General features: G+C 58.7%; 60 protein-coding genes, 1 tRNA gene and 2 pseudogenes (1 of these 63 cut by a window edge). 14 read left to right on the top strand and 49 right to left on the bottom strand.

Features of this window, described 5'->3' with window-relative positions; translation table 11 throughout:
• The first annotated feature begins 494 nt into the window (after positions 1 to 494).
• From PSFL_RS01655 to PSFL_RS01645, 3 genes are all read left to right on the top strand, one after another.
• Positions 495 to 1,232 carry a HupE/UreJ family protein gene (locus PSFL_RS01655; RefSeq protein ID WP_397469616.1) on the top strand — a complete coding sequence of 246 codons (738 nt, stop codon included), beginning with the start codon at positions 495 to 497 and terminating at the stop codon, positions 1,230 to 1,232.
• A gap of 12 nt (positions 1,233 to 1,244) precedes the next feature.
• Positions 1,245 to 1,922 carry a transmembrane anchor protein gene (locus PSFL_RS01650; RefSeq protein WP_397469615.1) on the top strand — a complete coding sequence of 226 codons (678 nt, stop codon included), beginning with the start codon at positions 1,245 to 1,247 and terminating at the stop codon, positions 1,920 to 1,922.
• 93 nt (positions 1,923 to 2,015) lie between these two features.
• Positions 2,016 to 2,144, top strand: coding sequence for a hypothetical protein (locus PSFL_RS01645; RefSeq protein WP_397469614.1), 129 nt, complete (start codon positions 2,016 to 2,018; stop codon positions 2,142 to 2,144).
• Between the two features lie 439 nt (positions 2,145 to 2,583).
• Here PSFL_RS01645 and PSFL_RS01640 read toward each other — a convergent pair.
• The 35 genes and pseudogenes from PSFL_RS01640 to PSFL_RS01470 all read right to left on the bottom strand — a co-directional run.
• Positions 2,584 to 2,712: pseudogene (locus PSFL_RS01640) on the bottom strand (peptidase S24); the annotation flags it as partial.
• Positions 2,713 to 2,716: 4 nt separating this feature from the next.
• Positions 2,717 to 3,048: pseudogene (locus PSFL_RS01635) on the bottom strand (DNA adenine methylase); the annotation flags it as partial.
• Positions 2,991 to 3,503, bottom strand: a complete 513-nt coding sequence (locus PSFL_RS01630; RefSeq protein ID WP_397469613.1) for a lysis protein — start codon at positions 3,501 to 3,503, stop codon at positions 2,991 to 2,993. The gene PSFL_RS01630 and the pseudogene PSFL_RS01635, both read right to left, overlap by 58 nt.
• Complete coding sequence (locus PSFL_RS01625; RefSeq protein WP_397469612.1) at positions 3,500 to 4,033, bottom strand: glycoside hydrolase family 19 protein; 534 nt, start codon at positions 4,031 to 4,033, stop codon at positions 3,500 to 3,502. The genes PSFL_RS01630 and PSFL_RS01625 overlap by 4 nt, the downstream gene beginning before the upstream one ends.
• A 62-nt stretch (positions 4,034 to 4,095) precedes the next feature.
• Positions 4,096 to 4,539 (bottom strand): tail fiber assembly protein, encoded by a 444-nt coding sequence (locus tag PSFL_RS01620; RefSeq protein ID WP_397469611.1) that lies wholly within the window; start codon positions 4,537 to 4,539, stop codon positions 4,096 to 4,098.
• Positions 4,539 to 5,561, bottom strand: a complete 1,023-nt coding sequence (locus PSFL_RS01615) for a hypothetical protein (protein WP_397469610.1) — start codon at positions 5,559 to 5,561, stop codon at positions 4,539 to 4,541. Before PSFL_RS01615 ends, PSFL_RS01620 begins: the two co-directional genes overlap by 1 nt.
• Positions 5,561 to 6,169 (bottom strand): YmfQ family protein, encoded by a 609-nt coding sequence (locus tag PSFL_RS01610; RefSeq protein ID WP_397469609.1) that lies wholly within the window; start codon positions 6,167 to 6,169, stop codon positions 5,561 to 5,563. The genes PSFL_RS01615 and PSFL_RS01610 overlap by 1 nt, the downstream gene beginning before the upstream one ends.
• Positions 6,157 to 7,197, bottom strand: coding sequence for a baseplate J/gp47 family protein (locus tag PSFL_RS01605; RefSeq protein WP_397469608.1), 1,041 nt, complete (start codon positions 7,195 to 7,197; stop codon positions 6,157 to 6,159). The genes PSFL_RS01610 and PSFL_RS01605 overlap by 13 nt, the downstream gene beginning before the upstream one ends.
• Positions 7,187 to 7,585: a phage GP46 family protein gene (locus PSFL_RS01600; RefSeq protein WP_397469607.1), complete on the bottom strand. Its 399-nt coding sequence runs from the start codon at positions 7,583 to 7,585 to the stop codon at positions 7,187 to 7,189. Before PSFL_RS01600 ends, PSFL_RS01605 begins: the two co-directional genes overlap by 11 nt.
• A complete protein-coding gene (locus tag PSFL_RS01595) occupies positions 7,582 to 8,094 on the bottom strand; it encodes a phage baseplate assembly protein V (protein WP_397469606.1) in 513 nt (170 codons plus the stop codon). The genes PSFL_RS01600 and PSFL_RS01595 overlap by 4 nt, the downstream gene beginning before the upstream one ends.
• The gene (locus PSFL_RS01590) at positions 8,091 to 9,206 is read right to left on the bottom strand and encodes a phage baseplate assembly protein (RefSeq protein ID WP_397469605.1); all 1,116 of its coding nucleotides are present in this window, start codon (positions 9,204 to 9,206) and stop codon (positions 8,091 to 8,093) included. Before PSFL_RS01590 ends, PSFL_RS01595 begins: the two co-directional genes overlap by 4 nt.
• 3 nt (positions 9,207 to 9,209) lie before the next feature.
• Entirely contained in the window at positions 9,210 to 10,520 is a 1,311-nt protein-coding gene (locus PSFL_RS01585) for a DNA circularization protein (protein ID WP_397469604.1), read from the bottom strand.
• Positions 10,517 to 12,640, bottom strand: a complete 2,124-nt coding sequence (locus PSFL_RS01580) for a phage tail tape measure protein (RefSeq protein WP_397469603.1) — start codon at positions 12,638 to 12,640, stop codon at positions 10,517 to 10,519. The genes PSFL_RS01585 and PSFL_RS01580 overlap by 4 nt, the downstream gene beginning before the upstream one ends.
• Before the next feature lie 130 nt (positions 12,641 to 12,770).
• Positions 12,771 to 13,067, bottom strand: coding sequence for a phage tail assembly protein (locus PSFL_RS01575; RefSeq protein ID WP_397469602.1), 297 nt, complete (start codon positions 13,065 to 13,067; stop codon positions 12,771 to 12,773).
• On the bottom strand, positions 13,064 to 13,411 hold the full coding sequence (locus PSFL_RS01570) for a phage tail tube protein (RefSeq protein WP_169990321.1): 348 nt from the start codon (positions 13,409 to 13,411) through the stop codon (positions 13,064 to 13,066). Before PSFL_RS01570 ends, PSFL_RS01575 begins: the two co-directional genes overlap by 4 nt.
• 59 nt (positions 13,412 to 13,470) lie before the next feature.
• A complete protein-coding gene (locus tag PSFL_RS01565) occupies positions 13,471 to 14,967 on the bottom strand; it encodes a phage tail sheath subtilisin-like domain-containing protein (protein WP_397469601.1) in 1,497 nt (498 codons plus the stop codon).
• Complete coding sequence (locus tag PSFL_RS01560) at positions 14,967 to 15,149, bottom strand: DUF2635 domain-containing protein (protein ID WP_397469600.1); 183 nt, start codon at positions 15,147 to 15,149, stop codon at positions 14,967 to 14,969. Before PSFL_RS01560 ends, PSFL_RS01565 begins: the two co-directional genes overlap by 1 nt.
• Complete coding sequence (locus PSFL_RS01555) at positions 15,146 to 15,736, bottom strand: hypothetical protein (RefSeq protein ID WP_397469599.1); 591 nt, start codon at positions 15,734 to 15,736, stop codon at positions 15,146 to 15,148. The genes PSFL_RS01560 and PSFL_RS01555 overlap by 4 nt, the downstream gene beginning before the upstream one ends.
• Positions 15,737 to 15,796: 60 nt before the next feature.
• Positions 15,797 to 16,321, bottom strand: coding sequence for a hypothetical protein (locus PSFL_RS01550; RefSeq protein ID WP_397469598.1), 525 nt, complete (start codon positions 16,319 to 16,321; stop codon positions 15,797 to 15,799).
• Entirely contained in the window at positions 16,314 to 16,676 is a 363-nt protein-coding gene (locus PSFL_RS01545; RefSeq protein WP_397469597.1) for a phage head closure protein, read from the bottom strand. The genes PSFL_RS01550 and PSFL_RS01545 overlap by 8 nt, the downstream gene beginning before the upstream one ends.
• Position 16,677: 1 nt before the next feature.
• Entirely contained in the window at positions 16,678 to 17,265 is a 588-nt protein-coding gene (locus PSFL_RS01540) for a hypothetical protein (protein WP_397469596.1), read from the bottom strand.
• A gap of 2 nt (positions 17,266 to 17,267) precedes the next feature.
• On the bottom strand, positions 17,268 to 17,630 hold the full coding sequence (locus tag PSFL_RS01535; RefSeq protein ID WP_397469595.1) for a hypothetical protein: 363 nt from the start codon (positions 17,628 to 17,630) through the stop codon (positions 17,268 to 17,270).
• Positions 17,631 to 17,689: 59 nt separating this feature from the next.
• Complete coding sequence (locus PSFL_RS01530) at positions 17,690 to 19,006, bottom strand: phage major capsid protein (protein WP_169889938.1); 1,317 nt, start codon at positions 19,004 to 19,006, stop codon at positions 17,690 to 17,692.
• Between the two features lie 78 nt (positions 19,007 to 19,084).
• Entirely contained in the window at positions 19,085 to 20,068 is a 984-nt protein-coding gene (locus PSFL_RS01525; RefSeq protein ID WP_169990313.1) for a S49 family peptidase, read from the bottom strand.
• On the bottom strand, positions 20,065 to 21,336 hold the full coding sequence (locus PSFL_RS01520) for a phage portal protein (protein WP_216091464.1): 1,272 nt from the start codon (positions 21,334 to 21,336) through the stop codon (positions 20,065 to 20,067). Before PSFL_RS01520 ends, PSFL_RS01525 begins: the two co-directional genes overlap by 4 nt.
• A 2-nt stretch (positions 21,337 to 21,338) precedes the next feature.
• Positions 21,339 to 21,527, bottom strand: a complete 189-nt coding sequence (locus tag PSFL_RS01515; protein WP_216091465.1) for a hypothetical protein — start codon at positions 21,525 to 21,527, stop codon at positions 21,339 to 21,341.
• Positions 21,524 to 23,347 (bottom strand): terminase large subunit, encoded by a 1,824-nt coding sequence (locus tag PSFL_RS01510; RefSeq protein ID WP_397469594.1) that lies wholly within the window; start codon positions 23,345 to 23,347, stop codon positions 21,524 to 21,526. Before PSFL_RS01510 ends, PSFL_RS01515 begins: the two co-directional genes overlap by 4 nt.
• The gene (locus PSFL_RS01505; protein WP_397469593.1) at positions 23,310 to 23,843 is read right to left on the bottom strand and encodes a P27 family phage terminase small subunit; all 534 of its coding nucleotides are present in this window, start codon (positions 23,841 to 23,843) and stop codon (positions 23,310 to 23,312) included. The genes PSFL_RS01510 and PSFL_RS01505 overlap by 38 nt, the downstream gene beginning before the upstream one ends.
• A gap of 170 nt (positions 23,844 to 24,013) precedes the next feature.
• Complete coding sequence (locus PSFL_RS01500; RefSeq protein WP_397469592.1) at positions 24,014 to 24,322, bottom strand: HNH endonuclease; 309 nt, start codon at positions 24,320 to 24,322, stop codon at positions 24,014 to 24,016.
• Positions 24,319 to 24,666, bottom strand: coding sequence for a phage holin family protein (locus tag PSFL_RS01495; RefSeq protein WP_216091467.1), 348 nt, complete (start codon positions 24,664 to 24,666; stop codon positions 24,319 to 24,321). The genes PSFL_RS01500 and PSFL_RS01495 overlap by 4 nt, the downstream gene beginning before the upstream one ends.
• Positions 24,667 to 25,194: 528 nt before the next feature.
• Complete coding sequence (locus PSFL_RS01490; protein ID WP_397469591.1) at positions 25,195 to 25,560, bottom strand: hypothetical protein; 366 nt, start codon at positions 25,558 to 25,560, stop codon at positions 25,195 to 25,197.
• Positions 25,553 to 27,769 carry a VapE domain-containing protein gene (locus PSFL_RS01485; RefSeq protein ID WP_397469590.1) on the bottom strand — a complete coding sequence of 739 codons (2,217 nt, stop codon included), beginning with the start codon at positions 27,767 to 27,769 and terminating at the stop codon, positions 25,553 to 25,555. The genes PSFL_RS01490 and PSFL_RS01485 overlap by 8 nt, the downstream gene beginning before the upstream one ends.
• The gene (locus PSFL_RS01480) at positions 27,759 to 27,986 is read right to left on the bottom strand and encodes a TraR/DksA family transcriptional regulator (RefSeq protein WP_169889923.1); all 228 of its coding nucleotides are present in this window, start codon (positions 27,984 to 27,986) and stop codon (positions 27,759 to 27,761) included. The genes PSFL_RS01485 and PSFL_RS01480 overlap by 11 nt, the downstream gene beginning before the upstream one ends.
• A complete protein-coding gene (locus PSFL_RS01475; RefSeq protein WP_397469589.1) occupies positions 27,979 to 28,497 on the bottom strand; it encodes a phage regulatory CII family protein in 519 nt (172 codons plus the stop codon). The genes PSFL_RS01480 and PSFL_RS01475 overlap by 8 nt, the downstream gene beginning before the upstream one ends.
• Positions 28,498 to 28,826: 329 nt before the next feature.
• Entirely contained in the window at positions 28,827 to 29,060 is a 234-nt protein-coding gene (locus tag PSFL_RS01470) for a hypothetical protein (RefSeq protein ID WP_397469588.1), read from the bottom strand.
• 100 nt (positions 29,061 to 29,160) lie between these two features.
• Between PSFL_RS01470 and PSFL_RS01465 the strand changes: the two genes are divergently transcribed.
• Positions 29,161 to 29,808 (top strand): LexA family protein, encoded by a 648-nt coding sequence (locus tag PSFL_RS01465; protein WP_397469587.1) that lies wholly within the window; start codon positions 29,161 to 29,163, stop codon positions 29,806 to 29,808.
• Here PSFL_RS01465 and PSFL_RS01460 read toward each other — a convergent pair.
• Positions 29,805 to 31,151 (bottom strand): hypothetical protein, encoded by a 1,347-nt coding sequence (locus tag PSFL_RS01460; protein ID WP_397469586.1) that lies wholly within the window; start codon positions 31,149 to 31,151, stop codon positions 29,805 to 29,807. The two genes, PSFL_RS01465 and PSFL_RS01460, sit on opposite strands and share 4 nt — an antisense overlap.
• A gap of 342 nt (positions 31,152 to 31,493) precedes the next feature.
• Between PSFL_RS01460 and PSFL_RS01455 the strand changes: the two genes are divergently transcribed.
• The 9 genes from PSFL_RS01455 to PSFL_RS01415 all read left to right on the top strand — a co-directional run bounded on the left by PSFL_RS01455 (position 31,494) and on the right by PSFL_RS01415 (position 37,925).
• Positions 31,494 to 32,075 carry a hypothetical protein gene (locus tag PSFL_RS01455; protein ID WP_397469585.1) on the top strand — a complete coding sequence of 194 codons (582 nt, stop codon included), beginning with the start codon at positions 31,494 to 31,496 and terminating at the stop codon, positions 32,073 to 32,075.
• 9 nt (positions 32,076 to 32,084) lie between these two features.
• Positions 32,085 to 32,369, top strand: coding sequence for a phage antirepressor KilAC domain-containing protein (locus PSFL_RS01450; RefSeq protein ID WP_397469584.1), 285 nt, complete (start codon positions 32,085 to 32,087; stop codon positions 32,367 to 32,369).
• A 155-nt stretch (positions 32,370 to 32,524) separates the two neighbouring features.
• Complete coding sequence (locus PSFL_RS01445; RefSeq protein ID WP_169889904.1) at positions 32,525 to 32,842, top strand: pyocin activator PrtN family protein; 318 nt, start codon at positions 32,525 to 32,527, stop codon at positions 32,840 to 32,842.
• Positions 32,843 to 32,899: 57 nt separating this feature from the next.
• Positions 32,900 to 33,316, top strand: a complete 417-nt coding sequence (locus tag PSFL_RS01440; protein WP_397469583.1) for a hypothetical protein — start codon at positions 32,900 to 32,902, stop codon at positions 33,314 to 33,316.
• Positions 33,313 to 33,855: a phosphohydrolase gene (locus tag PSFL_RS01435; protein ID WP_397469582.1), complete on the top strand. Its 543-nt coding sequence runs from the start codon at positions 33,313 to 33,315 to the stop codon at positions 33,853 to 33,855. Before PSFL_RS01440 ends, PSFL_RS01435 begins: the two co-directional genes overlap by 4 nt.
• Positions 33,852 to 34,796: a hypothetical protein gene (locus tag PSFL_RS01430; RefSeq protein WP_397469581.1), complete on the top strand. Its 945-nt coding sequence runs from the start codon at positions 33,852 to 33,854 to the stop codon at positions 34,794 to 34,796. The genes PSFL_RS01435 and PSFL_RS01430 overlap by 4 nt, the downstream gene beginning before the upstream one ends.
• Positions 34,793 to 36,538: a DNA cytosine methyltransferase gene (locus tag PSFL_RS01425; protein ID WP_397469580.1), complete on the top strand. Its 1,746-nt coding sequence runs from the start codon at positions 34,793 to 34,795 to the stop codon at positions 36,536 to 36,538. Before PSFL_RS01430 ends, PSFL_RS01425 begins: the two co-directional genes overlap by 4 nt.
• Before the next feature lie 82 nt (positions 36,539 to 36,620).
• Positions 36,621 to 36,857 (top strand): DUF4224 domain-containing protein, encoded by a 237-nt coding sequence (locus PSFL_RS01420; RefSeq protein ID WP_397469579.1) that lies wholly within the window; start codon positions 36,621 to 36,623, stop codon positions 36,855 to 36,857.
• Positions 36,858 to 36,860: 3 nt separating this feature from the next.
• The gene (locus tag PSFL_RS01415) at positions 36,861 to 37,925 is read left to right on the top strand and encodes a tyrosine-type recombinase/integrase (RefSeq protein ID WP_397469578.1); all 1,065 of its coding nucleotides are present in this window, start codon (positions 36,861 to 36,863) and stop codon (positions 37,923 to 37,925) included.
• 91 nt (positions 37,926 to 38,016) lie between these two features.
• Here the strand turns inward: PSFL_RS01415 and PSFL_RS01410 are convergent, their stop codons facing one another.
• The 3 genes from PSFL_RS01410 to ggt form a co-directional block, all read right to left on the bottom strand.
• Positions 38,017 to 38,955, bottom strand: a complete 939-nt coding sequence (locus PSFL_RS01410) for a hypothetical protein (protein ID WP_397469577.1) — start codon at positions 38,953 to 38,955, stop codon at positions 38,017 to 38,019.
• Positions 38,956 to 39,736: 781 nt separating this feature from the next.
• Positions 39,737 to 39,810, bottom strand: a tRNA-Cys gene (locus tag PSFL_RS01405).
• A gap of 229 nt (positions 39,811 to 40,039) precedes the next feature.
• Positions 40,040 to 41,764: a gamma-glutamyltransferase gene (gene ggt / locus PSFL_RS01400; protein ID WP_057959811.1), complete on the bottom strand. Its 1,725-nt coding sequence runs from the start codon at positions 41,762 to 41,764 to the stop codon at positions 40,040 to 40,042.
• Positions 41,765 to 41,907: 143 nt separating this feature from the next.
• Between ggt and PSFL_RS01395 the strand changes: the two genes are divergently transcribed.
• Positions 41,908 to 43,194, top strand: coding sequence for an MFS transporter (locus PSFL_RS01395; RefSeq protein WP_057439638.1), 1,287 nt, complete (start codon positions 41,908 to 41,910; stop codon positions 43,192 to 43,194).
• Between the two features lie 205 nt (positions 43,195 to 43,399).
• Here PSFL_RS01395 and PSFL_RS01390 read toward each other — a convergent pair whose 3' ends face one another.
• From PSFL_RS01390 to PSFL_RS01345, 10 genes are all read right to left on the bottom strand, one after another.
• Positions 43,400 to 43,933: a nitrous oxide reductase accessory protein NosL gene (locus PSFL_RS01390; protein ID WP_397469576.1), complete on the bottom strand. Its 534-nt coding sequence runs from the start codon at positions 43,931 to 43,933 to the stop codon at positions 43,400 to 43,402.
• Positions 43,930 to 44,760 carry an ABC transporter permease gene (locus PSFL_RS01385; RefSeq protein WP_057439640.1) on the bottom strand — a complete coding sequence of 277 codons (831 nt, stop codon included), beginning with the start codon at positions 44,758 to 44,760 and terminating at the stop codon, positions 43,930 to 43,932. Before PSFL_RS01385 ends, PSFL_RS01390 begins: the two co-directional genes overlap by 4 nt.
• Positions 44,757 to 45,668, bottom strand: coding sequence for an ABC transporter ATP-binding protein (locus tag PSFL_RS01380; RefSeq protein ID WP_397469661.1), 912 nt, complete (start codon positions 45,666 to 45,668; stop codon positions 44,757 to 44,759). The genes PSFL_RS01385 and PSFL_RS01380 overlap by 4 nt, the downstream gene beginning before the upstream one ends.
• Positions 45,668 to 46,915: a nitrous oxide reductase family maturation protein NosD gene (locus tag PSFL_RS01375; protein WP_186625865.1), complete on the bottom strand. Its 1,248-nt coding sequence runs from the start codon at positions 46,913 to 46,915 to the stop codon at positions 45,668 to 45,670. Before PSFL_RS01375 ends, PSFL_RS01380 begins: the two co-directional genes overlap by 1 nt.
• Positions 46,916 to 47,105: 190 nt before the next feature.
• Positions 47,106 to 49,028, bottom strand: coding sequence for a TAT-dependent nitrous-oxide reductase (gene nosZ, locus PSFL_RS01370; RefSeq protein ID WP_397469575.1), 1,923 nt, complete (start codon positions 49,026 to 49,028; stop codon positions 47,106 to 47,108).
• Positions 49,029 to 49,066: 38 nt separating this feature from the next.
• Positions 49,067 to 51,247 (bottom strand): transcriptional regulator NosR, encoded by a 2,181-nt coding sequence (gene nosR, locus PSFL_RS01365; RefSeq protein WP_397469574.1) that lies wholly within the window; start codon positions 51,245 to 51,247, stop codon positions 49,067 to 49,069.
• Positions 51,248 to 51,357: 110 nt separating this feature from the next.
• Positions 51,358 to 52,638: a C4-dicarboxylate TRAP transporter large permease protein DctM gene (dctM, locus tag PSFL_RS01360; protein WP_057439643.1), complete on the bottom strand. Its 1,281-nt coding sequence runs from the start codon at positions 52,636 to 52,638 to the stop codon at positions 51,358 to 51,360.
• Positions 52,638 to 53,270 carry a TRAP transporter small permease gene (locus PSFL_RS01355; protein ID WP_169961389.1) on the bottom strand — a complete coding sequence of 211 codons (633 nt, stop codon included), beginning with the start codon at positions 53,268 to 53,270 and terminating at the stop codon, positions 52,638 to 52,640. Before PSFL_RS01355 ends, dctM begins: the two co-directional genes overlap by 1 nt.
• Positions 53,271 to 53,436: 166 nt before the next feature.
• Entirely contained in the window at positions 53,437 to 54,420 is a 984-nt protein-coding gene (locus PSFL_RS01350) for a TRAP transporter substrate-binding protein (protein WP_057439645.1), read from the bottom strand.
• A 152-nt stretch (positions 54,421 to 54,572) separates the two neighbouring features.
• On the bottom strand, positions 54,573 to 55,206 hold the 3' portion of the coding sequence (locus tag PSFL_RS01345; protein WP_115128036.1) for a CoA ester lyase. The gene runs 176 nt beyond the window's last position; only the last 634 of its 810 coding nucleotides appear in the window; the start codon falls outside the window, past its right edge; its stop codon occupies positions 54,573 to 54,575.

Here is a 55,206-nt window from a genome sequence, read left to right as displayed (position 1 = left end):
AATGAATTACGCTAGCATCCTATCCCCCCTAGGGGGATACGGTCAAACGCGTAAAAGCCCTATAAACCGAGTTAAAACCCTAACGCCATGTTCAGCAGAACACTGACAACGACGGTGGTAATCGCGCTTGCTCTCGCCATGTTGGTGGCTTGGGCCGGGCATACCTATACGTTGTCAGTGATGTCGAAACCGCCGGCCTGGGAAATTGCGCAAGACGCCCATCACTCCCACGGCGAAGAGGCTTCATCCAGCTACTCGAGTCTTTCAGATCACTACCATTCGCCATTGACCCCTGATCACCAGCACGAAACACCGCAACTCACAGCGGCGTTGATGCTGGCGACATCCCCAATGCTATCCATCCGGGTCGATGCGCTTCGAGACTCTATTCCCCTGCCGCCGATATTCTTGATCGAGCGTCCACCCCGTCCTTCGTTCGCATCTTGACCTTGGCCGCACTGCGGCCTTCGATCTCTGCAACGTAGGATTGATCTATGCATTCGTACTCGATGAGCGGCATCGGCGCGTTTACTGCGCCTTTGCACCGCCCCGTATTGCTGTTGTTTTTACTTGTCGCTGCACTTTCCCTCGGAATGCCCGAGGCGATGGCTCACGCTGTTGCGGAAGGCGACAAGGGCTTCATTCAGGAAAGCTCCGGCGTCATGTTGCTGCCCTTCATTTACATGGGCGCCAAGCACATGATGACCGGGTACGACCACATGCTGTTTCTGTTCGGGGTGATCTTCTTCCTCTATCGCCTGAAAGACGTGGGGCTGTATGTCACGCTGTTCGCTGTAGGCCATTCGGTCACGCTGCTGCTTGGCGTACTTACAGAGTTCAGCATCAGCTCGTACATCATCGACGCCATCATCGGCTTCTCGGTGGTGTACAAGGCGCTCGACAACCTGGGCGCATTCCAGCGCTGGTTCGGTTTCCAGCCCAACACCAAAGTGGCCACGCTGATCTTCGGCTTGCTCCACGGTTTTGGTCTGGCAACGAAGATCCAAGAGTACGAGATCTCGCCTGATGGCCTGATTCCGAACCTGATCGCCTTCAACGTTGGTGTTGAGATCGGCCAGTTGCTGGCCCTCAGCGCGATTCTTATTTTGATGGGTTATTGGCGGCGCACCGGCAGTTTCTGGCGCCACGCCTATACCGCCAACGTCGCCATGATGAGTGCCGGTTTCCTCCTGATGGGTTACCAGATCACCGGCCTGTTTGTCTCCGTGTAAGGAATTCTGACCATGTTCAATACTCCGCTTCCAACTGTTAATGAATTGCCCAGCACTCGCAAACTGGTGCGCTCCACTGTTATTGCCCTTTTGACTGCGGTCGGCCTGCTGGTGACAGTGGTTATGCCTTCGGAATATGCCGTCGATCCAACGGGTCTGGGCCGAGCACTGGGACTGACCCAAATGGGCGAACTGAAGATCATCCTTGCTCAAGAAGCTCTGGCGGATGCCGCGCCACCTCAACCAGCTACTCCAGCTCCAGCTCCAGCTCCAGCTCCAGCTCCAGCTCCAGCTCCAGCTCCGCAGGTTGCGCAAGTCCAGCCTGTTGCGAAACCTGTTGCTCAGCCGGCGCCCACACCCACATCAGCTTTGAAGACGAATCAAATGAGCGTCACGCTCAAGCCAGGTGAAGGGACGGAAATAAAGCTGGAAGTCTTGAAGGGTAAGTCTGTCAGCTATGAATGGATTGCGGTTGGGGGGCCTGTGAACTTCGATACCCATGGTGAGCCCTACAACGGTGAAAAGGGTTACTTCCATAGCTACAACAAGGGCAAGCAGGTCAAAAATGACAAAGGTGAATTCACCGCCATTTTTGACGGCACCCACGGCTGGTTTTGGCGTAACCGCAGCAATAACGACGTGACCATCGCACTAAAAACGACCGGCGATTACTTGAGCGTCAAACGGTAATCCGAAGCAGCGAGGGCTGTCCTACTGCCAAAAGTTCGGCAAACAGCATGGCCGCAAACAATTAATCTCACCTATTTCTTGAAGAGTCTTCCCATGAAAACCCCAACCACGCTGATTCGCTCGATGCTCCTGATCTGCTTCCTAGGCCTGATGACGGCCTGCGGCGTTGATGAGAAAGACGCAACTTCCGAAAGCGCTGAGCACGGACATTCACACGAGTAACCGCCTAAAAAACGAGGTCGCATTGCGGCCTCGTTTTTTCTGCGTGCCGAAAATACCGGATTCAAACTCCGCGAACAAATGACTGCTTTGGATCGTCTTCTGCCGGTCATTATCAAGAAGTGTGCTGGTCGCATCCGCCACAAAGGACTGGTCAAGTCAAATGCAAACGGGCAGGCAATTCTGCTCAACTACCCAGGCAGAAATTCGATTGCCGCGTGGAGTCCTGACATGTCCCTCCATACCTGATGTTGGGAGCTACATGGATAGTGGATGGAGAGAGGGCATGCAGAGCCCGATTAACGTGGTCGACAACTACCTGAAAACAAAAAATAAAAAAACCACCTAGCCTAACCGACTGTATTATCTATATAAAATCGAATATAACTGTTAGTAACGCCCGGAAGAGTTGCAGTCGATCAGAGCGAAGGTCGGCTCGTGCTTAGGCATGGCTACGCACTGTGCTGGTGATCACGCCCCAGATAGAAAGCTCGTCCCCCTCAAGGATATGTCGCGCCGGGTACTTGGGGTGTTCCGAAATGAGGATCACCTCTTTACCACGCTTGCACAGGCCTTACAGATAGCCCCCCCTTGCAACGCCTCATAAAGTCAGCCCTTCGCTCGTAATTCTCAAAGGGAAAATCTACCCCGTAGCCGGCCGTCTGCCTGTAGGTCGGGTCCATGTAGTGGAAGGTATGGGGCGGTCATAGCGCTCGGCACACTCAAGCCAGCCCAGATTTTCAACATAGGTGCCGGACATACGCTACCACGCTGCTGAAAGGTTCTCCTCTATCCGCAGCAGGTTGATGGCCGGGCCGGTTGTTGACGCATCCTGCCCGGCCGCTCCTTTTACTTCGGCGTAGAAACTTCTTTTGCGTAGGCCTGACAGGCTCGCAGCGCGATCAATCCTTGGTCGCCGGCATCGGTGATTCCGATAATTCGTTGAGCATGCGCTGGGTCAAGTTGGACTCTTGTGGGGCCATGAACCACGCCGGCGGCGCCGGAGGCGGCAGGCATGTTGCAGCCACTGGCTGAATCCGTTGCGTCGAGAAGGACTGACAGCCGCAGATCAGCAGTAGCAAGGCGATCACGCAGGCGGGCCTGAATACGTTGTTCATCTGAAAGCTCTCGAAAATGTTGCTGGTCGGAGGTGGTCAGCCTCTTCTCCAAGGCCTGGCGCGTACTCAACTCGCCGCTCAACTGCTTGGCGGCCGCCGCGCTAACCAACCCAAGGTCTGTTTGAAACTGGGCGCCCTGCTCCGCCAACTGCTTGCCCATGCGCCAGTCCTGCACCTGCCAGGTGCCGGCGGCGCTGATAGCCATAGCCAGCAGAATTGCCGCCAGGATCTGCCCGGGGGTCATGCCAGCACCACCTGCGCCTTCTTCCACAGCTCCAGTCGATCATCTATGCCATTGAGCCCGCCGTTGATTCGGCGAGTAATGGTGAGGAACTGCCCCCGTTCGGCCAAATCATTCAGTCCCTTCATTTTCCAGAACCAAGCCGCCGACATCGAGGCGTGCTGCGGCTGCTCTAGCAACTCCGGGTGATTGACCAGATCAAGGGCCAGCGCTTCGCCGCACGCAGCGTAATTGGCCCGGCCGGTAATCTGGATTAGGCCCCGGCCACGGAACTTGGAGCCGTCCCCCTTCATGGTGTTACCCAGGTCAGCACGGCCTTCATAGCCAGCCTGCTGCGCGGTTGGCCCCCAGATCTCGCGCACATGACGTAACTGGCCGGACTCATGCCCGACCTGGGCGATGAACGCCGCAATGCGTGCAATGGTGACAATTCCGTGTTTGCTCATGGCCGTGTTCAGCACTGGAACGAAAACGCCGGCTTGACGGCCGGCGTTAGGGAGAATGCGCAGCAGCTGCTGCTCGGTGATCGGCATAGTTTTCTCCAGGCAAAAATAAACCCGCTCGGTGGCGGGTGTGATGCGGCGGCGGTACAGTGCTAGGGCGTGACAGGCCAATCGATTTTCTGAGGATAGCCTTCCTGCTCATGCACACGGCTCAACGCCACGCGGTACTTCTTCCAGGCTTTGAGTGTTAGCAGTTCCGCTTCAGTCCCCTCACCGATATCCACCGCGTCCTGCAACGGCGCGATGGCAAAATCAGCAACGGCCCGCAAACGGTTGTACTCCTGGTTGGCCGCTTCCTGTGGGTCAGGAACCTCCGGTACTGGCTCAATAAACTCAGTAACAGGCTCCCCCTGCTCGACCAACAGCAGCACCTTTTCATAAATCTCGGGCGTTTGCTGTTGTGTGGCGTGGTACGGGTAGCCGTTACACTGGACCAGGTAGCTGCCATCAGCCTTGCGTTGAATTTGCTCAATCACATCAGGATCGACCGGGGTGATGGGAAGGTCTATTACGATCTCTTCGTCATTTGTGATCATTACTGAATTCTCCAGGCAAAGCCCACCGAATAAGAACTTGTAGAGAGAGTGGTACCACCTGCCGCTACCCCCGCGTTACCACCGTAAGGGGTACCGTTCTGGTTAAAGTCAGTTTTGAAATATGCCCACGTCCCGCCCGGAGGAAGCACCGGCGGCGAACCATTGAGCAGCACCCACTGACCCGACACCGGCTTCATAAAGGAATCCATCGTGTGCGTATCGGCTGACGCTGCAAGCCTCACGATGTCGCCACTTGCGGTCGCACGAAAGTAAGGGGCCCGCTGATTGCCGTTGATAAAGCCGGCCCCCGTGATTGAGTCTGCGCCCACCCGCTGTGCCAGCAGCCCGTCCATGTAGGTAGCCGTATAAACATCCTGAATGCCATACCCACCCAGCGTTGTCGGCTTGTTTTTGAGGTCTGCGAAAGAGTGCGAGTGGTCAGCTAGCGCCAAAAGAACCAACCCAGGTGCAGCCGTAGATAAAAAGTAAGGTCTCTGCTTATCGCCATCAACGAGACCTGCTCGGGTAATGGTATTTGAGCCAACCTTTTCGTTCAGCAGCCCATCCATGTAAGTAGCCGTGTAGACATCCTGGATGCCATATCCACCCAACGTTGTGGGTTTGTTTTTGATGTCTGCGAAAGAATGCGAGTGATCCGTACGAGCCAAGGGCACTATCGCTCCCCCAGCAAGTGACCTGAAATATGGTTGCTGGAGACTCCCATTAATAAGACCCGCCGCCAAAATCCCATCAGAAGCGACCCGTTGCCCCAAAAGCTCGTTGGTTTCATCTTTGCTGTAGGCGTTACCCGCAACGATGCGAGAGATCGCTTCTGAGAGTTGGTTGTGCTTCAACTCAACAGGAACAACCTGAGCCGCCGACAGTACGTTCAAAATTTCATTCGTTACCGCGTTTCCCCAGACCGCAGGGATGAGCGAGCCGGGCTGCCCTGTTCCTGTGTTTTCATCGACAAACTGGCCATTGACCAGCCCCACGTTGGGCACGCTTTTAGGAAAGTCCACTATTCGATATCCCCGTAATTGATAAATTCCAGTGTGTGTGCAGGAGCGCTCCGGCGGATGACGCACTCAAGCGCACCGCTCGGGTTGGTACCGAAACGCTCGCCCCAGAAGCTGGCACCGAAACGACGACCGAGCCGCCGGCGAGGCCCAGAGTTGAGCGTCCACATGAATTGCGCGGCCCAGGTTCCAAAATGCGCCGATCCGAACCGCGAACGCCCAAAACGTGGCGCCCGGCGCTCGGTAATACCGGCCGAGGGATAGCCCTGTTGAATGGCGATTTCGATGAAGTAGGCGCGACTCTGGCCACCCACCGCCACCAGCCGTTGGCGTACTGCCAACCGGCGGTCCTCAAACGCCGGGCTTTCACCCAGGCATGGATCAGGCAAGTTCATTACCTGCTCCCAATCTGGTACCAACTCGCTAACGCTCGCCGGGTCCATCTCGTTGATCAGGTCGAAAGCACGGGCATCGATGCGGGCCAGTTCGAGGGATACTCCCGACAGGATGGTTTCCAGCTCAGGTACCAACGAGGGATCCCACGCGGGACCGGCGGGTAGCAACGCATGCAATTGCGCACGGTATTGCGCAGCGTCTCTCAGTCCAGCCATACGCAGCCTCCGAAAATCAGTAGCTGGTTGGTGGCCGCCGGAACATCAGCGGCCGGCGCGATCAGCTTGTGATCCCTCTCGCCGGTTGAGCCGCTGATGGCCTCGGCAATATGAGTCAACAACAGACCATCGCCCAGGCCAGCCTCCCGCCTGTGCAAGTCAATTAGCTGGGCTTCGACGGCTGCGCGTGCCGCCGCAGTATCCGGCAACAAGCGAATGCGGTACGTCACAGGCACTGGAATGGGAGCGAGCACGTACAGTTCCGCCGTCACCGGCCGTACCTGCTCGATGTAGTCCAGCACGTCAGCCAGTTGAGCTGCATCAGGGATCGGGTTGATGTCGCCGTCACGCATGAAAAACACGGCGACCGTTCCTGGGCCCATGTACTTGCGACGACACCAGGCCCGTGTGACCCCTGGACATTCCAGCGCCCAGGTTTCGTAGTCATCATTGTTGCCGCCGTGGGGAATAACGCGGTAGGAGCGCGAAACCCGCTCCCGTAAAAGCTCAATGCCTTCCTGAGCAATGCCGCCAACCAGGCCCGGCGCCAAGACCGTGAAGGTCTCGGCAACACCCTCTACGGGCTGGACCAGGGTCAGGACCAACCCCGGATCAGCATTACCCATCACACCGGCATCAACTGCCTCGACAGGGATCGTGTTGATACCCGCCACGGTGTTCTTGCCAGCGGTCACCTTGTAGCTGCGCCCGTCTCTGGACTGCAACACGGTGCCAACATCCATCACAGCGTTAGCGGCTGCGGTGAAGCTGACGTAGCCTTCGGCAGGTTGTGCTGCTTTGCGTGGCTGTTTCAGGCGTAGATCCGCCATCCGCTCCAGGGTTACTTCGTCAGCGGTATCGGGCAGGATCTGGTCGGCAATCCAGGCCAGGTACCCATACAGCCCATAGGCGGTACCGCTCACCGCACGGGCCAGCACCTGGGCATCAGATCGCCGTAAAGCGTCCCCGGCCAAGTCACTCTGGGTACGGTTGACCAGCACCGGGAGTGAAGGAGTATCAAACGGCATAGATCACCTGCCACAGTTGGCTTGAGTTGATTTGCAGACGGGCGCCGCTGGGTACGGTAAGGGTCACCCGAAGATTGAGCCGGTGACTGTCAGCCCGCTCACTGAGCACGTCGACCTCCAGCACCTGCTGATCATCGAGCAGCCATTGCAGCGCTTCCCGTGCGTAGAATTCGGCATCACGTTGAGTGTCCGTCGTGAGCTTGACTCGCCGCAGTAGCCAGAGCCGCGAGCCGATACGGTCATCGGCGATGGTGGGATAGCTGTCGCCCCACCAGCCGAAGCGCTCATCGTCGTCTACCGGGTCATCGGTCGCGGCGCGGCGCCAGGTGAACAGGCTGATGACCACGGCGCGAATCAGTGAAGCCTCCAGACTGGGTTCGACGATCATCCGCCACCCCCTATCGGAGACCCTGACTGATCACCGCCACGAAGCACACCGCCATGCGGGTGATTAATCTGGCTTACACCACCGGCCACCTGATCGCCATCTGAGGTGATCGTGCCGGTCTGGGTGATGGCCGGCGTGTCAAAGTTCACCGCAGTACCGGCCTTGAAGTTGATGACGTCCGCCTCGATGTCGATGATGCGCCCGCGCTTCAGATGCACCTTGGCGCCTTCGTCGGTGTAGATGGCCACCTCCCCCGGCTTCATTCCCTGTATCCGGTACCGGCGATCCGCCACCACCAGCAGCACGCCGTGGGAGCGGTCACCGCCGATGAACGCGGCGATCCCCTCGGCACCCGCTAGCGGGTTGCTGGTGAAGCCATAAGGCTCAAAATGTTCCAGGCCGTCCTTGACCTCACCAGCAGTGAGGCGCATCTGCAGGGCTTGCAGCTTTCTGGCTGAGTCCACCAGCACCACGGTGCCGCGCACCAGCATTCGGTTGAGTAGGCTCATTCGGTGGGTTTCCAATCAGCAGGCAGCAGGTATTCGAAGTTGTCGGCCTTGCCGCCCTTCTTGAGTTTTCTGCCTTTGTGCGGGTCATGAGGTTCGGGCTCAAACCCATCCGGCGGGCCCACCAGCATGGTGGTGATCGTGCCTTCGGGGCCCAGGGAGTAAGTCACCTCGGCGATCAGCATGTCGCGGTCGAAGCCGATCACCGGATCGACGACACGCACCAGCATGTTGTGACGCCACAATGCACCGTTCGATTGCCGCCAACCCTGCACCGTGTATGTGGTGCCCAGCGCCTTGCCCATCCGCTGGCCACGCTCCCAGTTGGCCCGGCTCTGGGCCAGGGCCGAGGTCATTTGCCCACTTTCATGGATGACCAGCACGCGCTTGCGTGTGGTGCGATCATCTGTGACCGTTGCCGTCACCTCGGCGGCCTGTTCACCGAATTCGTCGTCGGTACCGCTGCGCTGACCCAGCACCCGGTATTCGGAAAACACCGTGGAGAAGTCCAATTCTGCATTGGCCTTCAGTACGTTTTTGCCCATCTCCAGGGCGTCCACTGCCCTGCCCTCACTTCCAGGCTTGGCCAACACCACCATGCCCTTGGCATCATCGGTGGAGAACACCCGAAACAGAGTCAACAGCCGGTCGATGGATTCAAACGCGGTCTCACCCGGCTCGATGGTGTGATCCGAGAGCTTGCCGGTTTCGGCTATCTCGCTGCGCACGGCCAGCCCGTAGGGCGCCGCCAGGGCCTTGACGATGGTGAGGACGCCTTGATTCTTCCACTGCCCAGGCTTGTTCACGGCCGCGCAGTCAACCAGGTCAGCGGTCAAGGACCGGCCGGAGATCGACAGAGTAATTTGTTTGTCGTCGTAGCTGATCGGCGTGGCGAACACCCAGCCGGTCAGAATCAAATCCCCACCAATACGCACCATGCATTTGGCGCCCTGACGGATGGGGACCGAAACCGCCTGCCCTGGCCAACGCCAGGTGATCGACAGATTGAAGTCACGGGCCTGACGTTCCAGGCCCGCCGATATCGATACCGATTTCCAGCCGCCATAATCCAGGCCGTCAACGGTCAGGCTGACGGCATTCACGGTATCAAGCATGGGTTACTCCTGAGCGATTTTCAGCGGTACCGCCGGCACAAAGCCTGGGTGTTGAATGCGATTGCGCTGGACCACCTCACCGGCGCGCGTGGCGTCACCGAAGCGCCGGTAGGCCAGCACCAGGGCCGGCAAGGTTTCAGCCGGCGTGATATCCACCAGCCGTACGCCCGAGGCCGCTACGGCGGTCAGGTGCTTGACCAGAGCCTGGCGCAGCGTGTTGAGCGCCTGGTAGTGCTCCGGATCTGCCTTGAGGGAGGCTTCCCAGATGGCCTCACTCAGGGCGTCACGCAGCTCGATCACGTCATCAGCCACCGGCACTTCGGGCCGCTCGACCGGCTGCACCGCCTGATGGTCAATCGACGGCGTGGACTCCACCGTCACCGGCTGGGTGGCCACTGGCATTTCGCTGATGATCAAGGCCACCTGCACCAGCAGCGCGTCCTGTACCAGATCGGCCACCGCCTGGGCTGCGGCGGTGGTGTCAGCACCGCCGGCCGGTGGGACTGTATTGATACTGGTCACTGCCTCAGCGTGCTGAGAAGCCACCGCAACCGAGCTGCGGTAACTTGGTGCCGACACCGTGCCGGTAACACTCGTGCCCTGCCCGCTGGAGCTGCTGGAGCGACTGACACCAGTGCGGAACAGCCCCGACGTGGAGAAGTCGCTGAAGTAGCTGGAAAACAACGCACTCAACGCCGATGGAGAGTTCACCAGCGACTGGATGAACCCGCTGAGGTTGGTGAAAAGCCCCAGGAACGGCGTGAATTGCCGCTGGATGATCGCGTAGACATTCGACAATCCATTGCGCAGGCCGATCATGTTGATCCGCGCCTTGTCCACCAGCGCCATCGCCGCCTTGTAACGGCGTAGCGCCGATTGCAGCAGCGTCTCCGACGACTTGACCACCTGCTGCTGGGTGTTCGCGGTGCCCGTGGGAAACTTGCGCGGCTTGCTGGGGTAGAACGTTAGCTCCAACCGCGCCATGCCGCCTTCGGGCCGGCTATGGGAAAGGTCACACTCGCCCACATCGACCTGCATCCGGCCCAGCCAGGGGTGGACCAACTCGCCGGGGCCTTCCTTCTCCAGCGCTTCCAGCAGCTTGTCACGGCGCTCAAAACAGTCGTCGCCGATGACGAACGCGCTGACCTTGTGCACCTGGGATTGCTTACCCAGCGATTCGAAAAACGGCTCATCGCGCTGGGGGTATTCGTGTAACTGGCCTTTGCGGCCAACCGGGACCGTTGCCTGCTCGATCAGGAATTTGATTCCCCTGAAAGATGCAGGCAACAAGTCATCGCGCCAGGTCTTTGTCACTGCGTTCCTCCAGAGCCCAGTGTGCGATAGCCCACGCTGGGCTTGACGCTCAGTCCGGGCTGATTGGTTTTCGGTGGATCCACCCGTAACCCGGGCGGCGCGTCGGTGAAGCGGATGTTCATCTCACCACTGAGTTGAGCGCGATTGTTTTGGGCTGCTTGCTGCGGGACGCTGCCGGGCGCAGCCAGTGTTCCAGGTCGAGTCAGCAAAGAGCCGGAGTTGCTGGCCGCCAACAGGTTGACCGACGGCGACTGGTCGGGCCGACGGAGCAACTGCGACACATCAGCACCGCCCTGCGTGACGTTGCGAAACGCCTGTTGATTCCGGACGACCTGCGCGGCATTGGCCTTGAGAAACTCTCCAGTACCACCGCCCTCACCTGCGTTGCGGATCCGCTGCGCTTCGGCGAAGTCATTCGCCTTTGCCGTGGCGGTTTTGATCAGGCCATCACCGCCCTCGCCACCACCGAAGAACTTCATCATCGGCTCGATGATGGGCCGAAGCTCATCCCAGAGGCTCTTGAACCAAGCGCTGATAGGCTCCCAGTTCTTGACGATGAGCCCCAGCGGCGACCAATCAAACATCACTTTTAGGAAGTCCATCACCGGCGTCGAGAGCGCCACAACAACACCCCACAGCGCTTTGAAGAACTCCGTGAGGGGCCCCCAGTTGGCGATGATCAAGCCTATGGGCGTGTACGCGGCAAAGGCCTTGACCAGCTCCCAGACCGCCAGGGTGGGGCCACGGATCTTGGCCCACATGGCAGTAAAGTATGGGGCAAGGGTTGACCAGTTCGTAACGATCAACCCTGCAGCAAAAGCGATCGCCGTAGCGGCAATGCCAATTGGATTGGCCTTCATCGCAAACGACAAGAGCTTGGTGGCGACGATGGTCGTAACGATGCCAAGGCGCAGCGCCGTAAACGCAATACCCGCTGCCGCCACACCACGGACCACATCCGGATTGGCTTCGATCAGCTTGCCAAACTGCACCACCATAGGCCGCACCACATCCACCACCGCGTTGACCGCAGGCAACAGAGCATTACCAATGGCCTTGGACACGTTGCTGGTTGCATTGCGCAACAGCCCCAGGTTGTTTTCGGTGGTAGCTGCACGGGCCGCATACTCTTTCTCCATTGAGCCCGCATACAGGGATGCATCACCTACCTTGTTCAAGTTGCCCTTGAGCAAGTCGAGGTTGGTGAGCAGCGAGGCAATCGAGGTCACCGACTCCGACCCGAACAGTTGCGTTAACAACCCCACCCGCGATGCTGCGTCAACCTTGCCGATCCGCTCAAGGATGTTCAGGATCGTGCCTTGCGCATCTGTCTGCATCGACTTGGCGACTTCTTTGGAGTCCAGGCGGATCGCCTTGAACGCCTGCGACTGAGCCTTGGTGGCCGAAGAGCCTTTGGTCATCGCCAACATAAAGTTCTTGATGCCGGTGGCCGCCACTTCCTGTTCCACACCCACACCAGCCATCGTCGCGCCCAACGCCGCGATCTGCCCCGAAGCGAGGCCGGCGACCTCACCCAGCGGGCCGATCCGGGTGACAATGTCGGAGATTTTCTTGGTGTTCGCCGGGCCAGTGTTGCCCAAATAGTTGATGCGATCGGCAAGGCCGATCACATCGCCCTGAGTCATTTTGAAAGACGTGCGCCAGGTGGCCATCATGTCGCCGCTTTGATCGGCGGTCTGGTCAAAGGCAACGCCCATTTTGACCGCTGCTTCAGCGAAACCCAGCAGCTCATTTTGCGCGAAACCCGCCTGGCCACCAGCGGCGACAATCTTGGCGATATCACCCGCCGCCATGGGCAGCACTTCGGACATGCGGGTGATGTCCTCCCCCATCTGTTTGAATTGCTCTGGGGTGTTGAAGTCGACGACCTTGTTGACGTTGGCCATCTCGGACTCAAAGGCAACCGCCGATTTGATACCGACCGCGAATGGGGCAGCCATAGCTCCGCCGGTCACCAGATCCTTGATACCGATTTTCCCAAGACCCGTCTTTTCGAGATTTTTCCTGAACGAACCAACATTCTTCTGGATGCCGGCTAATTTTGGCGACAACTTGTCGACGCCGGTAATTAACGCCTTGAGCTGAAATTTGTCCGCCATTATGGTTCCTGCCGGTGTGCATTGATTCGCAGCGCCTGATCCTGCGACTCGATGATGAGGTCCAACGATCTGGACATCATCACTTCAGGGTCGACCCTCCAGTACCAGGCTAGGTCGTAACTGACGGCAATCAGATCTTCGGCTGAGGTGACGCCGACGTCATGAAAAAACCGGCCACTTCCCAACACAGGGTATTGAAGTCAGCGAGGTCCAGCTGGTTGACTGAGGAAGGTGGAATGCCCGCGCAAACGGCGATGTACTTGGCTGCAACATCCGTGTCTAGCGTCACCTCTTCATCCTTCCCGACTTTGTACGGCATGGCCTTGATCGCCCGTACCTCCTGCACCGTCGGCCGCCGCAGGGTCAATTCGCTCAATTGCTCACCATGGGCATCAATCGGCCCACTCAGCTTGATCGCTTCACTCATTGCCATGTCCCCTTGATCCCATCGAATTGCAGCTCAATGCTGCCGTCGTCGCCCTTGGAGCTGGGCTCGTCCACCAGGTAGGCACCGGCCAGCACGTAGACCTTGCCGTTCTTGAACTCAACGGTCACCGTCATATCCGTGCCATTGACCAGTTTCTTGATGTCCAGGTCCGACGTGTGCACCGCCGTGAACTTGACCCAAGGCGCCACGTCTTCTTCCTTGAAGAACCCTGGCACCACCGTCTCACGCTTGACCTCCATCAGCGGCGCCTCGGCGCCGCCGTTGATAGTCAACTGGGAGCCGTCTACTTTGACGTAGGCGGTACCCGCTACTTTTTGTCCCATGGTTTATCTCCGCGCATAAAAATGCCCGCGCTCGGCGGGCCTGGTGTTCAGGGGCAGCGTTACGCCGCAGCGTCGTACTGCAGGCGGAACTGGTTGAGCAGCGCGAAGACACGCAAGCCGTTGATATAGTCCGGCGGAAACAGCACGTTGACCCGGCTAGGGTCATTGCCATCACGCTCGACAATCAGGTGCTGGGCGAACAACTCGGAATTCTCCACATGCCCTTCCAGCTCCAACTTGGCGTACTGGGCAATCAGTTCGCCGCGGATAGTGCTCGGCGTCACGATCGGAGCCCCTGCACCGAAGCGGGTGCCATCGTTCGCCAGCTTGTGGCGGCCGTACTTGCTGGTGATCACACCTTGGAGCCGGCGAATGATGAACGCCGACTGATGCATCGTCTCGCTGTCCAGATAGGAGTTGTCCGGCTGCCCATAGGCGTTCTTCTGGTAGGTGGTGATCGACCGCTGGATGCGAACGTAACCGCCCTCAAAGTACGCTGTTGCCATGCCGTAACTGAGCAACGATTGCCGCTCGGTCAGGGTGAAACGCTCACTGGCAGGCGCCGGATCCAGGCCGGGCATACTGCCGCTCTGGGTCGGGCGACTGGGGTCTGCTGAGATAAACACCGCCGTGCGGGCCGCCAACGAGGCGGCCTGTACCCAGAACGGTTGCGGCACACCCGCTTCCATGGCCTGGATGGTCATGTGCTGGTCATTGCGCACCTGGCCCGCCGCCACCAGCGTACCGAGGGTGCCACGCTTGGCATTGTAGACGTGGCCGAACAACTGCTTGGCCCAGCTCCAGCGGCCCACGCTGTCGTCCATCGCTGCCCTCCAGGCGTTGAGGCTGGTGGTGTCGGACCAGGGCATGCAGATGAATTCGAAAGGCTCGTCGCCCAGAGCAGCAAGCGCTGCCATCTGATCGGGAGAACCTGCACCAGCGCTCATGGGGGCAACCACAGCAGTGAGACCGGCTGGCACTACTTCACCATTGGTTTTGCCCAAGCGATTGAGCTGCAAGCTGATGTCGTTGCCGCTCTCGCCCTTCCATTTGCAGGTAAGGGTGACAACCGCCTCGGCCGCTGCGGCAGTCACCGGTAGGTCTGGGGTCGCGTTGATCCGTACAGCCAGCGCAGCGGCCGCCAGCGCGGCGGTCGCGGCACTGGTAATAGTTGTCTGGACCCGAACGCCAGCGACATACAGGGTGAGCAAACCGGCCTCTGTGGCAGCGCCGCTCAATGTCACGGTGGCCTTGGCTGCTGCGCCTTCGGCACTCTGCAACGGCAAGCACCAGACCTCACCCACAGGATCGACCTTGCGCCAGGCCTCATACATTGAGGCCAGCATCGAGCCCTGACCGCCGATGGTCTTGGCCAAGGCCACGCTGGATACCAGCACCAGGGAGCCAATATCGGTACTGTCAGCTGCGTCATTGACCTGGCCAACAATCAGTCGACGCATGGTCGACGACGCACTGTTGGCCGCCGAGTTGTCCATCTCCGCATAGAACAGCGGCACGCGTAGATCGGCCGGGATATTGCTGAATCCGATGGACATTATTTTGCCCCCTCTTGTTTCGCCACTTTCGCGGCCTTGGTTGTCACGTCGCCATCCGCCAGACGGCGGCGCCACCAGGCGTTGTCTGGAACTTCCCGCCCCGCAGCCGGCAACAGGTCGCCCGCCTCAGGATCAGGTACGGCCCGGCCAGCAGCCGGCACCACGGTGATGCGTTTGGTCATGGTGTTACATCTCCTGAGAACTTCACTTCGATACGCCCATCGGGGCCGGGGGATTGCAAGTTGGGGTCTGCCGGGTCGATGCAATCCATGTTGATGGTCATGCCGGTGAACGGCGGTAAGCCGTCAAGCTCGTACTCGTGCCAGGTCTCGGCGGGCTGATCGGAGTTGTTACGCCCCAACTGGAAGTCCGAGGCGAAGGTGAAGCGGTAGATGGTGCGATTGCGGTTGATTGAGATCAGTTCGCCACCTTCGTACTCGATCAGGTCGTATTCAGGCCCGGGTTTCCAGCCGATCAGCGCCCGCCACAGTTCCGCGCGAAACACATGCACCAGGTCCGCAGCTTCCTGGCCGCGCTCATCCTGAGTGTCGAGGACCAGCACCACATCGAACTTGTCGCTGATATCCTGCCGCACACCAGTTTGGATATCGTTGGTCCCGGCCTTGTCTCCGATTGGAATCACATAAGCTGAAGGCCGACTCAGTTTTGCACTCGCAGCAACGGCCTCAAAATCAATCCCGCCCGCCACGCGCTGGGCGAAGCTGGGGCAGTACTCGCGCAAGTGCGCAACTATCGGGGTGACCTTCATCGGCAAAATCCAAGAATAAAAAAACTCGCCAAGGCGAGTTTTTGAGTGGGTAAGAACCTTCTATCCAAGCGCATCAGCAAATGCCCTGGACAGAATCGCCCGCACATCCGAGCCAGCGTCCTGCAGCGCATCGCTCATGTAATTCGCCCGAGGTTCAATCCGCCATCCATTGGCCTTGCGAACCGCCACATGCTTGGCCCGCTCCCCGCGCGCGCGGCGATTGCTCTTGCCTCGCCCCGCGCCCGCAGCTAATGGTTTCAGGGCATTGCCATGCCTGACCCCGTAATGCAGATAGGCGGGGTAAAACTCCTTACCCATGGCGGAGGTCAAGTACGGCGCGACCTTCACCAGAAAGCCAGAACGGGAAAGCTTGAAGTTGATGGAGTCCTGTAGAGCTCCACTTCGATTGACCGGGTAACTGTCTTGTCCACGAGCCAGACCGACGTTCATCTGGGCTTTCTGCCGTACCAGCTTGCCGACCTTGCGCATCGCGGCGCGGATCTTCTTCTTGTCGAAGGCTTCGCGTTCGAACTTCTCGAAGCCCTCGATGTGAATGTATCCGTCCACTCCCACTGAGTTAGCCATAGATGCTGTCTCCCGCCAGGGATTCACCCTGTTCCTCAACTTCCAGCATGGTGAAACGGTGGGTACCGTTCATGTCAGCACTGCGCTTGACCCGGTAGATGGTGCCTCCATGCACCACTTCATGGGCATCGGTGACGCCCTTCAGGAACCGCAAGGTGATGCGGTGCGTGAGCTTGTTGTCGGTCTGGACGCCCTCGGCATAAACCGCTGTGCCGACCGGCTCGATCCTGGCCCAGCGTACCTTGCGTTCGGAGAACACAGAGTCGAGCCCCATATCAGCGGCCGGCAGATCCGCGCGGCGCCGCACCCTCACCCGCCGGTTCAACTCACCGGCACCCGGTTCACGAATCGCCATGTCAGATCCTCGGCGGAACGGTGATGCCATCCACCAGTGTCAGCAGATAACGTTCCGGCAATTCGTGGAGCGTCTGCCCAATGGACAGCAGCTCACGGTGCCGATAAGCCCAAGCAGCGGCCAGCAACAGGTAATGACGTACCGAGGGGTGCTGGTCGATATCGATGCCAGCAAGATAGGTGACCATCATCCCTTGGGGGCTACTACCCGCCACATCGCGCCACGGTTGACCTTGCTGGGTGTAGAGCAGCGATTCCTTGCCGATGTTGACCAGGTAGCAGAGCGCACCATCCAGCGCCGGCGCCCCCGGCGTAACGCCCAAGACGACGCTTTCCAGCTCATAAGCCTGGCCCGTCGTGATTGCAAACACGTTGCTGGCAGGAATCACCGGCAAGTGATCGCGGTACCGCCCCTTGCGGATCGCCGCACCCGTGGTCCGCTCGACCAGCCCGCGTGCCGCCGGGATGATTATTCGCTCGATCAGATCGCGCTCGGCCGTGTCCTCATCATCAGGGTCGAGGTGGCACTGGATCACAACGTCCTCGTAAGTCAGGGGCTCGGGGCCCGTATGGGCGAGCAGCACGGACATGGTTAGGGTTTCTCTTCTTCAGGCTCATCCTGCTGCGCGTCATCCGCAGGCGGCTGATTATCTTCATCTTCGGGCAGATCAGTATCGTCTGCGGGAGGGGTTTCGGGATCCACCACTGAAGACTTGGCCACCTCGGGGGCCTTGGTCTGTTTCTTTGTTTTTGCAGCCGGTGGCTTCGATGCAGGAGCGACGGGCCTGGTCTTTTTCGCATTGACCTGCGCATCGGCGTCGTACTCGACCGCGTATCCGCCCTCAATCAACGATTCGGCTGTTGCCTGGTCAAAACCAGCGGTTTCGCCAGCGGCGTAAGCCCGCCAGTTTTTCGTGAACAGGACAATTATCAGAGCAACGATTGCTTTGGTCATGGGGAGTAAACCTCTAAACAACAATGAAGGATTGGCCCGGCTCCCCGGGCCAAGGTGTGTTAGAGCGTGGCGCCCCACTTAACGCCGGTCATCACCGCCACCGACTCGACGTGGCGCGGCCCGAAGTCATGCTTGGCGATAACACGCACCAGCGTTTGGTCGCGCTGGAACGCGCTGACCATGTTGCCGCTGGAGTCCTTGTAGGTAGCTTCCTTGCTGAAGTCGATGACCATGGCGTCGTCTTCACCGATGAAGCAATCGCCGAAGTCCGCAAAGTGGATCTCCGACTCATCACCATCAGTACCCAGGTTGATAGGCACCTGAGTGGTGGTGCCGACCGGAAAGCTCTTGAGCATGTTCAGGTCCAGTTCGGGATACGCCTTGGCGCCGTTACCGTCGCGCAGTGCAGCCAACCAGCGCTTGGTGCGTGGGGCCATGATGAAACCCGGGGCGATCATGTTGGAGTTGGCATTCTCCAAACGCAGGATCAGCGCGGACAATGCGAACTCAACCGCCGCCAAGGTCATCTCGGCCGGCGCCGCAAACACGTTGAACGCCGGGGCCCAGAAACGCAGGCCCTTCGGCAGGTTGCCGGTGCCCGCCCCACGGATGAACGACAAGTCCTCGGCAGTGGCAACAGAGCTGGTCAGGTCGTTGACCACCATGCGGTCTACGTTCGGGTTGACCCCGGAGTAACTGAGCAGGTCATTGCTGATCGGCACCAGGGCAGCGAGTTTTTTCGACGACAGTTTCAAATCGTCGAACTGCATACCGGTAGTCAGCATGTCATCTTCGCCGCCAATGTAGCCCACCACCGCCCCGCCCTTGATACGGGGAATGGTCAGGTTGCCGTTGTGCAGCGGCAGCGACACAGCGCCGAGGTTGCGCACCACCGATTTGGGTCGCAACAGCTCGATGACCTCCGAGGAGAAGCCCTGGGGCACCAACACCCCACCAGCCCCTGGAGTGACGGTGCTGAGGGCCATGGCAATTTCCGGGTTCATCCCTGCGTCGTGGGCCATCTTGGCTGCCGCATGTTGGTCGCCACGGGTGGCTGCCAGTACGCGAACCATCTGCGCCATGTTAGCGCCGAGCACCGGCTTGGCGGCATGTGGGCCGCTGATATGGGTTTTGGGTGGGCCGGTAATACCCTGGGCACTGACATCAACCTCTACTGCCGCACTGGCCGCCGCACGCTCGGCGGATTCGGCCCGGGCGATCTTGTCACCGAGGCTGTTGAAGTCAGCACTGAGCTGAGTGAATTGGCCGAGCTGCTCGGCGGTGAGAGAGCCTCCACCGGCCTCGATCTGGGCCAGGGCCTGGATCTGTCCATTGAGCTGGGCGCGTTCGCTACGCAGTTGGGTTACTAAGGACATGCTGCCTCCTGGGCATTAAAAAACCGCCACTAGGGCGGTCGGTATCACTGCCGCGAACGCGGTCAGAGTGTGTCGGTGTTAGAGCTGCGCCTGGATGTTCATGGCGGCGGCCTGGACGCTGATGCGTTGGCGGGCCTGCACGCTGCTCTGGCGTTGGCTGCGGCTGGCCGCGACGGCGCGGGACAGGTTGTCAACGGTGAGCTGCGGTGTTTGCAAGCGATCCGCAAGACCAGCAGCGAGTGCCGCCGGGCCTCGGTAGCAGGCCGCTTCGGTGGCGATGATGTCGGCCACATCACGGTTGCGATACTCGGCAACATGGCTGGTAAAGAGCTGATAGCTCTCCTGCACCAACGTGTTGAGTACCTGCAGCGACTGGTCGGTGAGCGGCTCATCGGGGCTCATGTCATTCTTATGAGCCCCTGCATACACAGTGGTCACTTTCACACCCGCCCCTTCCAACATGCGGGAACGGTCCATGTGACTGGCGATCACGCCAATGGAACCGACACCCGATGTCAGGCTAACCACCACTTCCGTACAGGCCGCCGCCAACAGATAGCCGCCGGAGTAAGCCATGAAGTTGACCAGGCCGGTGATGGGCTTGATCTGAGTGGCCGCACGGATATCGGCGGCCAACTCAAAGGCTCCGACCGCGCTGCCGCCCGGGCTGTCGATATCGAGCACGATATGCTCGACCATCGGATCGGCCACCGCTGTGTTGATCATTCGCCGCAAATCTTCGTAGCTGGTCATGGTTTCACAAGCAGCCAGGTGGCTGCCGCGACTGACCAGTACGCCAGAGACGGGAATCACTTCGACACCGGTTTGCCCAATGGCCGCCCGGCGTTGCTCTTCCCGCTCAATCACTCGGCGTTCGTAGTCATCATCGTCATAGAACAGCTTGGGTTCGGCAGACATGCCCGACAGTGCGCCCATATCCAGATTGACGATGTTCAGGCTCATGGTGTTGTTGGCCCAGCGCATGCCCAAGTCGAGCATGTCCGGGGTGACTAGCAGCGGCTGATTGAACAGCAGGCTGGCAGCCCTGAGGTGTCGTTTCATGCGGCAAGCATCCTCACGATGTCGTCGCGCTGCTGCTCCAGCTGGGCGCGGACGTTGGGGTTGTGCATATTGGGCAGCTCATTGGCGACGTCGGTCATGTTCAGCGGCTGCAGGTAAATATCGCCATTGGCCACAGGCGGCATGTTCTCCAGCCGGCGGATGTCGTTGATTGACAGCCAGCCCCACTGACGGCCAACGGCGTAGGAGTCGTAGCGACTCTTCTGGTCGCCGCGCAGCAACCCGGAAAGGTTGAACTCGATGAAGTATTGGCGGCGCTCCCCTGGCAGCAGGAAGTCCCGCATCATTGCTTCTTCGTGGCGCTTGACCCAGGGCATCAGGGCGAAGATCACGTATTGGATCAGCAGCTGTTCCAGGCTGTTGTAGCTGGCCTTTTCCAGGTCGTTAATCATGTGCGGCGGGATCTTGTAGATCCTGGCCAGGTCGGTGCCGGTAATCTTGAGAATGCCCAGTAGCTCGGCATCGACGTTGCTCATCGACAGCGGCTTAAAGGTCATACCCTCTTGGAGCATCGCGACCTTTTTAGCGTTGTCGACGCCGGAGAACTTCTCGCCCCACTGGTCAACGATGCGTTGGATGCTGCTTTCGTCCTTGATCGCCACCGACTCTTTCGGTCGTTCGATCACGCCGCTGACCGCCGTGCCGTTGGCAAATGACTTGCTCGCGTAATGCCGGACGGCCTGTGCCAGACCCACCGCATCGGCGTGTAACTCAATGGGCGACATGCCGGTGTAATGGTTTTTCGTGTGCCAGCGCACGTGATGCACCAGGCGCATGGGCAACGGGTCATGACCACCCACGCGGTAATACGGCAGCAGATCCGGGCCTTTGAGCACCGTCACCTTGTCGTTGTGCATCGGATACAGCGCCTTAACCGATCCATCGTCGTGACGCTCGATGAAGCTGTAGGCGTTCCCACGCAGGGCGCATGCGAGCTGACTGCACTCGCGATACTCATATGGCGTCTGCCAGGGGTTCGGCTGGTACCGCAACACGTCATACAGCGGGTGATCTGACGCTGACTCGCGCTTGCCATCGCCCAGGCGGCGGTACATCTCAAGAGGCAGTTGGGCCACGCTCTCCGCCAGCAGCGTGACGCAGTTTTGCAAGACCGTGATTGCCAAGGCGCTGTCCGGCGTGACCTTGACCCCGGCGGCCGACCTGCTCCGACCGATCATGCTGCTCCACAGGCCGGTACCGTCATTGGTAACCAGACCTTGGTCAGCGCCACGCAGGTTGCTGAAGAACATGATCAGCCACCTCCTGGCGAGGGTTTACGGCTCATGGAGGCGGCTGCTCTATCAGCGATGTACGCCCAGCCCAACAAGCCAATGCCTGCAACGATGAACGCGGCAGGAACATGGATCAGCGCGATGCCGGCGATCAATAGGCCAAAGCCCAGTAAGCCGGCGAGCCAAGAGGCCCAGGTGATAAGTTTCAAATGCCAACCCCTTGGTCGTAGATGGATTTGCCGCTGTCGCTGGCCGACACCGAGTTGCTGATGCCCACCGACATGACGGCGCCGACGATGCCGTCGATTCGGCCAATGGCTTTGGCCTTGTCGACCTTGCGGTTGTTGGCCGGGTCAGCGGTGACCACGGCGTTACCGGCGCACCAGGTCATCACCGGGTTACCATCGTGACGTAGGGTCTCGACCGTGCTTTCAGCGATGATCTCCGCATCCTCAACATCAGGATCGATGGTGGTGGCTTTCGTCTGGGCCAGGCCCAGCAGACGTCGCTCGAACTCATCCACGGCCGGGCCCATGTCCTTGTATCCCTGACCGAAGGGCGCCATTTCCGGCAACGCGATGTCGTGTTCATCCATCAGCTGTTTCAAGTCCTCGATGCGCCAGCGGTCATAAGCGATCTTGCGCACACCGAAGTACTCGCAGATGGTTACCAGGCGGCGTAGCACAAACAGCTTGCTGATGGCCCGACCGGGTGTGGTTTCCAGATCCCGCGACTTGATCCAGGCCTTGTACGGCACCTTGTCGCGCTTCTCACGCTCATCCAACTCAAAGTCCGGGATCCAGAAATACGGCAACAATCGCCAGTGCGGATCCTCATACGTCGGGTAGAACAGGATGACGAACGCAGTCAGGTCCGTGGTGCTGGCCAGGTCGAGGCCGGCAACGCAAGTGCGGTTGCGCAGCATGGACATCGGCACCCGCTCCTGGGCCTGACTCCAGACATCCCACGAGATCCAAGCCGTGGTGGCCTGGGTCCATTCGCAGAAGTTGAGCCGCCGGACCACCGCCTCTTTCGATGGCATTCCACGGGCTTCAGCGACCTGCTCGCGCAAGTACTTGCGACCGGGAATGCCATCGGCCTGCCCTTCCAGCTTGAAATCCAGGCTCGGGTTGACCTTGGCCCAGCAGTCTTCGCTCAGGAACGGGTCATCACCTTTGTCCAGGCTGCAGATGAAGGCGAAGAAGCTGTCGTTTTCTTCTTTGCCGGCGCAGATCCGCGAGCCCAGCTCATGGTGCTCCCAGCAAACGCTGTTCTTGTCCGAGCCGCTGTTGGTGATCATCACAATCAGCGCTTGCTTCCGGTGCTTGGTACCGGCGCGCATCATGTTCACGACAGTGGCGGTTTTGTGTTCGTGGATCTCATCGAGCAGCGCCATGTGCGGACGCGGTCCGGACTGGCCGTCGTCGGCGCTGATCGGTTTGAAGAACGACCGGGTGTTCGGGTAGTACAGGTTCCACACCTTGTCGCCGGTACCAGACTGGTGCAGGCGTGAGCCAAGGTGTTTGGACAGATCGACCATGGCCACTGCATCGCGGAACAGGACCATGGCCTGATCCTTTTTCGTGGCGGCGGCGTAAACCTCGGCGCGAGCTTCGCCGTCCGCGACTAGGCCGTACAGGCCGATGCCAGCCGCCAAGGGTGATTTGCCGCTGCCCTTCCCCGTTTCAATGTACGCAATACGGAACCGGCGAAAGCCGTCTTCGGTTTTCCAACCGAACAGGCTGCCCACAACGAAGGCTTGCCACGGCGCGAGGATGAAATTCAGCCCCTCATAATCGCCGCCGTTGAGGAACAGCACGTCTTCAAAAAAGCCGATGGCGCGGTTGGCCGCCTCCAGATCCCAATACAGGCCACGCTTGGTGCCGGTGCGCAGGTCACGCAGGTGTCGCCGGGCGGCGTTGCGTACATCCGGCCCCGCGACAATCTGCTTGGCCTTGACCGCACGGGCGAACGCGGTAACGCGGTCATCCTCAGGAGAAGTACTTGTTGGCGGCGTCTCGTTGTTCATTAGGGAAGAGGTCACCTTGTGGAGGCGCCACCTTCAGGTTGCGTCTCGCCATAGGCGAGAACCCGAACATTGCACCCGCAGCGTTTGCACGTTTCTCGGCATCATTCGCCAACTGGCGCCAGACGGAGATTTGCGTGGCGCCGGTTTTGAATACCTGGATGTCACCTTTGTCGGCGGCACCCTCCTGGCTTGCGTTGGCATCAGCGATGCGGCGGCGGAATCGCTTCCAGTCGGCGACCGCTTCGCAGTAGGTGGCCAGCGCCATCATGTCCAGCTTGGAAATCAGCCCCAGCAGGATCAGGTCAGAAACCAGGCGTTCCCATTCCGCAACGGCGTCGTCGGTCAAACAGTCAGGCATCGGCGGGGCCTGAACAGGAACAGACGGAGAGGTAAGATCATCCATCAACGCGCCGAAAGCCTTTTTGCCTTTGTTACCGTCCAGCAAATGCAAAACAGCCGGCTTTGCTGGCCTTCCAGAGTTTCCATTTCCAGCCATACAAACCTCCTGTTAATCCGTTATTTACCCCCGCCTATTGATACCCCCCCTTCCCATTTTTCGCGGCTTTGCACAGAGAGAGGGGCGATCGGTCTAGAGTGTTTTTGCAAAAAACTTTTCCGCCCCCCTACCCGCTGGGAAGCCTAAAAATGCGCGTTTCTGGTGCAAATTCAGCGGTTCCAGTGATGCCCTGGATCCAGCGGCTTGCCGCCCTGGTCGCACCCGATCTCGCGGCCCGACTTCTCCAGGCGCTGCTTGTACGAGTTGTGGCAAGGACCACAGAGCGACTGCCAATTGGACCGATCCCAGAACAGCGTCATGTCGCCACGGTGCGGGATGATGTGGTCGACGATGCAGGCCGGCTCTACGATCCTTTGACGCTGGCAGCGAGCGCACAGCGGGTGCTTGCGTAGGAAGCCTTCGCGGGCTTGTTGCCAGCGGTAGTTGTAGGGGCTGGAAGGCTTGGCCTGGCCGCTCACTGCCCAGATTCACCCTTTGGCGTTACTACCTCGCAAACACCCAGCCGCTTGGCGGCCCAGCGTTCGTATAAGCCAATCGCGACATCTGCGCCGGCCATCGCCGTGAGACACCCGATGCTACCCGCCGCCAGGACAGACATGCCCGAAGCGTGGAGCAGCATCATCGTGGAAAGCCCGCAGACCACGCAGGCACCAGATCGGAGCAGCAAGCGGCGAACCAATGACCAACCGCTCACCCCTGCCTTGTCGGCCCGCCATGCCTCGCCCGAGATCCCGCCGACCAGGGACAGTACGATCACCATCCAGATCGGCATATCAATTAGCGCCTGCTGTTCGTTCGTCATCGCCCTACCCCATAAACGCAAAAACCCGGCGCGAGGGCCGGGTTTAGTGTGGTGGTGAGTGCCGCTGCTTGCGGTCGCACCTATCGAAGATGGGTACTTTTTACAGGTCGATTCCGGTGGCAGCAAGCAAGTTTTAATGCCATGGCGCAATACGGGTGCAATACAGGTATGACGCAGGTGCAACGCAGGGACAACGCATTCAATCGGCTATCGCTTCTGGTGCCCTGTCTTACCTGTCCTACTATTCTGGATCGAAGTAGGACAGCTACAGGCGCCTAAAAACGGGCCTCTGCCCTACTGTCCTACCTTATTTACTCTTTCCTTGCGTATAGAGAGAAATTTAAAAGCACGCATGCGCGCCACGGGCGCGAATACGTGCCCGCTACGCTCATGTGTGCGTGGGACGGGTAAAAGGTTGGACGGTAGGACAGCCCAGTAACGGCGCGGCCTGCAACTGTCCAACCGCACTAAATGGCAGTCGGACAAGGCCGGACAGTAGGACAGCAACACGCGCAGTGGGGCCAAAGCTCATGCCACTTTCCCCAACAACATGCCTGCGATGTACAGGTGCGCTTCGTGGAGGCGCTGGTAGTAGGTATCGCGACTGCAACCACAGTGGGTGTACTTCTGTGAAAGGAAGCTCTCGTGGTTGCAGTAGTGCTCCCACACCACCACCGATAGCTTCGCTGGCAGGTGTTTGTTGACGATCAGCTCAATGTCAGCCGACTCATCCAACAAGATCCGACTTCCACGCGTGCCGCGTATCAGCTCGCCCTTACACTCCATCAGCATGGCGATCATGTTGCCGCCACTCGGCCCGCCAGAGTCTTCCGGCACAGGCGAATGCAGATCCTGCGCCCAGAGCTTGAGCATCTCGTCGATTCGCTTAATCAAAACAAGGCTCCTCTTCCACCGTCTGTTGCAATGCAGACCCACGCCCCCAGGTCGACGGCTTCTGATAAGCCCACTGCCGCACACCGCTTTTTGCCAATGCTGGCATGCGCTTCTTCCGCCATCCCAGCCGGTGCATGATCGCTCCGACCCGCATCTGTTCGGGTTTACCCCAATGGCCGAAGTCCAGCTTTAGGGCCTGGGTCAGGATCTCGTTGCCGGTGGCGGTTTTCCCGATCTGCGACTCTTCCATCCAGGTCAGGATCGGCCCTTCCCACTCATCCACCACAAAACGTTCGTCCTGGGCTTCGCTGAACATCTTGGTTTCGTCCTTGGTTACCCACCAGATATCGCCAGCTTCGTAGCAAAACAGCGCCTCGGCCCATAGCTGGTCGCGGATCTCACGCAGCTTTTCCAGATCCACCTTATTGCAGTACACCGGCCAATAACGACGGTTGCCGGTGGCGTCCTTGAGGTATTCCTCTTGGTTGGTGGTGCCCACGAACACACACTGGCGTGGCACGTCGTTTGTTCTGCGGCCGTAGCTTTCACGGTAGGTATCAATGGAGGCCGAGAAGAACTGCTTGGCCTTGGTACTTTCTGCCTTGTTGAAGCTGTCCAGCTCCCCCAGTTCGACGATCCACTTGCCGCGAATCGACTGGAAGCTGTCCTTGTCTCCAAGGGCAAAGGGCGTGTCCATAAACCAGTCGCCACCGAGGATGCCCATGGCGGTGGACTTACCCTCGCCCTGCCCGCCTTCGAGGATCATTACCGAGTCGGCCTTGCAGCCAGGACGCATCACCCGTGCGACCGCCGAGATCGGCCAGCGCTTACCGACCTTGGCCGAGTATTCCGTGGCCTGGACACCCAACACATCAGTCAGCCAGGTTTCCAGGCGCGGGACGCGGTCCCATTCCAGCTTGCGCAGGTACTCGCGTACCGGGTGGAAGGAATGGTCATGGGCAACGACGCTCACCGCCTCGATCACATGGGATGCTTTGACCCGCAGGTTGTATTGCTGCGCGAGCCACTTCATCACCCGCATGTCATCGATATCCGCCCAATCGCCGGGACCGCCGCCGTAGGGCGCAGACCGCAGCTTGACGATTTTGGAGCTGAACACGCTATAACCGATGACGCCGGCCCAACGTTCGTCATTACCTAGGATCAGTTCGACGTTTTGCATATGCGCGATCAACGACCCGCTTTCAGTTCGAGCCAGTTGATCCTTCCAACCACCTGCGGCCGGGGGCTTGACCACCGCCAACACCTGGCGGCGGACAGCCTCCAATCCCTCTGCAACATGCAGGTCGTTGAAGTCGGTCCACTTAATCTCGCGCTCGCCAGAAAATATCGGTGCAACCACTTGGCCACCGACGATCAGTGCAGCGTTGCTGGCCTTCTCTTCGCCGGGGTTCCAGGGATCGCCGTTGGGGCGTTTGGTTTTCCAGTCGTCGTCACGGCAGATAATCACTGGGCAGCCAGGGAAGCGCTCGCGCATGGCCTTGGAGACCGCGAGCAAATTGCCCGCGTCGAAAGCAATAGCCACCGGCATAGAAGTCGCCATGTGCAGGCTGGCGCCCGTCGCATAGCCTTCACAGATCAACACCGGCTCGCCGGGGTCAGGGTGGGGGCCAATCAGGTGGAAGGCACCTTCCTTCGACATCCCATAGGGCCAGTAGGCCTTGTCGCGCCCGGTGTCTTCCTGCTTGCAGGGGTAGATCACCTGCAGGCCGACAATCTGGTCACGGACGCTGCACATAGGGACCAGCACCGCACCTGTACGCGGCGCATAACGAACCTTGAAGCCGACGATCTGCTTGCGATCCAGATAGTCGCTCTTGCCCTTCTCTGGCATGCGCATGAATAAACCGGCAGCACGACTCGCCGCCCGACGTGAGGCGTTGGCCGCAATTTCAGCAGCCTTGCGCTTGGCGTCCTCCTGTCGAGCGCGCATAACTTCGCGTTCTTCAGGACTCATGCGCCCCGCCTTCACCTTGATTTTTTGGGTCTCGCCGGAACGCCAATCACCGAAGCTGCCGAAGATCAGCGTCTCGTTTTTCTCGGTGTGGTGTTCATGGACCACGTACCAACCGTTCTTTTCCTTGCCCTTGTCCTGGGAAGTTTTGCAGCGGGTCAGTTTGCCAAACTGCAGTGGCTGGTCAGGCTCAAGACCATAATCCGAAAATTGACGGAGTACCTCATCGAGCATGGCGAGCCCTCCTTGCTTCGTCGATGCTTTGGCAATCAACGCACTGAGTGCAGCCTGGGATAGCAGCACGGCGCGCCAATGGGATGGGCTCCTCGCATTCCTCGCAGAACATGAACGAATGCACGGCCGTGGCGGGTTTACTTGCCCTGCGCGCAGCAAGGGCTCGATCCAGACGCTCTTGCACCAGGTCATTGGCAAAATCAGCGATGTCAGCCATGTTCAGCCCCCCGCGTGATTTGGTTCACGTATGCAGCGCGGTTGACCATCCCCAGTAGCCCCTGAATACCGCGAAACACCTGCAGGCGAATTTCGGCCAGCTCGGAATCACTGACCACCCCATCACCAATGCTCTTGGCCCAGGTATCGGCCAGATCCGCCACCTGCCGGAAATAACCGGCGATACCGGTGGTCAAGGTCTCCGGCATATCGCTGGTGTACGCCTCGGCCAGCTCCTGCCAGGTCGTGTCGCCGACAAGGGCATGCACCGCATCAAGAATGCGCCGATCCTTTGTCAGCTCCAGGATCTCGCCGAACTCCTGGACGTTGACCGTGTGGCTCGGATGGGTGGGAGATAACTTGTGTTGCAAAGTGGTGGGGTTGCGGCCGGTGGTGGCGGCGATTGCAGCGGCGCCACCGGGATAGTCCCGTGCGGCGTGGTACAGCGCCAATTCGAGCGTCAGGACTTCCCTGTGTGCTCGATCAACGCAACTCAGAGCAATTCGGCTCATGGCATTAATCCTAATAAGTTGCCAGTGCCGCGCGGCGTGCAGTGGTGATACATTTGCCGCGTGGCTTGAAAGGGCCCAAACGCCGGCCAGATCTAGGGATCGAAACCGGCACCGTGCCGAGGCGAGCAATCCGTTGCTCACCTCTGGCGCAACAGCTGCCTAATCTGTGGTGGAAAAGGCGGCAACCCAAGGCATCCGTGCCTTGAAAGCGCGGTAAAGGGAGGTGGTTTAGCATGTGGTGTGCCCGCCTACCTTTATCGCGACCCGACAGCACTGTGGTGGTGTGTGCCGGGAGGAACTGGGCGGCCCTTGGGTCGCCTTTTTTCTATCTAAACTGCATTACACACATCGGGACGTTCGATGACGCCGAAATGCTCCAAAACCTCCGCAAGTGAAACGATACCTCCACTTTCTCGGGCCAACGCCTTTATCAGTGAAACGCTTGGATCCTTACTCGCATACTTTACGTGTAGACGCAGGTAGCTAACCGCAATGCCGCAACGAGCGGCGTAAGCAGCAGTTGCTTCCAGATCCAAATGATTGATGTAGCAACGTAATTTCATATGGTTAACCTCCGAAGACATGAAATTAACCTATTAGGTTATTTTTTACAATACCTTCAAGGGTATTCACCTTGAAGGTTAACAACGTCAAGATCACTTCATGAAAATTTCCGATACCCGCCTCCAAAATTTCCGTCGCGTTATGGCAGAGCAGAAGCTCCGGCTGACCGACATCGCTGACCTGCTAGGAAAAGCTCCCGCTCAGGTAAGTGCGTTTGGAGGGAAAAACCCCACAAAGGGGATCGGTGACCAAATTGCTCGGGAAATAGAGAGCGCACTAGGGCTTCATAGCGGCTACTTGGACATGCCGTACGCAGTCGGAGAGTTCAATAACGCGACAGTGCTGAGCCATACGGGTCGCAAGCTACCGGTCATAGGATCGATAGCCGCCGGGGCATGGTGCGAAGCTAGTAGCTCTTTCGATGCTAGAGACGCTGAGGAGTGGATTGATGCACCAGGTCCCGTAGGCCCTAAAGCGTTCATCCTTAGAGTTGAGGGTATGAGCATGGAGCCAAAATTTAAGGAAGGTGACAAAATTGTAATCGACCCTTCACTAGACGCGTTACCTGGGCATTTTGTGGCTGCAAAACGCTCGAGTGATCAAGCAGCGACGCTGAAACAGCTTCGCCAAGAAGGAAACGAACAATACTTATATGCCCTCAATCCAGACTGGCCTGAGCGAATCATACGAATGTCAGAAGAGTGGACCATATGCGGCCGTGCCCGCTGGATCATCTCAGATCTTTAGCCCTCTTTCGCGGCACCCGTAGCAGGCATACCATCGGATCCGGATGTATCACCTTCTGAAGGCATCTTAAAACTAGCGGCTTGAGGATCAAGCTCCGGCAAACTAACTCCACCACCTAAGTTTTTTGCTAAGTGCGACTTTAACATTTCTATCTTCAGCCTCGTGCGCATATGAAATTTTTCTTTATCGCTAACACCTAAATCTTCCGCCGTAGAAAAAACCGTATTCTTGGCCAAAACTAGCAGTTTCGCCAAAGTCAATCGTTCCTCCTGTATAGCAAAAATCTTATTCATAAAGCTTGACCCAATCAGCCATGAATAATAAATTGCCCCCCCTACTGCGGCAGCAAAGGGTACTCTCAACAAAATAGAAGCCATTATATCCTGACTAGTTTCATAATGACCTACGATCAAATTATTGGCCCCATTGAAAAGGACCGCAACGCTCATACCTATAACAAAAACGGGAAGTACCATCAGACGAATATATATATCCGCCTGCCCCTTTCCTTCTTTTACAAAGTCGGAAAACTCGTCAGATATCAAACTACGATCGTTAACTAGCGCTGACAACTGCTGATTTAGATCTGCTATCTCTTTGTTTAAATTCAATGACTCCCTTTCGAGTTGCTGAACATTATTTGATTTAGCGCTATGCTCTGAGTTCAAGCTTCCAAGAATAACCTGTGCCGACTTAACCTTCATGTCTGCATCTGTGACTTCTTGTTTTTTTAACGCTAAAGCAGCCGTTGACTCAATCAACTCGCCATCAACCTCACTGAGTTTTGCTTGAAGCTCCGCGAGTGATGCGACAGCATTAGCACTGCGCAATTCTTGGACAGCCACGGTCTTTTTTGCTTCAGCTAAAAACGTAGTAAGCTCATTATTAATCGCAACAAACTCAGTGAGCGTCGTACGGACCTTTTGCTGCTGTTTAAAGTCGAAACCTGAAATTACAATACTTGATAACTTAGGCTTTCCGAAAGAAACTTTCGAGCGCAGAGTAAATTTTACGCAGAACTCGTTTATTTGGGCCTGATGGACGGTGCTATATTCAATCACAGGGATAGTTCTAGAAACCCCTTCCGATGTAAAAACAATCAATTCTAGATTTTTAGAGTTCGCGCCTGTGAAATTTATGCGCCTAAGAAAGACCGGATTATCACAGGTAAATGTTCTTTCACGCTTATCTATATCGATAGCTGCCCTGGCAGGATCTGCTGGTTTGAGCAATGGTGAGTAATATGCGGTAGTGCTGAACAATTCATTTATATCACTGACATTGAATGTCAATGCTGAAATTTTTGTTGTTAGCTCTTCCAAACCTGCAGAGAATACAGTCATACCTGAATAATCCTTTTCATACGATGGCATCATGCTATCTGTATTCTCACCACAGATCCATCGTGTAGGGCAGCCTCACAAAACAACCCTTAAGGTTGTTTTTTGTTGACGAATTAACCTTTAGGGTTATTATCATCCTCACTCTTTCACCACAGAGCGAGGCAACACCATGCACACCACGGCCACCCTACACGTCCACCCGGCAGCGGCTAACCCCTGCCGCATCTTTGAAATTCGCCGATTAGCACAAGACAGCGGCTGCACATTCATTGCATCCAAACCCAAGCTGCAACAGCGCTCCGCCCCTGCCCCATTTAACCCAAACGGCGGAGGGCATGCCGCATGAGCAAATTCAAACTCGACAACCGCGCCCTGACCCTGCTCAAGGCCCAGGTCAATCTGACCGAAACCTTCAACCACCTCTTGCGCGCCGAAACTCAGCGAGAGTCCCTAGCCTTTCGCCTGAAAGTCGAGCGCCGCAAAGCCGACACGCACTTCACCGTTGAACTAGGAAGCGAACGCCACACGCTGACCCTAACCAACAGCAAGAAGATGCACCTCAAGCTTGCAGACTTCATTGAAGAGATTGTCAACGGACCAACCACCTCTACTGACCCATTGTCTCTGCCGCACGCAGACCGCCGCTATGGCGTGCTTGAGATTGAACATAAGCAGCAGGTGTTCGATCTGGTGCAAACCGGCGGCGTTATCAGTCTCGATATGGGCTTTGAGCAACCGATCAAACTGGCAATCCATCGCAACAAAACCCGCTCCGGCATCACCACAATCATGAGCATCGGCGTCAGAAAGCCGCGTACCAAGTGTTTCACGGTTTACGGAAGCGACGTGGAGATCTACTCCATGGTCGCTGAATCCATCTCCCACCTGGCCGCCGTAGCGACACCCGCCGCGCATGCAGCCTAGGAGGCCGAGATGGAACGTAGCCTGGAAAAAGCTGCCAAGTACTTCGGCCTCACCCGCCCCAAGCTCATCGCGCTCATGCGTCACAAGGGCTTGCTCAACGACCGCAACCTGCCGGCCTTCCCCGTTCGTGACCGAGAGTACCTGCGGGTCAAGGACAGCAACTGGTACCACGAGACGGCCGGCATGCAGTACAGCCAGTCGACCAGGGTCCGACAGGCCGGCATGCGCTGGCTGGCCGAGCAACTGGGGCTCGAACTACCAGTGATCCCGGTAGACAACCGTGACGTGGCCTAGGGAGTACGCCCGCCAGATCGTCGCCATGCGCACACGCGAGGAGCGAAACGCTGCGCTCCTCGAAGTGCCGGTGCATCTGCGGGAGCTGACCAAGCGCCACTGTTTGAATGCTTGGAACCACCCTTCACGACTCAAACGCAAGGAGGCCGATGCCCATGAGTAACGCCAGCCAAACACCGCTACGACTGCTGCCCGCACCGAATAGCTCCACCGTCGAGATGCTGCATCACCTTTTCGGCGACGTGCTTATCCCCTTGGAAAAGCTGCGCGTGCATTACTTCAAAAACCTCAATGAAAAGACCTTCACAGAGGCGATAAACAGCGGCCGGATCCAGTTGCCGGTGACGACCCTGGACCTCAGCGTCAAGGCGTTGAGGTACGTCCATATCAGGCACGTGGCCGCGCTGATCGACATTCGTGCCTACAAGGCAGACGAAGACATGCCACGACCACCGACTGATTCAACCGATTAAAACCAGCAACCAAACGGCTGCCACCACCAGCCAACGAAACCACCAGGAGCACACCACATGACTGCAATTGAAATCTGCGCACTGATTGTCAGCGTTATCGCACTCGCGATCCTTTACTGGACTGGCTACCGAGGCGGCCTGAACGATGGTCGTGTTGAAGGTATCGAGGAAGGGAAGAACATTCAGCAGGCCGACAACTCGGAAGAAATGCGCAACCTGAACCTGCTGCTCGATCAATCCAGAGGGCACCACAAATCGCTCTACGGGCATTACACCCGCGTCTTGGAAGCGACCAAGCTGGGGGCGACTGATCGTCTGCAGCTCATCGCCATCGCTGAAAAGCTCCAGCTCGCCGCTGAAACATTCCGCGCCGTGAACTCGAAAAACCACGCCACCCAAGCGCTTGCCCTGGGGAATAAAGCCCTGGCCATGGCTGCCCTTTTGGAGCCGATTGCACAGGAGAAAGCAGCATGAACTGGATCCTCACCGCCTCAGGTAAACGCTTTGATCTGTTTGAGCCTGACGCCGACATGATCGACCCGCGAGATATCTCGCATTCGCTGGCCCACCTGTGCCGCTTCAACGGCCACACCCGCGAGTTCTACAGCGTGGCCCAGCACAGTTGCATCGTCGCAGACCTGGTGCCGGAAGAACACAAACTCGCGGCACTACTTCAAGACGCGCCCGAGGCGTATCTGGGTGACATGACGCGGCCACTCAAGCAATGGATTAGCACCTTCCAACACTTCGAAGATTGTGTTTGGCGGCGCGTTTGCGAGCGCTTTGACATCGCTCCCGAACTCCCCACCTGCATCTACAAAGCCGACCTGATCGCGCTGGCGACGGAACGACGCGACCTCATGCCAACCGATCCGGCTATCTGGGGTTGTTTGATCGGCATAGAGCCCATGGTTGAAGTCATTCGCCCATGGCCTGCTGCAGAAGCTCGACTCACCTACCACCAGCGGCTGATGGACCAACTTGCTATCGAACACCGGAGGAAAGCGGCATGAAGAACAACCAGGACAATACCGGAGCCCTGTCCGCTTTGCTCCGCGCCGTCGATAGCGTCGACACGCTGGTAACAACCAGCTTCTGCTGCGCAGCAGCAGGCATTATTGATCCTTCCAGTGCCACCACCGACGCACTTATACCCCACGAAAAGCTGCGCGGGGCAGCGCTCGCTGATGCAACGCTGAACGCTCAGGAACGCCCGCTCGCGCAGCCTGTCGTGGGATATATGGGCGCTATCCATAAAGATGGGGAACTACTGATTGCGCTTCATCCGCGCGCGAGTGTCCCCGAGAATATCCTTAAGAATATCTCTATGAGCTTTCATGCCGTCAAGATGACGTCCCAGAGTATCTCTATCCTGAGTACGAAGTGTTCCTCCATGGGACGAAGCATCCTGAAGAATACCGCAGGAGTGGCTAACACTTTGAAGAGCCTTCAATGTGGGCTTCAAAGCTTGTTCGCTCACAGGCTGAGAAATAGCAATCATCAACGCCTGGTGGACACTTTCCAAGCGTTTCAATCCAGATGGAGTCTCTCCTGGCCGATAAAAGTCGCTACAAATCGTAGTCAACGCAGAAACAGCTTCTTGAACAATACCTGCTGCCAAAGACACAGCGCGTATCTCAACGCCCAGGTCAGCCTCGCGACTTTTTCGCTTTTCCAATTCATGAGTTCGAGTAGCAACCATAAACGCGCCGATAATCGCGCCTATGGAACCTATGGCTTGGACCCAAGCAGCAGCGTTATCAAAAGTCCAACGCTGAAACATCAGGAATATAGCCGCAAAAATAAACAACGCTCCTGGGGGCGACAGGGCGGCCTTCAGCAATGTATTAGTTTTGAACCGAATTTCCTCGGGAAACATTTGTGGCTCCTAGCCATCATTCAATTTGTGATTGTGAACAAATCTAGCAATATCGTCCACGGAGGTGTCGTATGACCTCCTTGAATCCTCGACCAGATGTATCAACAGCAAGAACCCAGTACGGCCTCAACTTCGCAGGCGAGATCCGCGTGGACCTCTTCGCTGGCGGTGGCGGCGCAACCATGGGCCAGGAGATGGGCACCGGTATGCCGGTCGATATCGCCATCAACCACAATCCCGACGCCATCAGCATGCACAAGCGTAACCACCCTGGCGCCGAGCACTACATCACCGACGTCTATGACGTGTGCCCTCGCCTGGCGACTCGCGGTCGCCCAGTTGCACACCTGCACGCCAGCCCTGAATGCACCCATCACAGCGTCGCTGCAGGCGGCCAGGCACGCAGTACCACAAGCCGCTCACAGTCATGGGTCATCCTGAAGTGGGCCGGCCAGGTCAGCCCACGCATGATCACCATGGAAAACGTCGTGCAGATCCTCCAGTGGGGCCCGCTGATCGCCAAGCGCTGCCGCGTGACTGGCCGAGTGGTCCGCCGGGACTTGACTGTCGCCGCTAAGGGCGAGCGAGTGCCGGTGCAAGAGCAATACCTGGTGCCCGACCCGAAACGGAAAGGCCAAACCTGGAGTCGTTTTGTCAGCCTGTTGCGATCCATGGGATACGACTTGATGTATGGAAAGCTCAAGGCTTGCGACTTCGGCGCGGCGACCACGCGCGAGCGTCTGTTCAAAATCGCCCGCCGTGACGGACAATCGTTGCGTTGGCCAGAACCTACTCACTTCAAGAACCCGGACAAGGGCCAGTTACCCTATCGCACCGCCGCCAGTTGCATCGATTGGTCGCTGCCTTGCCCGAGCATCTTCCTTACCAAAGAAGAAGGCCGTGCAGCAGGCGTTAAACGTCCACTAGTGAGCAAAACGATGGAGCGCTTGCGCAAAGGTGCCAAGCGCTATGTCATCGAACATAAAAACCCATTCATTGTCAGCGTCAACCACAGCGGCAACGACCTGGCGCGTTGTCACTCCGTGGAGGATCCCGCGAAAACCATCACCGGAGCCCACGGTTTCGCTCTCGTAACGCCACAGCTCGCGCCCTTCATCACCGAGCATGCCAATGGCAGCAGCCAGCGCAACATGCCGGGCGATGATCCGCTACGCACCATCTGCAGCCGCGTCAAAGGCGGACACTTCGCCCTGGCCGTAGCCTACGTGGCGCAGCACAACGACGGATACAACGAAACGACAGGACACCACGCAGCCAAACCACTGACTGCGATCACCACAACTGGCAGCCAACAACAGATCGTTACCGCGCACCTGTCGACCCTTCGTAAAAACTGCATCGGCCGGGGAATGGACGAATTGGTCCCCACCATCACGGCAGGTGCCGAACACCACGCCCTGGTCGAATACAGACTCGCTCCAGAGGTCGAGGCCAGCGCCGTGCGCGTTGCCGCCTTCCTGATGGGCTACTACGGCAGTGACAACACCTACGACCTGCGCGATCCAGCCGCCACCATCACCACACGAGACCGTTTGGCTCTTGTCACCGTCACGATCCAGGGTACGCCCTACGTAATCGTCGATATCGGCATGCGCATGCTGACGCCTCGCGAGCTATACCGCGCTCAGGGGTTCCCCGACAACTACGTCATTGATCGAGGGCACGACGGTCGCAAGTTCAGCAACAAGACTCAGGTGTTGATGGTTGGTAACTCGGTATCGCCCTGGCCGATGATGGCCTTGGTAAGTGCCAACAAGCGCGTGGAGAAAAACCAAGTAATGGGAGAGGCAGCATGAGCACTCATTACGTGATTATCGAGCAGGTGACTTTACAGCGATGCTACAGCCGTCCCGCCAACCCAGCACAGGATGAGCGATGATGGAATTCCAAAGCGAAACACTGGCTGACGAAGAGTTGGCCACCATCACCGGCTACCAAATCCCGTCCAAGCAAATTCAGTGGCTGTCCGACAACCGCTGGGAGTTTGTCCTGACCGGTGCTCGCCGCCCCGTCGTAGGCAGGGTATACGCCCGCCTGAAGCTTGCCGGGGTCAAACCCTCGGCAGTTAACGCCGTGACTGAAACCTGGTCGCTCGACCTCGCGAATGTGAGCTGACTGATGCGCCAGAAAAGCACAGCAAACCGGGATCTACCACCGCGCATGATTCGACGCTGCCACAAGCGCAAGAGTGGAAAAATCTGGATCTCTTACTACTACAACGGCAGAGACGCTGAAGGTAAGCGCAAAGAAATTCCCCTAGGACCCGACCTCGACCAAGCCAGAGTTGAGTGGGCGAGGCTAGAGCGACGGGCCCCACCGAAACCCCGTCACCTTCTGAGCTCGCTGTTTGACAGGTACGTAAAAGAAATCATCCCGACCAAGGCTCCGCGCACTCAGTCCGACAATATGAAGGAACTCAAGCAACTTCGGAAAGCATTTGAGCAAGCCCCAATCGACTCGATCACTCCCCAGGTAATCGCACAGTACCGAGATGCCCGAACCGCAAAGGTCCGGGCAAACCGGGAAATCGCGCTGCTGTCGCACATGTTCACGATTGCACGCGAGTGGGGCCTGACCAGCAACGCGAACCCTTGTTTCGGAGTGCGCCGTAACAAGGAGACTCCGCGGGACTATTACGCGGGCGATATCGTGTGGAATGCGGTTTACGCGGCAGCTGTGCCGGAACTCAAGGACGCCATGGACCTGGCCTATTTGACTGGCCAGCGCCCCGCTGACGTACTAAAGGTAGCCACCACCGATTTGAACGCTGAGTTTTTAATGGTCAAACAGGGAAAGACCGCGAAAAAACTGCGACTGAGGCTGGAGGACAACGGCGTACAGTCTGGGTTAAGCGCCTTTATCAACGCCCTGCAAGAACGCCGAGCCCTAAGCGGAATAAAAACATCGGCACTAATCACTAACGCTTCCGGCTTGCGAATGAGTCAGCAAATGCTGCGCAATCGCTGGGACGAAGCACGCGAGAAAGCTGCCATCAAAGCCGGCGCCGACGGTGACTCAGCCCTGGCAGTGCAGATCCGCCAGTTCCAGTTCAAGGATATACGCCCGAAAGCGGCCAGCGAGATAGAGCTAAAACATGCAAGTCGTTTACTGGGGCATACAACTGAAGAGATGACAAAGAAAGTTTATCGGCGAGTAGGTGAAATTGTAAAACCCACCAAATAATCACTACACCCAGCCTGAACTCCAATGAATGAACGCCTTGAAAAAGAGGCGTTCATTCAAGATTGAAAAACTCAGAAACCTTCCCCTCCGATCAAATCTCTAGGTATAGCGCGATAGGGTCGATGACAATTTGTTTACCCTCAACACGATGAAAGTGCTCTTCAAGTTCATGGAGAGCTTTTGTGGAGTTAACTACAACCTCACTTAAAGTCGGATTCGGCAACTCAAAGTTACTTTCATTCGAGCCCGCCTCACCATCAAGCCCTCTGAGCTGAGTCACCACACCCAACAAAACCAGTTCTACACTAGCAACTCTAGAGTAGGTTTTAAATATAAAATCCTCTGGATCCTTAAGACAACTTCTCTTTAAATCAGTAGTTATCGTGACGTCTTTTAGGGTCATCCGCAAATCCAATCGCCCCTTATAACCATGTTCAAGCACCGAAGATAAATTCTTATACTGCAACCGGTCATTAGCAATTTTATCGCGAGAAATCAGAGACTTGGACAGTTTTTCAAGCTGCCCTTTTAAAGAGCTAATCAGGGCTTTTTTATTGGCATTTACACCCAAAGCCTCTAGCTCAATCAAAATTTCTTCACGCCTATCATTCGCTGCGACGATAGACAGTGCTTCCTGCATATCCACGAGAGTATCCAAACTTTTAAGCAAGTCGGCTGCATCTAGAAAATTTGCCTTAGCCCGCACCCTTACTATCCTACGCCCTTCTTTATCCAGAGCCACATCATCGAAACTAGATTCACCAGAAAGAAAGACTATCTTTTTCAACTCAGTTAACTTTTCTTCAAACAATGAAAAAGCGTAATCATGAAGAAATCTTTTCTCTAAGCTTGCAGAGGCAGTTTCTATGATTTCGGCCATTCGCTTCCCACTCGCGACTGGTCCTTTTTGCTCTTCACTATCGGACGACGAATTTCTCGACTCCTTAAGAACAAAATCCGTCACCCCCTCCATTATTTGCGAAGATAGAGAGTACATTTTATATTCATCTAGATAAACGAAGCTTTTCACGCTCAGACTTCCTTTTCATAAAATCTTTATAATAAGAATTTCTTGTATTAATTACAGACCATACAGAGAACACACATACACCCAACAAAATTACGAAAGCAATAAAGTAAAGCCAGAAGTCAATCATTCACCACCCCCTTCTAAGTTGGAATAGGTCATCCTATCATAAACACACCAACAAAGAATAAAAGAGCCTATAGACAGAGCAACGGATATATTCAAAATTGAAGAAGTATTAATTTGTCGTATTGACTCTGCCAATAGAACAGCCGCATAAAGCGCAGCGTAAAATAGGACTATGAAAGTTGATAGTCCGACTATTCGATGACGCCACGAAACATCTTGAGCATCGTGGTATCTTACTTCATTCAAAAGCGATATCTGCAAAACTATTCCGAACGAAATAAAATCGGAGGGGCTAAATAAACTTACAGCGCCATCATTCATTACTGAGGATATCAGTATGCGAATAAATATTGGGACCATACCAAACAAAACCGTATAAAGAAGCCAAGCCCACTTCCTGTCGCTCAATGCCTTCATCATGTCCTCTTTGTTTACTAGGCTTAAACACTCCCTACTCCCCAACTCTATCTGGAATGATATCTAAACGCCAGAGAGGTTGAATGCACATCGCCCATGCCAAGCAATCTCAAAGGATTCTTGGAAAGAGCGGAAATGCATGGGGGTTGCGGAACGCATGCCAAAAGTTGCGGAACGGTTCTTAAATCGCAGGCAATAAAAAGCCCCGTAGACCATTGATCTACAGGGCTTTTAAGAGTGGAGGCCGAGGTCGGAATCGAACCGGCGTAGGCGGATTTGCAATCCGCTGCATAACCATTTTGCTACTCGGCCTCAAACGATCAATGCCCAAACCACTGACATTCACCGCATATAAACTTGAGTGGGCTATGTGAAGCCTGCCTCTACTCTATCTCATTGAAAACATTGAAGTTTTTTATGCCTCAGTGCGTTCGATGGCGGCAATTATGTACTGATTTGCCGGGGCTGGCAAGCCCTTGATTTCAAAAAATATTCTTCCGTGGAGCAGAACAGGGGCGGTTGGCCCCTGCTCTGCCTGGGCTTAGTAGCCCAGGGACAGTCCGGTATTGCGCCGTGGGTCGTTGGCGCCGTAGAAGCGGTTGTTGCCCACGGGCTTGCCGTCCAGGGACGGGGCGCCGACGAGGATGGCGGCCAGGTGGTTGGCGTCTTGGGGGCCGGCGAATTTATGGCCCCAGCTTTCGAGGATTTTCTGGGTGTCGGGGCTCAGGGCGAAGGTTTCGAGGTTGGTGGTGTCGGGCATCCATTGTTGGTGGAAACGTGGGGCGTTGACGGCTTCCTGGATGTTCATCTTGTAGTCGATGACGTTGAGGATGGTCAGCAAGGTGGCGGTGATGATGCGGCTGCCGCCGGGTGTGCCGATGACCATCACGGCCTTGCCGTCCTTGGTCACGATGGTCGGGCTCATGGACGACAGGGGTGCCTTGCCCGGGGCGATGGCGTTGGCTTCGCCCTGGACCAGCCCGTACATATTGGGCACGCCGACTTTGACGGTGAAGTCGTCCATTTCGTCGTTGAGGATGACCCCGGTCTTGCTGGCCATGACGCCGGCGCCGAACCAGTCGTTGAGGGTGTAGGTCACCGACACCGCGTTGCCCCATTTGTCGACGATGGAGTAATGGGTGGTGTTGCTGCCTTCATGGGGCGCAACGCCGGGTTTGATGGCCATGGAGTCGCCGGCTTTTTGCGGGTCGATGGCGGCGCGCAGTTTGGCCGCGTAGTCCTTGTCCAACAGGTGTTCCACCGGGTTCTGCACGAAGTCGGGGTCGCCCAGGTAGCTGTTGCGGTCGACGTAGGCGTGGCGCATGGCTTCGATCTGGTAATGGGTGCCTTGGGCCGAGCCGTAGCCCAGTTCGGCCATGGGGTAGCCTTCGAGGATGTTCATGATCTGGCAGATCACCAGGCCGCCCGAGCTCGGTGGTGGTGCCGAGACCACGTGGTAGCCACGGTAGTCGCACTCGATGGGTGCCAGCTCGCGGGTCTGGTATTTGTCCAGGTCGGCCTGGGCGATGATGCCCTTGCCGGCCTGGCTGGAGTCGACGATGGCCTTGGCCACCCAGCCTTTGTAGAAGCCATCGGTGCCCTTGGCGGAAATTTCCCGCAGGGTCCGGGCCAGGTCTTTTTGCACCAGCTTCTGCCCGACCTGCAGCGGCTCGCCTTTATTGAGAAAGATGCCACGCAGGTCCTGGTCTTTTTTGAACTCTTCGGTGGCGCTGTGCAGCATGTCGATATCGCCCTGGTCGAGGGCAAAACCGTCTTCCGCGAGCTTGATCGCCGGTGCGATCACTTGGGCACGTTTGAGGGTGCCGTATTTGCTCAGGGCCAGTTCCATCCCGGAGACGGTGCCGGGCACGCCGACCGCCAGGTGGCCCTTGGCGCTGAGGCCGGGGACGACATTGCCGTCCTTGTCCAGGTACATGTCAGCAGTGGCCGCCAGCGGCGCTTTTTCACGGAAGTCGAGGAAGGTCTTGCGCCCGTCCGCCAGTTGCACGGTCATGAAACCACCGCCGCCGAGGTTGCCCGCAGCCGGGTAGACCACCGCCAGGGCGTACCCCACCGCCACTGCCGCGTCCACGGCGTTACCGCCAGCCTTCAGCACGTCCACACCCACATGGGTGGCCAGATGCTGGGCCGTCACCACCATGCCGTTTTCGCCGGCCACCGGGGCCTGGGAGGCGGCCTGCACGCCACTGAATGTCAGGACCAGGGCCGTCGCTATCAAGGTTCGGGTAAGGGGTTGGTAGTTCATCCGTGGATACTCTGTTTATTAGAAGCATTAAACGTAGCTTCTTTCGCACGGCAACCCCAGTCAGGTGGCGCGTTTCAGACAGAGCGTGTCGGTGACGGAATGCTATATTCGCCCCGCCCTCCTCATTACCCTGAGACACACCGATGCCCACGGTCGCCGACCCGATTCATGCGCTGTACCACAAGATCACCTGGAAGCTGATCCCGTTCCTGTGCTTCTGCTACCTGGCTGCCTACCTGGACCGCATCAACATCGGTTTTGCCAAGTTGCAGATGCAAGACCAGCTGCAGTTCAGCGAAACCGCATTCGGCCTGGGCGCCGGCCTGTTTTTTGTCGGCTATATCCTGTTTGAAGTACCCAGCAACCTGATCCTGGAGCGCGTCGGCGCGCGGATCTGGATTGCGCGCATCATGATCACCTGGGGCCTGCTGTCGGCTTGCACGTTGCTGGTCACCTCCACCACGCAGTTCTATGTGCTGCGGTTTTTGCTGGGCGTCGCCGAAGCCGGGTTCCTGCCGGGGGTGTTGTATTACCTGACCACCTGGTTCCCCACCCATCGCCGGGGCCGGGTGATTGCGCTGTTCATGATCGGCCTGCCGCTGTCCAGTGTGATTGGCGGGCCGTTGTCCGGCTGGATCATGGGCCACTTCGACCAGATCGGTGGCCTGCGCGGCTGGCAGTGGCTGTTCCTGCTTGAAGCCCTGCCCAGCGTGCTGTTGGGGGTATTGGCGTTCTGGGCGTTGCCCAATACCTATCACCAGGCCAAATGGTTGTCAGCCGCCGAAAAGACCCTGCTGCAACAGCAGTTGCAGGCCGATGACAGCCAGGCCAGTCAAAGCCCACGGCGTTTTCGCGAAGGATTCTTCAACCTCAAGGTGTGGATGCTTGGCGGGATCGACTTTTCGATCCTGCTCAGTGCCTACGCCATGGGTTTCTGGATGCCGACCCTGATCCGCAACGCGGGGATCAGCGACACCTTCCATATCGGCCTGCTCACCGCCCTGCCCAGTGTGGCCGCGCTGGCCGGCATGCTGCTGATCGGCGCCAGCTCCGACAAACACCGCGAGCGCCGTTGGCACATTATCGTGCCGTTTGTGGTGGGTGCCGTGGCCATGGCCGGCAGCACGTTCTTCACCCATAACGTGGTCGCCACCGTGGCCCTGTTTGCCGTGGCCTCGGCAGCGATCCTCGGCGCCGTACCGGTGTTTTTCAGCCTGCCGGCGACCTTCCTCACCGGCACCGCGGCGGCCACCGGCTTTGCCCTGGCCTGCTCCCTGGCGAATATCGCCGGGCTGGTCAGTAACTCGTTGATGGGCCTGGCGATAGATATCACCGGCAGCAGCGCTGGAGCCATGTGGTTCTTTGCCGCCAGCTTGCTGCTCAGTTGTTTGCTGGTGATTGCGTTGCCGGCGAAATTGGTCAACCGCTAGGAGCGAGCACGAAGCTACATACCCCTGTGGGAGCGGGCTTGCTCGCGAAAGCAGTGGGTCAGTCAACATCAATGCTTGCTGGGCCGACGTCTTCGCGGCGATGCGGCGATCCGACAAGCCCGCTCCCACATTTGATCTTCACTGCTTTGAGCATTGCGTTCGCTCAACTGATCGGCATTAGGGCAAACCCGCTCCCACAGGGGGCTCAATGACCGCTATGGCCCATGCTACTCGGCTGCTGCAACAGTGCCAGGTCAATCTCCTCGAAACGCAGCACCCGCCCGCCGGTATCGGCCGCGATTTTCTGCGCCTCCGCCTGCTCGGCAAACGAGGCCAGCACCACGCCCATGGCGCCCTTGAGCCCGGTGCCGAGCACGTAGTAGGCGGTCTTGGCGTCGATCAGATGGGCATCGTCCGGGGTATCCCAATGGCTGCGCCCCATGTCATGCACATACAGCTTGGACTGGGCATGATGGTTTTCCGGCTGCAACCACCAGCCGAGCATTTCTGCCGTAGAGCAAAACTTCTTCGCCGCGCCCTGCTCCACCACCTCGCCCTTGGGCCCCGGGAACTCGCTGATCACCATGCCACACACATGGCACTCATCAGCCGGATGGAACGCCACCGGCCCGTCACCTCCCCCCGCCGCCACCGGTTTGTCACAACCGACCAACAGCAGGCTCAACAGTAAAACCAACCCCATCTTCATGCTTACATGCTCCACCGATAAAAAATTCATGCCGCGCGCCGGCCGAACAGCCAGTAGGCCCAGGCCAATGGCCCGGCGACCCACGCCGCCAGGCACAGCCATAACGCCGCCTCCGGCACCGCCAGGTCTGCGCCCAGGGCCATCACGCCCATGGACGCGGGGCCGGCATCGAAACCCGACAGGTTGATCAGGCGGTACACATCCGCCGGGTTGAACAGCAACAGCCAGGGCAGCAGCGTCGGGCTGAACTGGCCTTCGCTGAGCACCAGCAGCGCCAGCAACGCCAGGTCGAAGACCAACACAAAAAAGAACCACACCCCCAGGGCCAACCCAGCCGCCGTGGATTTCTCCGCCGAGACGCTGCTCAACACATACGCCAGCCCCAAAAAGCCCCAGCCGAGCAAGGTCGAGGTCAGCATGAAGCGGCCAAAGGCCCAGAGCAGCAGGCTGAACTCGACGTCATCCACCAGCAGCGCGATGGCGAGCATGGCGCAGCCGAATCCGATAAAGGTCGCCAGTGCCAGGATCAACCCATGCCCGACAAACTTGCCGAGCAGGATCTGCCCACGCCCCAGGGGATAGGTGAGCAATAGCAGCAAGGTGCCGCTTTCGTCCTCGCCGACAATCGCGTCATAGGCCAGCAGCAGCGCAATCAACGGCATCAGGAAGGTTGCCAGGCTGGCCAGGCTGGCGATGGTTGCCGGGATCGAGGTAAAGCCCAGTTGCCCGGACGCCGCGGCCCCGAGCCAGGCAATGCCGATGGCCAGCACCGCAAACAGCAGGCTGATGGCCAATAACCAACGGTTGCGCAGGCCATCGCTGAATTCTTTGCGGGCCATGTTCCAGATCGGCGTCATTGGGCACGCTCCACAGGGCTGTCCATGTAATGGCGATACAGGTCTTCCAGGGACGGCACGACAATTTCCACATCGCTGGGGCTGTCCTGGTCGAGCAACTGGCGCAGCAGGTCCAATTTATTGCCATTGAACGCCGCCACTTGCAGCCCTTCCGCGCCCCAGCGCTGGGTCACGTGGCCAGCCTCGCTCCAGCGTTTTTGCAAGTGCGCCGCACGTTGCAGGCCGCTGCTGCGGATCAGGGTGGGCAGCCCGGCCTCTTCGCGCAACGCCGCCAGGGTGCCGAGGGCCAGCAGACGGCCCTGGGTCAAGATGGCGGCGCGGTTGATATGGGCCTCCACACCGGGCAACACATGGGAGCAGAGAATGATGCTTGTGCCCTGCCCGCGCAGGCGGTCGAGCAAGCGATACAGGTCCTGGGTGGCAATCGGGTCGAGGCCCACGGTGGGCTCGTCGAGCAGCAGCAGGCGCGGCTCGCCAAGCAGGGCCTGGGCCAGGCCGAGGCGCTGGCGCATGCCCTTGGAATAGGTCTTGACCCGCCGCCGTGCCGCCACCGTCAGGCCGACGTCTTCGAGCAGGGTCTGGACCTGGCTCATCGGCGCGCCCTTGAGCCGGGCGAAATGCTGCAAGGTTTCCAGGCCGCTGAGTTGCGGGTAGAACGTGACGTTTTCCGGCAAGTAGCCGAGCATCTGCCGCACATGAGGGTCGCTGGGCGCGCGACCGAACACCCGCACCTGACCACTACTTGCCTGCAACAAGCCGAGGATCAGTTTCATGCTGGTGGTCTTGCCCGCGCCGTTATGGCCGAACAGGCCCAGCACTTCCCCGGGCGCCAGGCTCAGGCTCAAGTCGTGCAGCACAGTGGCGTGCCCATAACGCTGGGTCACGCCTTCGATTTCGACAACGGGCATCATGCAGGCTCCTTGAGCAGAGAAAGCGTGGGGTCTTGCATCAGCGGATGGCTGTCCATCACCCCCGGCGACTTGATCACCGGAAACGCCCGCTGCACCCAGCGCAGCAACTCGATGCCGGGGCTGTTCATCAACAGGCGCACCTGGGGATACAACCACAGCAGGCGGTCGACGTTATCGTTGGGCTCGTAGGCCACATCCCCGAGGCCGTCGTTATTGCGGTCCCAGCCCAGGTAGTCGCTCCAGTAATTGCCGCGGCCTTCTGCCGACCATTCCTGCAAGCGGGTGGCCACGTACTTGACCTGGCGCTGGTTGCCGACAAAGGCATTGTTGGCAATCCGGTTGTCTTCGGAGCCGGCCGTGAGGTGAATGCCCACCGCGCTGCGCCCGAAGTGGTTGTGTTCGATGCTGTTGAACAGTGAGTTGTAAATAAACAGCGCCTTGCCTTCGGCCCCGGTGATCATGGTGTCGCCGGTTGTGCCGTCGCGCACGTCGTTGACCACGTTGTCGCGCAAGGTGGAATAGGTGATGTAGTTCATCAGGATCCCGTAGTTCTGATCCTCCTCGGAGCGATTGCCGATCACCGTCAGCTTGCGGCTTTGCATCAGCGCATAGCCGGTGCGGGTGCGGCGAGTAATATTGCCGAGCACCTGGTTGTCGTTGGCGAACATGTAGTGGATGCCGTAGCGCAGGTCTTCCAGGGTGTTGCCTTGCAGCAGGTTGCCATTGGAGGTGTCGATGTAGATGCCATCGCGGGCATCGCGCACCTGGTTGCCGATCACCCGCGCGCCTTTGACTGCGTAGAGGTGGATGCCATTGCCCCGGTCCTGGGAGCGCATGGTCGGGTCGCCCTGGATCTGGTTGTCGATCACGCTCACATCCGCCGTGCCATCGACCCACACGCCAAAACCCTGGCCGCGCAGGCGGTTGTTCTTGATCAGGGCGCCGTGGGCCTTGGGCTGGATGAAGATGGCGGCGTTCATCGCGGTAAGGTCATGGCCCCAGTCGAGGAAGGTACAGCCCTCGACGGTGACGTCGGCAGCGTTGATCAGCAAGCCATTGCCCAGGCCCTGGCTGTGGATCACCGCACCGGGTTCGCAGGTCAATTGCAGGGGTTGGTCGATGCTGAAGGAGCCCTGGTAGTCACCGGCAGGCAGGCGCCAGTGCTGCGGGCCTGCGGCGACCAAAGGCAGGTCGGTAATGGGCAGTACAGCAGCGCCGGCGGCGGCCGAAAATAGCAGCCACACACACCCGGTCCATAACGTGCGGGGTCGAGCCACGGAGTCTTCCTTTTGATCAAAGCCCAATCTGTGGAGCGACACAGATCTGGTGTGAGAGCTGGCTTGCCTGCGATGGCGGTGTACCAGCCACCAAAAACAGTGGCTGAACCGCCGCTATCGCGGGCAAGCCCGCTCCCACATTGGTTGGTGCTCGCCGTTAAGCCCGCTCGACCAACATCCGCCCCACCATCTCCATATGCAGCGCATGGCAGAACCAGCTGCAGTAGTACCAATGCAGCCCCGGTTTATCGGCAATGAAGGTGATGGAAGAGGTCTGCTGCGGGCTGATTTCCATGCTCACGCCATGGTTGGTCATGACAAAGCCGTGGGTCACGTCCTCGATCTGGTCGATGTTGGTGATGGTCACGGTGACCTCATCGCCATGCTTGACGGTGAACTCCGTCAGGCCATAGGTCGGCGCCATGGACGTCATGTACACCCGCACTTTCTTGCCGTCGCGGATCACCTTGTTATCGGTCTCCAGCTTGATCCCGTCCTTGGCCGCAATGGCCACGGTTTCGGCGAAGAAGGGGTCGTTGCGTTCCCAGATTTTCTTGGTCTTGATCTGGTCGCGCCGCGCCATCACACAGTCGTGGGGTTCGGCGAAGGTCGGGCCGTCGTGGACCAGTTTCATTTCATCGCCCGAGATGTCGATCAACTGGTCGTTTTCCGGGTGCAGCGGGCCGGTCGGCAGGAAGCGGTCCTTGGAGAATTTGCTCAGGACCACCAGCCATTGGCCGTCGGCATCCCGGGTCTCGGTGAGCGAGGCATGGTTGTGGCCGGGTTGGTAGTGCACATCGAGCTTCTGCTTGATGTAGTTGACCTTCTCGCCGCCGTAGGCGCGGATGGCTTCGGCGATGTTCCACTTGACCACCTGGCTGTCGATAAACAGCGTGGTGTAGGCAAAGCCCCGGCCATCGTAAGTGGTGTGCAGCGGGCCCAGGCCCAGTTCCGGCTCGCCGACCACCACGCCGCGCGGGTCTTTGATCTTGTCGCTGAACAGGTCGTCGAGCTTGTCGATGGCAATGATGGTGCAGGTCGGCGACAGCTTGCCGTTGGCGATAAAGTACTTGCCGTCCGGCGAGGTGTTGCAGCCGTGGGGGTTCTTCGGCACCGGGATATAGCGGGTGAATTCGCTGTCCTTGCCATCATCGCCCTTGCGCCCGTCCACCACCGGCACCTTGACGCCGTCGAGGTTGATGAACTTGCCAGCCTTGATCGCCGCCTCGATGCGCGGGATGTTGAACACCACCACCCAGTCGCGCTCGTTGCGCATCATGCCGCCCAGGTCGGAGGCTTTCTCCGAGTTGTAGCAGGTGGCCGCCGCGTATTTGCCGGTGTAGTCCATGTCGGCGTTGTCGAGGTTGCCGTCAACGATGACCTGGAAGGCCATTTCCATCTTCTCGGCGTCGATCGCGTTGAACATGGTGAAGCTGTTCTTGTCCTGCAGGTCGAAGGTGTGGCCGTCATTGGGGTGCGGGATGATGAACTCGGCGTTGCAGAACACGTACTTGGTGTACGGCACTTTTTGCAGGCGCAGGCCGTGGATCGCCTGGGCGTTGGGCACGGTGACGATCTTGTCGCACTTCATGATGTCCAGGCGGATCCGCGCCACGCGGGTGTTGGCCTTGTCGTTGATGAACAGGTATTTGCCGTCGTAGCGGCCATCGGTGGTGGACAGGTGCGGGTGATGGCAATCGCCGTTCTGGTACTTGGCGCCCTCGCCCAGGATGCGCTTGCTCTCGTTGGTGAGGCCCCAGCCGGTGGCGGAATCGACGTTGAACACCGGGATACGCATCAATTCACGCATCGACGGCACACCGAGTACCCGCACCTCACCCTGGTGGCCGCCGCTCCAGAAACCGTAGTACTGATCCAGCTCCCCTGGGCCCACATGGATCTTCGACTTGGCTTCTTTGGCCGCCGCCGCAAAGGACTCGCGGGTAAACACCGTACCGCCGAGGGCCGAGGCCCCTGCCAGCACCGCGCCGGTGACTGCGCCGGAGCCAAGGAAGCCACGCCGGCTCATGCCTTCAGGTTGCGGGGTGGCCCCGGCTTTTTTCGATTCGCTGTCGTTCATGATGTGCTCCAGATGGGAAAAGTGAGTGCCCAAGGCCGTCATTCAGGCACCGCCACCTGCACCACCGGGATCAATTGCCCAGTGACGGGTGCGGCCTTGTTGCGTTTCTTGCGCTGGTTGATCAGTGGCGGGCATTTGTGGTCGTTGTGCCAAGTCATCTGGCAATCCAGGCAGTAGTGGCATTCATTGGCGTTGATATGGCCGTCGGGATGAATTGCCTGGATCTCGCATTCCTTGGCGCACAACTGGCACGGATCGCCACACTCTTTGCGCCGTTTGAGCCAGTCGAACAGCCTGAACTTGCTGGGGATCGCCAGCGCGGCGCCCAGCGGGCAGATGTAGCGGCAGTAGACTTTGCGCGTGAACAGGTTGATCACCAGCAGCGCCACCGCGTACAGCACGAACCACCACTGGCGGTCGAAATGCAGGGTGATGGCGGTCTTGAACGGCTCCACTTCGGCAAACCGCTCGGCGGTGGCCATCGACTCCAGAGACAAGCCAAACAGCCCCAGCAGGATCAAATACTTGATCGCCCACACCCGCTCATGCACGGCAAACGGCAGCTCGAACTGGCGTACCTTGAGCCTGCGCGCCGCCTCGTTGATCAACTCCTGCAGCGCCCCGAACGGGCACAACCAGCCGCAGAACACACCTCGGCCCCACAGCAGGATGCTGGCGGCGGTGAATACCCAGAGCATGAAGATCAGCGGGTCGGTGAGGAACAGCTCCCAGCGGAACTGCTGGAACAGCGCATGCACAAAGGTCAGCACATTGACCACCGACAGCTGCCCCAGGGCGTACCAGCCGATAAACACCACGGTAAACAGCAGGTAGCCACGGCGTACCCAATGCAACAGGCGCGGGCGCCGGGCCAGGCTGTCCTGCAAAAACAGAATCACCGTCAGCAGTACCAGGGCTGCGCCCAGGATCAGGATCTGCACGTGTTTCTGGTACCAGATCGTCAGCCACATCGGCCGATTCGCTTCGTCGATGGCAGCCTGCTCGGCGGCAGTCGGCAACGGGCGCTCCAGATACGCCTCGGGCATCTGGTAGGGCAATTCAAAACTGCTGAAGGTGCCGCTGACCGGGCCGGTCTGGCGCCGTACCAGCAGTTCCAGGGTCCAGGCCGAGCCAGGGTCGAACCCGGCCTGGGGGCGCACGATAAACACCGACATCTCGTCGAACTCGGGCATGCCCTCGGCGAACACGTCATACAGGCGCTGGTGGTCCATATCGCGGAAGCTGATGACATTGCCGAACTGGCGCAATTGCACCCGATCAAAAATCCCGCCGCGCACGTAGCCCGAGCCCTTGAACGAAAACAACCCACGCCCCAGCACCGCAATGGCCTGCTCGCCGGGCTTGAGGCCCTGCATCAGCACCCGGTATTGCGCGTCGCCCAACAGGTTGCGGCCGATGGTTGGCGCGTTGAGATCGGCCACATACAGGTCAATAAAGGTCTCGTCGACCTGCCCCGGCCCCGCCACTTCCACGCCTTCGGCCTCGGTGCCCTTGAAGGCCGCGTCCACTTGCCCGCGCGTCAGGTGCAGGCGGCGCACCGCGCCGTTGCCGGTCAACTGCGCCCAGTTGGCCGGCTCGAACAGGTCAGCGCGCACCAGCGCGACTTTCTGCGCGGTACTGGCCTTGTCCTTGATCAGCTTGAGCGACACCGCCACTTCGTGGGCGGCGCGCATGATCACCTCATTGACCACCATGGCCGTGACAGTAGCGCCGGCCACCGCATCCACGGTCACCGCCTGGCTGTCGCTGGAGTGCCCCACCACCACCCGTTGCTTGACGTTGATCCCGCTATAGCGGGCGGTGAAGTCATGCAGCTTGGCCTCGGGAATGCCGATCAACAGAATCGGCTCGTGGTGCTCCAGCACATAGGCATCACGGATCACCCCGGCCGGGTCGAGGATCACCTGGGTGTTGATCGGTTTGCCGGAGTACGCCGGGATATCCACCACGTCCAGGCTCTGGAACACATAGCCGATGACCGCGCCGTTGGCCGACAGCGTGCGCACCTTGAACTTGCCTTCGGCGGCGGAAATGGCGTCGGTCTGCGGGAAGATCTTGTCGATGCGCTGTTGTTCAATCGCGCCGTAGGACTTGGCCTGGGCCGGGCCGGCCAGGCTGAACAGCAGCACCAGGACAACCAACCAGGTGACGGGACTTGCGGCCAGTGTAGCGAGGGTCGAGGGCTTGGTGCGGTTCATGGGCTCACTGACTTCAACGGCCGGAATATGAAGTCGATGGTAGGTGGCAGCTGGCCAGTGAGCCCTTGATTGAAATCAAGTCTGGGGGCGGTGCGGCGTTTGGGCGCTGGCTACATACCCAACCACTGCGGCAGCGCCAGTGAGATAAACGGCACGTACGTCACCAGGATCAGGAACGCCAGGAGGATCATCAACCATGGCATCGCCGCGCGGATCGTCTGGCCCAGGGTCAGGCCGGTCACCGCCGAGGTCACAAACAGGTTCAACCCAACGGGCGGATGCACCAGGCCGATTTCCATGTTCACCACCATCACAATCCCCAGGTGAATCGGGTCGATGCCCAGCTTCATCGCGATCGGGAAGAAGATCGGCGCCAGGATCAGCACAATGGCCGAGGGCTCCATAAAGCTGCCGGCAATCAACAGCACCACGTTGACCATCAGCAAGAAGCCAATCGGCGTCAGCCCTTCGGAAATGACCCAGGCCGTGATTTCCTGCGGGATCTGTTCGGTGGTCAACACATGGGCAAACAGCATGGCGTTGGCGATGATGAACATCAGCATGATCGACAGGCGCCCAGACTCCAGCAGCACCTTGGGGCAATCCCTCAAGCGCATGTCCTTGTACACAAACAGCGCGACAAACGCCGAGTACACCGCCGCCACCGCTGCGGCTTCAGTGGGGGTGAACATGCCGCTGTAGATACCGCCGAGGATGATCACCAGCAGCAACAGGCCCCAGAACGCACGGCGCGCGCAGCCCAGCCACTGGGCAAAGGTCGCCCGGGGTTGTGCCGGCAGCTTTTTGATCCGCGCCACGATGTAGATCGCGATCATCAGCATCAGGCCCAGCAGCAAGCCGGGGATCACCCCCGCCATAAACAGCTTGCCCACCGAGGTTTCCGTCGCCGCCGAATACACCACCATCACGATGGAGGGCGGAATCAGGATGCCAAGGGTCCCGGCATTACAGATGATCCCCGCGCCAAACTCCTTGGGGTAACCGGAGCGCACCATACCGGCCACGGCAATCGACCCCACCGCCGCCACCGTCGCCGGCGATGAACCCGACAGCGCAGCAAACAGCATGCACGCCAGCACCGCAGCAATCGCCAGGCCGCCACGGATATGGCCGACACAGGCGTTGGCGAAGTCGATCAAGCGTTGCGCCACGCCGCCGGTGGTCATGAACGCCCCCGACAGCAGGAAGAACGGAATCGCCAGGAAGGTGTAGGCGTCACTGGTTTCAAACAGCTTGATCGCCAGGGAGCTTAACGAGTCCTGGCTGAACATCAGGATCGACATCGCCCCCGACAACCCCAGGGAAATAGCGATGGGCACGCCGAGAAACATAAACACCAACAGCAGCAAAAACAGACAGAGAATGGCCATCAGTCACGCTCCTTATGGCTGCCGGCCAACTTGCTGGCTTCACCGGCTTCATCGGCCAGCCCCAACCCGACCTGGCGGTGGGTGAACAGGCGGTAGAAAATTTCCAGGTAGCGGATCAGCACCAGGGCGAAGCCGATCGGCACGATCAGCGCGATATGCCCGACCTCAAGACCGAAATGGTCGAGGTCTTCAGCCCCGATCCCGGCCGTCAGCACCGCACTCACCCACTTGTAGCTGGCCACCATGAACAACCCGGCGTAGGCCAGGCAGCACAGACACGCGAGCATCCCCAGCAGGCGCTGGACCCGGCGTGGCGTCAGGCGTACCAGGGCATCCACCCCCAGGTGGCCGGCGGTGCGCACGCCATAGGAAATCCCGAAGAAAATCAGCCAGCCGAACATCGCCTTGGTCAGCGCGACGCTCCAGGTCATGTCCTGGGCCCAGGTCATGGTGCCGTCACCCAGGGCGTTGAAAAAACCGCTGCTCCAGGCCCACTTGTCAGCCAGGGCAAAAAACAGGGTGTAGATGTTGTTGAGCATGACGTAGACAAACGTCACCAGGGTCATGGCGGCCAGCAGGAAGGCGATAAAACCTTCCTCCAGGTGCTCCCAGACGCGCCTTAGGGATTGCATGGCAAAACCTCACGAAGCAGAGATGAGTGGTCGGGGTGGTAACCGGGTCAAAATGTGGGAGCGGGCTTGCTCGCAAAAGCAGTGGGTCAGTCAACATCAATGTTTGCCGGGCCGACGTCTTCGCGGGCAAGCCCGCTCCCCCATTGGATCTTGGTACACCCCGAAATCATTGGTTGGACGCGTCTGCGGCCTTGATCAGGTCAGCGCCAATCGGCCCCTCGAACTTCTGCCATACCGGGCGCATGGCTTCGCGCCACAGCTGGCGTTGCGCGGGGGTCAGTTCGATGATTTCACTGGTCTTGGCGTCGACGATCTTCTGCTTGGCCGACTGGTTCAGCGCTTCGGCCTGTTTGTTCACCTCGACGGTGACCTCGCCCATGATCTGTTCCAGGCTGCTGCGAATATCCGGCGCCAGGCCGTTCCAGAACTTGGCGTTGGTGATCACCATGTAGTCGATCAGGCCGTGGTTGGATTCGGTGAAGTACTTCTGCACCTCGTTGACCTTCTGGCTTTCATAGTTCGACCAGGTGTTCTCGGTGCCGTTGACGGTGCCGGTCTGCAAGCCCTGGTAGACCTCGGCAAAACTCATCTTGCGCGGGTTGGCGCGGATCGCCTTGAACTGTTCCTCCAGCACACTGGAAGCCTGCACGCGGAACTTCAGGCCGCGGGCATCCTTGGGCTCGTGCAGGGCCTTGTTGGCCGACAGTTGCTTGAGGCCGTTGTGCCAGTAGGCCAGGCCGAGGATGTTCTTGTCCTGCATCGACGTCAGCAGTTGCTTGCCTTCAGCGGCCTGGAACCGGTCGACGGCGGCCAGGTCGTTGAACAAAAACGGCAGGTCGTAGATCTGCACCTGCTTGGTGTATTGCTCGAACTTGGCCAGGGACGGCGCCAGCATTTGCACGTCGCCCAACAGCAGCGCTTCCATCTCCTTGCCGTCACCGAACAGCGACGAGTTGGGGTACACCTCGACCTTGACCCTGCCCGCCAGGCGCTCTTCAGCAAGTTTCTTGAACAGCAGCGCGCCCTGGCCTTTGGGGGTGTTTTCCGCTACCACGTGGGCGAACTTGATGATAATCGGATCAGCCGCCTGGGCCAGGCCTGCGGTAAACAACGTGGCGGCGCACAACAGCGCCCGAGAAAGCTTGAGCATGGGTATCACCTTTTTATTGTTGTGGTGGTTTCAGGCAAGGTGCCTGATGTGAGGCGTGTAGTGAATTTCAAATTTTTAAACCCTGCGTTCGGCCAAGCCGAACACCAGCCTTGGGAACAATGCCTATCCAGTGTGGGCACTGGTTTGGTCTGTCAGGGCTGTGCCGCCAGCAGCCTTTGGGCCCGCAGTAACACCGGCGCATCCACCATCTGCCCATCAATCTGGTAGGCCCCTGCCCCATGGGCGCCGGCCTCTACCACCCGTTGTGCCCAGGCCAGGTCCGCCGCGCTTGGCGCCAGGGCTTCATGGATCACCGGCACCTGCTTGGGATGGATGCACAGCGCCCCGGCAAAGCCCATTTCATAGGCATGCCGGATCGAATGGCGCAGGCCCTCCGGGTCGTCGATGGCCGGGTGCACACCGTCCAGCGGTGCCACAAGGCCGGCGGCGCGCGAGTGCACGATCAGCGCCAGGCGCGCCTGATCGAGGGCGAAATTCGCCGCCGCCGAGTGGCTGCTCAGGTTCAGGTCCAGCGCCAGGTCCAGGCCACCAAACGACAGGCGCTGCACTTGCGGCGCATGGGCGATTGCTGCAACCGCCAGCAGGCCTCGCGCGCTTTCGATAATCGGCCAGATGACTTTGCCGGTGGCGGCCACCACCGCCACCTGGGCGGCACTTTCTACCTTCGGCAGCAGCACCCCGGCCACGTTGCCGTGGGCCTTGCAGAACGCCACATCGGCAAAGTGCTCGGCGTGTTCCGGGGCATTGATGCGTACCCACACACAG

Origin of the sequence: Pseudomonas sp. DD1 (assembly GCF_044510355.1) — a bacterium.
Classification (GTDB): domain Bacteria; phylum Pseudomonadota; class Gammaproteobacteria; order Pseudomonadales; family Pseudomonadaceae; genus Aquipseudomonas; species Aquipseudomonas shahriarae.
The sequence above is the reverse complement of the archived record's forward strand: the minus strand, read 5'-3'. Positions and strand labels throughout refer to the sequence as shown.

What these genes read in the sequence shown, in the direction of transcription:
- PSFL_RS01505 (WP_397469593.1), bottom strand. Translation starts at nt 23,843, where the DNA reads ATGGCTGGAAATGGAAACTCTGGAAGGCCAGCAAAGCCGGCTGTTTTG.
- PSFL_RS01495 (WP_216091467.1), bottom strand. Translation starts at nt 24,666, where the DNA reads ATGACGAACGAACAGCAGGCGCTAATTGATATGCCGATCTGGATGGTG.
- PSFL_RS01455 (WP_397469585.1), top strand. Translation starts at nt 31,494, where the DNA reads ATGAGCAAATTCAAACTCGACAACCGCGCCCTGACCCTGCTCAAGGCC.
- ggt (WP_057959811.1), bottom strand. Translation starts at nt 41,764, where the DNA reads ATGAACTACCAACCCCTTACCCGAACCTTGATAGCGACGGCCCTGGTC.
- PSFL_RS01550 (WP_397469598.1), bottom strand. Translation starts at nt 16,321, where the DNA reads ATGGCTAACTCAGTGGGAGTGGACGGATACATTCACATCGAGGGCTTC.
- PSFL_RS01395 (WP_057439638.1), top strand. Translation starts at nt 41,908, where the DNA reads ATGCCCACGGTCGCCGACCCGATTCATGCGCTGTACCACAAGATCACC.
- PSFL_RS01355 (WP_169961389.1), bottom strand. Translation starts at nt 53,270, where the DNA reads ATGCAATCCCTAAGGCGCGTCTGGGAGCACCTGGAGGAAGGTTTTATC.
- PSFL_RS01480 (WP_169889923.1), bottom strand. Translation starts at nt 27,986, where the DNA reads ATGGCTGACATCGCTGATTTTGCCAATGACCTGGTGCAAGAGCGTCTG.
- PSFL_RS01445 (WP_169889904.1), top strand. Translation starts at nt 32,525, where the DNA reads ATGAGTAACGCCAGCCAAACACCGCTACGACTGCTGCCCGCACCGAAT.
- PSFL_RS01580 (WP_397469603.1), bottom strand. Translation starts at nt 12,640, where the DNA reads ATGGCGGACAAATTTCAGCTCAAGGCGTTAATTACCGGCGTCGACAAG.
- PSFL_RS01390 (WP_397469576.1), bottom strand. Translation starts at nt 43,933, where the DNA reads ATGAATTTTTTATCGGTGGAGCATGTAAGCATGAAGATGGGGTTGGTT.
- PSFL_RS01540 (WP_397469596.1), bottom strand. Translation starts at nt 17,265, where the DNA reads ATGTCCGTGCTGCTCGCCCATACGGGCCCCGAGCCCCTGACTTACGAG.
- PSFL_RS01525 (WP_169990313.1), bottom strand. Translation starts at nt 20,068, where the DNA reads ATGAAACGACACCTCAGGGCTGCCAGCCTGCTGTTCAATCAGCCGCTG.
- PSFL_RS01630 (WP_397469613.1), bottom strand. Translation starts at nt 3,503, where the DNA reads ATGACCCCCGGGCAGATCCTGGCGGCAATTCTGCTGGCTATGGCTATC.
- PSFL_RS01475 (WP_397469589.1), bottom strand. Translation starts at nt 28,497, where the DNA reads ATGAGCCGAATTGCTCTGAGTTGCGTTGATCGAGCACACAGGGAAGTC.
- PSFL_RS01425 (WP_397469580.1), top strand. Translation starts at nt 34,793, where the DNA reads ATGACCTCCTTGAATCCTCGACCAGATGTATCAACAGCAAGAACCCAG.
- PSFL_RS01570 (WP_169990321.1), bottom strand. Translation starts at nt 13,411, where the DNA reads ATGGGACAAAAAGTAGCGGGTACCGCCTACGTCAAAGTAGACGGCTCC.
- PSFL_RS01460 (WP_397469586.1), bottom strand. Translation starts at nt 31,151, where the DNA reads ATGACTGTATTCTCTGCAGGTTTGGAAGAGCTAACAACAAAAATTTCA.
- PSFL_RS01605 (WP_397469608.1), bottom strand. Translation starts at nt 7,197, where the DNA reads ATGCCGTTTGATACTCCTTCACTCCCGGTGCTGGTCAACCGTACCCAG.
- PSFL_RS01510 (WP_397469594.1), bottom strand. Translation starts at nt 23,347, where the DNA reads ATGAACAACGAGACGCCGCCAACAAGTACTTCTCCTGAGGATGACCGC.
- PSFL_RS01555 (WP_397469599.1), bottom strand. Translation starts at nt 15,736, where the DNA reads ATGAAGGTCACCCCGATAGTTGCGCACTTGCGCGAGTACTGCCCCAGC.
- PSFL_RS01465 (WP_397469587.1), top strand. Translation starts at nt 29,161, where the DNA reads ATGAAAATTTCCGATACCCGCCTCCAAAATTTCCGTCGCGTTATGGCA.
- PSFL_RS01655 (WP_397469616.1), top strand. Translation starts at nt 495, where the DNA reads ATGCATTCGTACTCGATGAGCGGCATCGGCGCGTTTACTGCGCCTTTG.
- PSFL_RS01415 (WP_397469578.1), top strand. Translation starts at nt 36,861, where the DNA reads ATGCGCCAGAAAAGCACAGCAAACCGGGATCTACCACCGCGCATGATT.
- PSFL_RS01385 (WP_057439640.1), bottom strand. Translation starts at nt 44,760, where the DNA reads ATGACGCCGATCTGGAACATGGCCCGCAAAGAATTCAGCGATGGCCTG.
- PSFL_RS01435 (WP_397469582.1), top strand. Translation starts at nt 33,313, where the DNA reads ATGAACTGGATCCTCACCGCCTCAGGTAAACGCTTTGATCTGTTTGAG.
- PSFL_RS01575 (WP_397469602.1), bottom strand. Translation starts at nt 13,067, where the DNA reads ATGAGTGAAGCGATCAAGCTGAGTGGGCCGATTGATGCCCATGGTGAG.
- PSFL_RS01625 (WP_397469612.1), bottom strand. Translation starts at nt 4,033, where the DNA reads ATGCCGATCACCGAGCAGCAGCTGCTGCGCATTCTCCCTAACGCCGGC.
- PSFL_RS01535 (WP_397469595.1), bottom strand. Translation starts at nt 17,630, where the DNA reads ATGACCAAAGCAATCGTTGCTCTGATAATTGTCCTGTTCACGAAAAAC.
- PSFL_RS01440 (WP_397469583.1), top strand. Translation starts at nt 32,900, where the DNA reads ATGACTGCAATTGAAATCTGCGCACTGATTGTCAGCGTTATCGCACTC.
- PSFL_RS01520 (WP_216091464.1), bottom strand. Translation starts at nt 21,336, where the DNA reads ATGTTCTTCAGCAACCTGCGTGGCGCTGACCAAGGTCTGGTTACCAAT.
- PSFL_RS01565 (WP_397469601.1), bottom strand. Translation starts at nt 14,967, where the DNA reads ATGTCCATCGGATTCAGCAATATCCCGGCCGATCTACGCGTGCCGCTG.
- PSFL_RS01600 (WP_397469607.1), bottom strand. Translation starts at nt 7,585, where the DNA reads ATGATCGTCGAACCCAGTCTGGAGGCTTCACTGATTCGCGCCGTGGTC.
- PSFL_RS01380 (WP_397469661.1), bottom strand. Translation starts at nt 45,668, where the DNA reads ATGCCCGTTGTCGAAATCGAAGGCGTGACCCAGCGTTATGGGCACGCC.
- PSFL_RS01430 (WP_397469581.1), top strand. Translation starts at nt 33,852, where the DNA reads ATGAAGAACAACCAGGACAATACCGGAGCCCTGTCCGCTTTGCTCCGC.
- PSFL_RS01470 (WP_397469588.1), bottom strand. Translation starts at nt 29,060, where the DNA reads ATGAAATTACGTTGCTACATCAATCATTTGGATCTGGAAGCAACTGCT.
- PSFL_RS01595 (WP_397469606.1), bottom strand. Translation starts at nt 8,094, where the DNA reads ATGAGCCTACTCAACCGAATGCTGGTGCGCGGCACCGTGGTGCTGGTG.
- PSFL_RS01545 (WP_397469597.1), bottom strand. Translation starts at nt 16,676, where the DNA reads ATGGCGATTCGTGAACCGGGTGCCGGTGAGTTGAACCGGCGGGTGAGG.
- PSFL_RS01420 (WP_397469579.1), top strand. Translation starts at nt 36,621, where the DNA reads ATGGAATTCCAAAGCGAAACACTGGCTGACGAAGAGTTGGCCACCATC.
- PSFL_RS01645 (WP_397469614.1), top strand. Translation starts at nt 2,016, where the DNA reads ATGAAAACCCCAACCACGCTGATTCGCTCGATGCTCCTGATCTGCTTC.
- PSFL_RS01650 (WP_397469615.1), top strand. Translation starts at nt 1,245, where the DNA reads ATGTTCAATACTCCGCTTCCAACTGTTAATGAATTGCCCAGCACTCGC.
- PSFL_RS01620 (WP_397469611.1), bottom strand. Translation starts at nt 4,539, where the DNA reads ATGATCACAAATGACGAAGAGATCGTAATAGACCTTCCCATCACCCCG.
- PSFL_RS01530 (WP_169889938.1), bottom strand. Translation starts at nt 19,006, where the DNA reads ATGTCCTTAGTAACCCAACTGCGTAGCGAACGCGCCCAGCTCAATGGA.
- PSFL_RS01610 (WP_397469609.1), bottom strand. Translation starts at nt 6,169, where the DNA reads ATGGCTGGACTGAGAGACGCTGCGCAATACCGTGCGCAATTGCATGCG.
- nosR (WP_397469574.1), bottom strand. Translation starts at nt 51,247, where the DNA reads ATGAACCGCACCAAGCCCTCGACCCTCGCTACACTGGCCGCAAGTCCC.
- dctM (WP_057439643.1), bottom strand. Translation starts at nt 52,638, where the DNA reads ATGGCCATTCTCTGTCTGTTTTTGCTGCTGTTGGTGTTTATGTTTCTC.
- nosZ (WP_397469575.1), bottom strand. Translation starts at nt 49,028, where the DNA reads ATGAACGACAGCGAATCGAAAAAAGCCGGGGCCACCCCGCAACCTGAA.
- PSFL_RS01350 (WP_057439645.1), bottom strand. Translation starts at nt 54,420, where the DNA reads ATGCTCAAGCTTTCTCGGGCGCTGTTGTGCGCCGCCACGTTGTTTACC.
- PSFL_RS01590 (WP_397469605.1), bottom strand. Translation starts at nt 9,206, where the DNA reads ATGCTTGATACCGTGAATGCCGTCAGCCTGACCGTTGACGGCCTGGAT.
- PSFL_RS01485 (WP_397469590.1), bottom strand. Translation starts at nt 27,769, where the DNA reads ATGCTCGATGAGGTACTCCGTCAATTTTCGGATTATGGTCTTGAGCCT.
- PSFL_RS01450 (WP_397469584.1), top strand. Translation starts at nt 32,085, where the DNA reads ATGGAACGTAGCCTGGAAAAAGCTGCCAAGTACTTCGGCCTCACCCGC.
- PSFL_RS01560 (WP_397469600.1), bottom strand. Translation starts at nt 15,149, where the DNA reads ATGACCAAACGCATCACCGTGGTGCCGGCTGCTGGCCGGGCCGTACCT.